This is a genomic window from Sphingopyxis witflariensis (assembly GCF_002205635.1).
Taxonomy (GTDB): Bacteria; Pseudomonadota; Alphaproteobacteria; order Sphingomonadales; family Sphingomonadaceae; genus Sphingopyxis; species Sphingopyxis witflariensis.
This window is the reverse complement of record NZ_NISJ01000004.1, coordinates 114,153-168,972: the sequence shown is the minus strand read 5'-3', so window position 1 is coordinate 168,972 and position 54,820 is coordinate 114,153. Positions and strand designations below refer to the sequence as shown.

The 54,820-nt window shown below is 63.9% G+C and carries 62 protein-coding genes and 1 other annotated feature (2 of these 63 only partly in view); of the genes, 35 read left to right on the top strand and 27 right to left on the bottom strand.

The genetic code is table 11. The features are described from left to right. Nucleotides 1-640, top strand: the 3' portion of a protein-coding gene (locus tag CDQ91_RS09525) for a Coq4 family protein (RefSeq protein WP_088472482.1). 140 nt of this gene lie to the left of the window's left edge; 640 of the gene's 780 nt are visible here — the last part of the coding sequence; the start codon falls outside the window, past its left edge; the stop codon is at nt 638-640. A 136-nt stretch (nt 641-776) separates the two neighbouring features. Here CDQ91_RS09525 and CDQ91_RS09520 read toward each other — a convergent pair whose 3' ends face one another. From CDQ91_RS09520 to CDQ91_RS09505, 4 genes are all read right to left on the bottom strand, one after another. After that, nucleotides 777-1,517: a DUF72 domain-containing protein gene (locus tag CDQ91_RS09520; protein WP_088472481.1), complete on the bottom strand. Its 741-nt coding sequence runs from the start codon at nt 1,515-1,517 to the stop codon at nt 777-779. Nucleotides 1,518-1,699: 182 nt separating this feature from the next. After that, entirely contained in the window at nt 1,700-3,943 is a 2,244-nt protein-coding gene (gene purL, locus CDQ91_RS09515) for a phosphoribosylformylglycinamidine synthase subunit PurL (protein ID WP_088472480.1), read from the bottom strand. 88 nt (nt 3,944-4,031) lie between these two features. Then, complete coding sequence (locus CDQ91_RS09510) at nt 4,032-4,331, bottom strand: hypothetical protein (protein ID WP_088472479.1); 300 nt, start codon at nt 4,329-4,331, stop codon at nt 4,032-4,034. Between the two features lie 132 nt (nt 4,332-4,463). Continuing rightward, nucleotides 4,464-5,126, bottom strand: coding sequence for a hypothetical protein (locus CDQ91_RS09505; protein ID WP_088472478.1), 663 nt, complete (start codon nt 5,124-5,126; stop codon nt 4,464-4,466). Between the two features lie 72 nt (nt 5,127-5,198). Between CDQ91_RS09505 and CDQ91_RS09500 the strand changes: the two genes are divergently transcribed. From CDQ91_RS09500 to CDQ91_RS09465, 8 genes are all read left to right on the top strand, one after another. Further along, the gene (locus CDQ91_RS09500) at nt 5,199-5,462 is read left to right on the top strand and encodes an exodeoxyribonuclease VII small subunit (RefSeq protein WP_088472477.1); all 264 of its coding nucleotides are present in this window, start codon (nt 5,199-5,201) and stop codon (nt 5,460-5,462) included. A 4-nt stretch (nt 5,463-5,466) separates the two neighbouring features. Then, complete coding sequence (locus tag CDQ91_RS09495; RefSeq protein WP_088472476.1) at nt 5,467-6,390, top strand: polyprenyl synthetase family protein; 924 nt, start codon at nt 5,467-5,469, stop codon at nt 6,388-6,390. Further along, complete coding sequence (coaD, locus tag CDQ91_RS09490; protein ID WP_088472475.1) at nt 6,390-6,896, top strand: pantetheine-phosphate adenylyltransferase; 507 nt, start codon at nt 6,390-6,392, stop codon at nt 6,894-6,896. The genes CDQ91_RS09495 and coaD overlap by 1 nt, the downstream gene beginning before the upstream one ends. Before the next feature lie 86 nt (nt 6,897-6,982). Continuing rightward, nucleotides 6,983-7,774 carry a peptidylprolyl isomerase gene (locus CDQ91_RS09485; RefSeq protein ID WP_088472474.1) on the top strand — a complete coding sequence of 264 codons (792 nt, stop codon included), beginning with the start codon at nt 6,983-6,985 and terminating at the stop codon, nt 7,772-7,774. A gap of 23 nt (nt 7,775-7,797) precedes the next feature. Beyond that, entirely contained in the window at nt 7,798-8,829 is a 1,032-nt protein-coding gene (gene queA, locus CDQ91_RS09480; protein WP_088472473.1) for a tRNA preQ1(34) S-adenosylmethionine ribosyltransferase-isomerase QueA, read from the top strand. A 165-nt stretch (nt 8,830-8,994) separates the two neighbouring features. Continuing rightward, nucleotides 8,995-9,930, top strand: coding sequence for an alpha/beta fold hydrolase (locus CDQ91_RS09475; RefSeq protein WP_088472472.1), 936 nt, complete (start codon nt 8,995-8,997; stop codon nt 9,928-9,930). A gap of 155 nt (nt 9,931-10,085) precedes the next feature. Next, the gene (locus CDQ91_RS09470) at nt 10,086-11,087 is read left to right on the top strand and encodes an NAD(P)H-dependent glycerol-3-phosphate dehydrogenase (protein ID WP_088472471.1); all 1,002 of its coding nucleotides are present in this window, start codon (nt 10,086-10,088) and stop codon (nt 11,085-11,087) included. Between the two features lie 237 nt (nt 11,088-11,324). Next, nucleotides 11,325-11,660: a hypothetical protein gene (locus CDQ91_RS09465; RefSeq protein WP_088472470.1), complete on the top strand. Its 336-nt coding sequence runs from the start codon at nt 11,325-11,327 to the stop codon at nt 11,658-11,660. A 220-nt stretch (nt 11,661-11,880) separates the two neighbouring features. On the opposite strand, the gene CDQ91_RS09460 is transcribed toward CDQ91_RS09465, so the two are convergent. Together CDQ91_RS09460 and CDQ91_RS09455 are read right to left on the bottom strand one after the other, a co-directional pair. After that, complete coding sequence (locus CDQ91_RS09460) at nt 11,881-13,032, bottom strand: acyl-CoA dehydrogenase family protein (RefSeq protein WP_201791883.1); 1,152 nt, start codon at nt 13,030-13,032, stop codon at nt 11,881-11,883. Between the two features lie 17 nt (nt 13,033-13,049). After that, a complete protein-coding gene (locus tag CDQ91_RS09455; RefSeq protein WP_088472468.1) occupies nt 13,050-13,679 on the bottom strand; it encodes a TlpA family protein disulfide reductase in 630 nt (209 codons plus the stop codon). On the opposite strand from CDQ91_RS09455, the gene argH reads away from it, so the two are divergent. From argH to CDQ91_RS09405, 10 genes are all read left to right on the top strand, one after another. Next, entirely contained in the window at nt 13,678-15,048 is a 1,371-nt protein-coding gene (argH, locus tag CDQ91_RS09450) for an argininosuccinate lyase (protein WP_088472467.1), read from the top strand. The genes CDQ91_RS09455 and argH overlap by 2 nt on opposite strands. A 4-nt stretch (nt 15,049-15,052) precedes the next feature. Further along, on the top strand, nt 15,053-15,301 hold the full coding sequence (locus CDQ91_RS09445; RefSeq protein WP_088472663.1) for a hypothetical protein: 249 nt from the start codon (nt 15,053-15,055) through the stop codon (nt 15,299-15,301). Nucleotides 15,302-15,318: 17 nt separating this feature from the next. Further along, nucleotides 15,319-16,578: a diaminopimelate decarboxylase gene (gene lysA / locus CDQ91_RS09440; protein WP_088472466.1), complete on the top strand. Its 1,260-nt coding sequence runs from the start codon at nt 15,319-15,321 to the stop codon at nt 16,576-16,578. A 2-nt stretch (nt 16,579-16,580) separates the two neighbouring features. Continuing rightward, nucleotides 16,581-17,357: a precorrin-2 dehydrogenase/sirohydrochlorin ferrochelatase family protein gene (locus CDQ91_RS09435; protein WP_088472465.1), complete on the top strand. Its 777-nt coding sequence runs from the start codon at nt 16,581-16,583 to the stop codon at nt 17,355-17,357. 88 nt (nt 17,358-17,445) lie between these two features. After that, nucleotides 17,446-18,321 (top strand): AAA family ATPase, encoded by an 876-nt coding sequence (locus CDQ91_RS09430; protein ID WP_201791882.1) that lies wholly within the window; start codon nt 17,446-17,448, stop codon nt 18,319-18,321. 15 nt (nt 18,322-18,336) lie between these two features. Next, a protein-coding gene (locus CDQ91_RS09425) for an IS3 family transposase (protein ID WP_088470769.1) occupies nt 18,337-19,565 on the top strand; the annotation gives its coding sequence in 2 pieces (ribosomal slippage) (nt 18,337-18,625 and nt 18,625-19,565; 1,230 coding nt in all). Beyond that, nucleotides 18,618-18,734, top strand: a sequence feature (AL1L pseudoknot). It overlaps the preceding gene by 117 nt. Before the next feature lie 122 nt (nt 19,566-19,687). Next, a complete protein-coding gene (locus tag CDQ91_RS09420) occupies nt 19,688-20,371 on the top strand; it encodes a restriction endonuclease (RefSeq protein ID WP_088472464.1) in 684 nt (227 codons plus the stop codon). Continuing rightward, entirely contained in the window at nt 20,371-21,582 is a 1,212-nt protein-coding gene (locus CDQ91_RS09415; RefSeq protein ID WP_088472463.1) for a M20 metallopeptidase family protein, read from the top strand. Before CDQ91_RS09420 ends, CDQ91_RS09415 begins: the two co-directional genes overlap by 1 nt. A gap of 96 nt (nt 21,583-21,678) precedes the next feature. Beyond that, the gene (locus CDQ91_RS09410; RefSeq protein WP_237245910.1) at nt 21,679-22,005 is read left to right on the top strand and encodes a GxxExxY protein; all 327 of its coding nucleotides are present in this window, start codon (nt 21,679-21,681) and stop codon (nt 22,003-22,005) included. Between the two features lie 113 nt (nt 22,006-22,118). Further along, nucleotides 22,119-22,364 carry a GlsB/YeaQ/YmgE family stress response membrane protein gene (locus CDQ91_RS09405; RefSeq protein WP_088472462.1) on the top strand — a complete coding sequence of 82 codons (246 nt, stop codon included), beginning with the start codon at nt 22,119-22,121 and terminating at the stop codon, nt 22,362-22,364. 3 nt (nt 22,365-22,367) lie between these two features. On the opposite strand, the gene CDQ91_RS09400 is transcribed toward CDQ91_RS09405, so the two are convergent. The 3 genes from CDQ91_RS09400 to CDQ91_RS09390 form a co-directional block, all read right to left on the bottom strand. Further along, nucleotides 22,368-23,150: an AAA family ATPase gene (locus CDQ91_RS09400; RefSeq protein ID WP_088472461.1), complete on the bottom strand. Its 783-nt coding sequence runs from the start codon at nt 23,148-23,150 to the stop codon at nt 22,368-22,370. A 3-nt stretch (nt 23,151-23,153) separates the two neighbouring features. Then, entirely contained in the window at nt 23,154-24,743 is a 1,590-nt protein-coding gene (nadB, locus tag CDQ91_RS09395) for an L-aspartate oxidase (RefSeq protein WP_088472460.1), read from the bottom strand. Between the two features lie 126 nt (nt 24,744-24,869). Continuing rightward, a complete protein-coding gene (locus CDQ91_RS09390) occupies nt 24,870-25,793 on the bottom strand; it encodes an ABC transporter ATP-binding protein (RefSeq protein ID WP_088472662.1) in 924 nt (307 codons plus the stop codon). Between the two features lie 112 nt (nt 25,794-25,905). Here CDQ91_RS09390 and CDQ91_RS09385 point away from each other — a divergent pair, with 112 nt between their 5' ends. The 11 genes from CDQ91_RS09385 to CDQ91_RS09335 all read left to right on the top strand — a co-directional run bounded on the left by CDQ91_RS09385 (nt 25,906) and on the right by CDQ91_RS09335 (nt 34,700). Continuing rightward, on the top strand, nt 25,906-26,466 hold the full coding sequence (locus CDQ91_RS09385; RefSeq protein ID WP_088472459.1) for a DUF4402 domain-containing protein: 561 nt from the start codon (nt 25,906-25,908) through the stop codon (nt 26,464-26,466). A 282-nt stretch (nt 26,467-26,748) separates the two neighbouring features. Continuing rightward, nucleotides 26,749-26,946, top strand: a complete 198-nt coding sequence (locus CDQ91_RS09380) for a zinc-finger domain-containing protein (RefSeq protein WP_088472458.1) — start codon at nt 26,749-26,751, stop codon at nt 26,944-26,946. 154 nt (nt 26,947-27,100) lie between these two features. Beyond that, the gene (tldD, locus tag CDQ91_RS09375) at nt 27,101-28,543 is read left to right on the top strand and encodes a metalloprotease TldD (RefSeq protein WP_088472457.1); all 1,443 of its coding nucleotides are present in this window, start codon (nt 27,101-27,103) and stop codon (nt 28,541-28,543) included. Nucleotides 28,544-28,782: 239 nt separating this feature from the next. Then, on the top strand, nt 28,783-29,994 hold the full coding sequence (locus tag CDQ91_RS09370) for a hypothetical protein (protein WP_088472456.1): 1,212 nt from the start codon (nt 28,783-28,785) through the stop codon (nt 29,992-29,994). 89 nt (nt 29,995-30,083) lie between these two features. Beyond that, nucleotides 30,084-30,485 carry a hypothetical protein gene (locus CDQ91_RS09365; protein ID WP_088472455.1) on the top strand — a complete coding sequence of 134 codons (402 nt, stop codon included), beginning with the start codon at nt 30,084-30,086 and terminating at the stop codon, nt 30,483-30,485. Between the two features lie 3 nt (nt 30,486-30,488). Then, nucleotides 30,489-31,067 carry a DUF924 family protein gene (locus CDQ91_RS09360; protein ID WP_088472454.1) on the top strand — a complete coding sequence of 193 codons (579 nt, stop codon included), beginning with the start codon at nt 30,489-30,491 and terminating at the stop codon, nt 31,065-31,067. Between the two features lie 35 nt (nt 31,068-31,102). Then, nucleotides 31,103-31,666: a pyridoxamine 5'-phosphate oxidase family protein gene (locus CDQ91_RS09355; protein ID WP_088472453.1), complete on the top strand. Its 564-nt coding sequence runs from the start codon at nt 31,103-31,105 to the stop codon at nt 31,664-31,666. Further along, nucleotides 31,666-31,878: a putative signal transducing protein gene (locus CDQ91_RS09350; RefSeq protein ID WP_088472452.1), complete on the top strand. Its 213-nt coding sequence runs from the start codon at nt 31,666-31,668 to the stop codon at nt 31,876-31,878. Before CDQ91_RS09355 ends, CDQ91_RS09350 begins: the two co-directional genes overlap by 1 nt. Before the next feature lie 185 nt (nt 31,879-32,063). After that, a complete protein-coding gene (locus tag CDQ91_RS09345) occupies nt 32,064-32,765 on the top strand; it encodes an endonuclease/exonuclease/phosphatase family protein (protein ID WP_088472451.1) in 702 nt (233 codons plus the stop codon). A 205-nt stretch (nt 32,766-32,970) separates the two neighbouring features. After that, the gene (locus tag CDQ91_RS09340) at nt 32,971-33,309 is read left to right on the top strand and encodes a P-II family nitrogen regulator (protein WP_088472450.1); all 339 of its coding nucleotides are present in this window, start codon (nt 32,971-32,973) and stop codon (nt 33,307-33,309) included. A gap of 17 nt (nt 33,310-33,326) precedes the next feature. Then, nucleotides 33,327-34,700 (top strand): ammonium transporter, encoded by a 1,374-nt coding sequence (locus tag CDQ91_RS09335; protein ID WP_088472661.1) that lies wholly within the window; start codon nt 33,327-33,329, stop codon nt 34,698-34,700. Nucleotides 34,701-35,221: 521 nt separating this feature from the next. On the opposite strand, the gene CDQ91_RS09330 is transcribed toward CDQ91_RS09335, so the two are convergent. Continuing rightward, nucleotides 35,222-35,596: a VOC family protein gene (locus CDQ91_RS09330; RefSeq protein ID WP_088472449.1), complete on the bottom strand. Its 375-nt coding sequence runs from the start codon at nt 35,594-35,596 to the stop codon at nt 35,222-35,224. A 77-nt stretch (nt 35,597-35,673) separates the two neighbouring features. Here CDQ91_RS09330 and CDQ91_RS09325 point away from each other — a divergent pair, with 77 nt between their 5' ends. Then, a complete protein-coding gene (locus CDQ91_RS09325; protein WP_088472448.1) occupies nt 35,674-36,213 on the top strand; it encodes a winged helix-turn-helix transcriptional regulator in 540 nt (179 codons plus the stop codon). Nucleotides 36,214-36,294: 81 nt separating this feature from the next. On the opposite strand, the gene CDQ91_RS09320 is transcribed toward CDQ91_RS09325, so the two are convergent. From CDQ91_RS09320 to ybaL, 8 genes are all read right to left on the bottom strand, one after another. Beyond that, complete coding sequence (locus tag CDQ91_RS09320) at nt 36,295-37,881, bottom strand: GMC family oxidoreductase (protein ID WP_088472447.1); 1,587 nt, start codon at nt 37,879-37,881, stop codon at nt 36,295-36,297. A 162-nt stretch (nt 37,882-38,043) separates the two neighbouring features. Further along, complete coding sequence (locus CDQ91_RS09315) at nt 38,044-38,958, bottom strand: sterol desaturase family protein (RefSeq protein WP_088472660.1); 915 nt, start codon at nt 38,956-38,958, stop codon at nt 38,044-38,046. After that, nucleotides 38,951-39,358: a hypothetical protein gene (locus CDQ91_RS09310; RefSeq protein ID WP_088472446.1), complete on the bottom strand. Its 408-nt coding sequence runs from the start codon at nt 39,356-39,358 to the stop codon at nt 38,951-38,953. Before CDQ91_RS09310 ends, CDQ91_RS09315 begins: the two co-directional genes overlap by 8 nt. Continuing rightward, entirely contained in the window at nt 39,355-39,789 is a 435-nt protein-coding gene (locus CDQ91_RS09305) for a protein tyrosine phosphatase family protein (RefSeq protein WP_088472445.1), read from the bottom strand. The genes CDQ91_RS09310 and CDQ91_RS09305 overlap by 4 nt, the downstream gene beginning before the upstream one ends. Nucleotides 39,790-39,845: 56 nt before the next feature. After that, nucleotides 39,846-40,682 (bottom strand): sterol desaturase family protein, encoded by an 837-nt coding sequence (locus CDQ91_RS09300; RefSeq protein WP_237245909.1) that lies wholly within the window; start codon nt 40,680-40,682, stop codon nt 39,846-39,848. Between the two features lie 96 nt (nt 40,683-40,778). Beyond that, the gene (locus CDQ91_RS09295; RefSeq protein ID WP_158213650.1) at nt 40,779-41,834 is read right to left on the bottom strand and encodes an AraC family transcriptional regulator; all 1,056 of its coding nucleotides are present in this window, start codon (nt 41,832-41,834) and stop codon (nt 40,779-40,781) included. 94 nt (nt 41,835-41,928) lie between these two features. Further along, complete coding sequence (recQ, locus tag CDQ91_RS09290; RefSeq protein WP_088472443.1) at nt 41,929-43,704, bottom strand: DNA helicase RecQ; 1,776 nt, start codon at nt 43,702-43,704, stop codon at nt 41,929-41,931. Nucleotides 43,705-43,897: 193 nt separating this feature from the next. After that, nucleotides 43,898-45,544 carry a YbaL family putative K(+) efflux transporter gene (gene ybaL / locus CDQ91_RS09285; protein WP_088472442.1) on the bottom strand — a complete coding sequence of 549 codons (1,647 nt, stop codon included), beginning with the start codon at nt 45,542-45,544 and terminating at the stop codon, nt 43,898-43,900. A 95-nt stretch (nt 45,545-45,639) separates the two neighbouring features. On the opposite strand from ybaL, the gene CDQ91_RS09280 reads away from it, so the two are divergent. Beyond that, nucleotides 45,640-46,026 carry a hypothetical protein gene (locus CDQ91_RS09280; protein ID WP_088472441.1) on the top strand — a complete coding sequence of 129 codons (387 nt, stop codon included), beginning with the start codon at nt 45,640-45,642 and terminating at the stop codon, nt 46,024-46,026. A gap of 11 nt (nt 46,027-46,037) precedes the next feature. On the opposite strand, the gene CDQ91_RS09275 is transcribed toward CDQ91_RS09280, so the two are convergent. From CDQ91_RS09275 to CDQ91_RS09255, 5 genes are all read right to left on the bottom strand, one after another. Beyond that, entirely contained in the window at nt 46,038-47,852 is a 1,815-nt protein-coding gene (locus CDQ91_RS09275; RefSeq protein WP_088472440.1) for an ABCB family ABC transporter ATP-binding protein/permease, read from the bottom strand. A 104-nt stretch (nt 47,853-47,956) separates the two neighbouring features. After that, nucleotides 47,957-48,109: a hypothetical protein gene (locus tag CDQ91_RS21255; RefSeq protein WP_158213649.1), complete on the bottom strand. Its 153-nt coding sequence runs from the start codon at nt 48,107-48,109 to the stop codon at nt 47,957-47,959. Nucleotides 48,110-48,215: 106 nt separating this feature from the next. Beyond that, nucleotides 48,216-48,773 carry an LptA/OstA family protein gene (locus CDQ91_RS09265; RefSeq protein ID WP_088472658.1) on the bottom strand — a complete coding sequence of 186 codons (558 nt, stop codon included), beginning with the start codon at nt 48,771-48,773 and terminating at the stop codon, nt 48,216-48,218. Nucleotides 48,774-48,787: 14 nt separating this feature from the next. Further along, nucleotides 48,788-49,426: an LPS export ABC transporter periplasmic protein LptC gene (gene lptC / locus CDQ91_RS09260; RefSeq protein WP_088472438.1), complete on the bottom strand. Its 639-nt coding sequence runs from the start codon at nt 49,424-49,426 to the stop codon at nt 48,788-48,790. A gap of 19 nt (nt 49,427-49,445) precedes the next feature. Then, nucleotides 49,446-50,063, bottom strand: coding sequence for a ribonuclease D (locus tag CDQ91_RS09255; protein ID WP_088472437.1), 618 nt, complete (start codon nt 50,061-50,063; stop codon nt 49,446-49,448). A 262-nt stretch (nt 50,064-50,325) separates the two neighbouring features. On the opposite strand from CDQ91_RS09255, the gene CDQ91_RS21860 reads away from it, so the two are divergent. Then, nucleotides 50,326-51,132, top strand: a complete 807-nt coding sequence (locus CDQ91_RS21860) for a cold-shock protein (RefSeq protein WP_088472436.1) — start codon at nt 50,326-50,328, stop codon at nt 51,130-51,132. Nucleotides 51,133-51,360: 228 nt separating this feature from the next. Further along, nucleotides 51,361-52,356: an IS30 family transposase gene (locus CDQ91_RS09245; RefSeq protein ID WP_088472435.1), complete on the top strand. Its 996-nt coding sequence runs from the start codon at nt 51,361-51,363 to the stop codon at nt 52,354-52,356. A 42-nt stretch (nt 52,357-52,398) separates the two neighbouring features. On the opposite strand, the gene CDQ91_RS09240 is transcribed toward CDQ91_RS09245, so the two are convergent. The 4 genes from CDQ91_RS09240 to CDQ91_RS09225 form a co-directional block, all read right to left on the bottom strand. Then, nucleotides 52,399-52,857: a Dps family protein gene (locus CDQ91_RS09240; protein ID WP_088472434.1), complete on the bottom strand. Its 459-nt coding sequence runs from the start codon at nt 52,855-52,857 to the stop codon at nt 52,399-52,401. A 104-nt stretch (nt 52,858-52,961) separates the two neighbouring features. Then, entirely contained in the window at nt 52,962-53,540 is a 579-nt protein-coding gene (locus CDQ91_RS09235; RefSeq protein WP_088472433.1) for a hypothetical protein, read from the bottom strand. A 33-nt stretch (nt 53,541-53,573) separates the two neighbouring features. Continuing rightward, complete coding sequence (locus CDQ91_RS09230; protein ID WP_237245907.1) at nt 53,574-53,903, bottom strand: hypothetical protein; 330 nt, start codon at nt 53,901-53,903, stop codon at nt 53,574-53,576. A gap of 51 nt (nt 53,904-53,954) precedes the next feature. Next, on the bottom strand, nt 53,955-54,599 hold the full coding sequence (locus tag CDQ91_RS09225; protein ID WP_088472432.1) for a GGDEF domain-containing protein: 645 nt from the start codon (nt 54,597-54,599) through the stop codon (nt 53,955-53,957). A gap of 206 nt (nt 54,600-54,805) precedes the next feature. Here CDQ91_RS09225 and purE point away from each other — a divergent pair, with 206 nt between their 5' ends. Further along, nucleotides 54,806-54,820: the 5' portion of a 5-(carboxyamino)imidazole ribonucleotide mutase gene (gene purE, locus CDQ91_RS09220; RefSeq protein ID WP_088472431.1), read on the top strand. 504 nt of this gene lie beyond the right edge of the window; only the first 15 of its 519 coding nucleotides appear in the window; the start codon lies at nt 54,806-54,808; its stop codon lies beyond the right edge, outside the window.

Sequence of the window (54,820 nt, the reverse complement as noted above, 5' to 3'; positions counted from 1 at the left end):
CAAGGGCTTTCTGGACGATGCGCGGGCCTTTATCGAAAGCGAAAAGGGGCAGCGGCTGATGGCGAGCGAACCTTATCTTCCCGACCTGCTCGACGATCACGCGTGGATCGACCAACTGCCCGAAGGCAGCGTCGGCCATGCCTATGTCACCTTCATGCGCCGCGAAGGCCTGTCGGCGGCGGGCCTCGTCGCCGAGAGCGACAAGATGGGCCGCCCGCAATATGACGATCAGGTGCAATGGTACAGCAACCGCCTGCGCGACACGCACGACCTGTTCCACATCTTGACCGGCTATGGCCGCGATGCGCTGGGCGAACAGTGCGTGCTTGGCTTCACCTATGGCCAGACGGGCAATTACGGCAATTTCTTCATCGCCTATGCGGGCGGCTTTGAAGTGAAACGCGGGATCAAGAGCGACGCGCCGGTGATGGGCGCGATCCGCCAGGGGCAGCGCAACGGCAAGGCATCGCAGGCGATCATCGAGCAGGACATTCGCGCGCTGCTCGCCGAACCGCTCGAAGCCGCGCGCGCGCGCCTCGGGATCGTAAAGCCGACGCTATATGAGGAAGCGCACCGCGCGTATCGGAGCCGCGGGATCGATCCGTATAACTTCCTCGCGGCAAAGGCCGCGATGGCGTGAGCCAAAGATCCTCCCTGCGCCGTAGGCGTGGGGAGGGGGACCGTCCGCGCAGCGGATGGTGGAGGGGCCACGTTATTGCCCCTTCGTCAGCGCTCCGCGCTGCCACCTCCCCATCGCTGCGCGACAGGGAGGATCGTCATTCCGCCAACTTCACGATCATCGCCTGTGCGGCCGCCGGGTTGCGGATCTTCGCGCCCGATATGAAGAAGAGATAGACGTCGCGGTCGCCCTGCGCCCAGTCGCGCGCCTGCTTCGCCCAAGCGTCGAGCATCTTGTCGTCATAGCCGGTCTCGACCTCCTCCTGCGACCGCTGGAGCCGCGCATAGGTGAAGTCGGCGGTTTGTTCGTCGATGCACGGAAATTCGTCGCTGTCGGCGAAGACGATCGCCATATTCCGCTCGCGCGCTAAGTCGATGAAGGCCGTGTCGCGGAAACTTTCGTGGCGCACCTCGAGCGCGTGGCGGAGCGGCAGGCCGTCCTGCGTTTCGGGAAGCAGGTCGAGGAAGGCGGCGAAATCGTCGCGTTCGAATTTCTTCGTCGCCATGAATTGCCAGAGGATCGGCCCCAAGCGGTCGCCGAGCCGCGTCAGCCCCTGCGTCAGGAATTTCTCGATCGATCCGGCGCCGTCGGCGAGGATTTTGCGGTTGGTCGCAAAGCGCGATGCCTTGACGCTGAATTGGAAGCCGTCGGGAACGGCGGCGGCCCAGCTGGCGAAGGTTTCGGGTTTCTGGCTGCCATAATAGGTGCCGTTGATTTCGATCCCGGTCAGATGCTGACCGGCATATTCGAGTTCGCGCTTTTGGGGGTGTTTGGGCGGGTAGAAAGTCCCGCGCCATGGTTCGAAAGTCCAGCCGCCGATTCCGACATGGATGCTCATTGGCTTATCCCTTTCAGCGCTACCCGACGATTGCGATCATTCGGGACACTCTAGATCGGAACGGCGTTGATTTACATCGTCATTGCGAGGAGCCGAAGGCGACGCGGCAATCTCCAGCCATCGGCCTTGCGCAAGGTTGATAGCTGGAGATTGCTTCGCTCCGCTCGCAATGACGAGTGTCGTTAAGCCAGCGCGGCGTCGGCCCCCATCAGTGCCGGGAAGAAGCCTTCGTGCGCGGCGCGCAGTTCCGCCAGCGTCACGCTATGGTCGCTCTCGGGCAGTTCGAAGACGATGCGGTCCTTGATCGTGCGGCCGATCGGATCGACCGGAACGTCGGCGCGGCCCGCGGCGTCGAGGAAGTCGGCGAGGCAGGTGTCGCAGACGGTGACCAGATACAGGCCCTGATCTTCGCCAAAGAAGCTCTCGGCGATGCCGAAGGGCTGTTCTTCGCTGACCATCACGCCGATGTCGGACTTCAGCGCCATCTCGGCGAGGGTCACCGCGACGCCGCCGTCGGAGACGTCGTGGCAGGCGGTGATCCAGCCGGCGTTGATCGCGTGGCGGATGAAGTCGCCGGTGCGGCGTTCGGCCTTCAGATCGACGGGCGGCGGCGGGCCTTCTTCGCGGCCGTGGATTTCGCGCAGCCACACCGACTGGCCGAGATGGCCGGCGCGTTCGCCGACCGCGAGGACGATGTCGCCGGTACGCTTGAAGCCGATGCCGACTGCTTTACCGAGATCCTCGATCACGCCGACGCCGCCGATCGCGGGGGTCGGCAGGATCGCGCTGCCGCCGCCGGTCGCTTTGGACTCATTGTAGAGGCTGACGTTACCCGAGACGATCGGATAGTCGAGCGCGATGCACGCCTGCGCCATGCCGTCGAGGCAGCCGACAATCTGGCCCATGATTTCGGGGCGTTGCGGGTTGGCGAAGTTGAGGCAGTTGGTGATCGCGAGCGGGGTCGCGCCGACCGCGCTGATGTTGCGCCAGGTCTCGGCCACCGCCTGCTTGCCGCCCTCGACGGGGTCGGCGTAGCAATAGCGCGGGGTGCAGTCGGTCGACATGGCGAGCGCGCGGCTGGTGCCGTGGATGCGAACGAGCGCGGCGTCGCCGCCGATCTGCACCGTGTCGCCGCCGACCTGGCTGTCATATTGTTCCCAGATCCAGCGGCGGCTGGCGATGTCGGGGGTCCCCATCAATGTCTTGAGGTCGGCCGCGACGTCGGTGGTTTCGGGAACATTGGTCAACGCGGGCTGTTTCGGGGTCGGCACATGCGGGCGATCATAGAGCGGTGCGTCGTCGGCGAGCGGGCCGAGCGGAATGTCGCAGACGATCTCGCCATGATGTTCGAGCACCATGCGGCCGGTGTCGGTGACGGTGCCGATGACCGCGAAGTCGAGTTCCCATTTCTCGAAGATCGCCTTGGCAAAATCTTCCTTGCCGGGCTTGAGCACCATCAGCATGCGTTCCTGCGATTCGGACAGCATCATTTCATAGGTGGTCATATTGGCTTCGCGCTGCGGCACATCGTCCATCTTGAGATGGAGACCGACGCCGCCCTTCGACGCCATTTCGACCGACGAGGAGGTGAGGCCCGCGGCGCCCATGTCCTGAATCGCGACGATCGCGTCGGACGCCATCAGCTCGAGGCACGCCTCGATCAGCAGTTTTTCGGTGAAGGGGTCGCCGACCTGAACGGTCGGGCGCTTTTCCTCGGCATCCTCGCCGAAGTCCGCGCTTGCCATGGTCGCACCATGGATGCCGTCGCGGCCGGTCTTCGAGCCGACATAGACGATCGGATTGCCGATGCCCGATGCGGCCGAATAGAAGATCTTGTCCTGTTCGGCGACTCCGACGGTCATCGCGTTGACGAGGATATTGCCGTCATAGGCCTTGTGGAAATTGACCTCGCCGCCGACGGTCGGAACGCCGACGCAATTTCCGTAGCCGCCAATGCCGTGGACGACGCCCGAGATGAGGTGCTTCATCTTCGGATGGTCGGGGCGGCCGAAACGCAGCGCGTTAAGGTTGGCGACTGGGCGCGCGCCCATGGTGAAGACGTCGCGCAGGATGCCGCCGACCCCGGTCGCCGCGCCCTGATAGGGTTCGATGTACGACGGGTGGTTGTGGCTCTCCATCTTGAAGATCGCGGCGAGCTTCTTGCCGTCGGCGCCTTCGCCAATGTCGATCACGCCGGCATTTTCGCCGGGACCGCAGATCACCCAGGGCGCCTCGGTCGGCAATTTCTTCAAATGGAGGCGCGAGCTTTTATAGCTGCAATGCTCCGACCACATTACCGAGAAGATGCCGAGCTCGACGAGATTGGGTTCGCGCCCGATGGCGTGCAGCACACGCTCATATTCTTCAGGTGACAGCCCGTGCTCGGCGACGATCTCGGGGGTGATGGCGGATGTGTTCTGGGTCATGGCGCGCCTTTAGCCGCGTGCGCGCGATAGGAACAGACCCCATGAAGCCCTTTTTGGGCAATATGGGGTCTGAATCCGGCTTTGGGTGTCAGCGCGCGGCGAGGACCGTCGCGGGACCGGTGAGCGGTTTGACGTCGCGCAGGGCGAAATCGACCTGCTGGGTGCCTACGGTACCGCGGACGCGGCGCTCACCGACGCGCAACCGGAAGGGCTTTCCGGTGCGTTCGTCGATCCCGCTGATCACGCGCGAATCGCCGACCCGGGTGACGGTGTAGCTGTAGATATTGCCGTCATGTTCGAAGCGCCGCGCCGAGCTGTCGCCCGTCTGGGCGATGGCGGGTGCGGCCACAAACAGGGTGAGTGCCGAAAGAAGAAACGCCGTTTTCATGATGCAAGTCCTTGTTTTGAGAACAATACTTGCCTTTAAGCCCTCTCGTTATTGTGCGGTGCAGCATGGCTCGCTGATGGGGCGCCGACAATTGCAAAAAATGGAAACGTGATTGCGCTGAAGCGATGTCGTTCAGGTGGCCGCGGGGGGGATGAGTTGGCGATTCGCGCCGGCCCACGCCGCGGTCAGCGCGAGTATGCCATAGGCGCCGAGCATCGCCGCCGGGATGGCGAGCGAATAGGTTGGCTGTTTGGGGCCGAACCAGTCGATCGCCTGAACCAGGGTGAGCAGGGCGACCAAGATCCAGAGGCGCGCGTCGCCTGCGGGCGCCCGTGTTCGTATTTTATAATAGAAAAGGGCGCCGCCGGTCATTGCGGCCTCCAGCGGCATCGCGATCGCGGGGTGATTCCACAGCCCGAGTCCCAGTTTCGGCGGGGCGCCGAACAGGGTGAGGTCGGGGATGTGGACGGGCAGGTCGATGAACCAGTGTGAGACGACGACGAGCGCGGCGCCGATCGCGGCGGCGCGGCGCCGCGTTGCGATCCATACGAGCGCGCCGAACAGCAAGCTCCAGAGCAAAGCCCCGGCGAGGCTGTGCGTATAGGGCATGCGGTACAGGTCCATCGGGTTCATCGCGGTGATGCCGGGGACGATGCGCATCGCCTCGATTCCCGGGATCAGCAGCGCGGCAAAGCCGATGTCGACGAGCTGCGCCGCGACGAACAGGGTTCCTAGTCCCGCTGCCTGCGGCCGTGCGGCAGCAACGAGCGCCGGTGCGAAATGGCCGATGAACATGGGCGGAGCCTATCGCTGCGTCAGGCCACGTCAAGCTTGACCGCAAGGGGGCGAAAAGGCCAAAGCAGGGGGATGACAGACACTGCCGAAACGCCTGCCGCCCCCGCCATCGCCTCCTTGTCTTTCGAGGCCGCGATGGGCGAGCTCGAATCGATCGTGCGGCGACTGGAAAGCGGCGACGTCAGCCTCGAGGAATCGGTGGCGCTGTACGAACGCGGCCACGCGCTGCGCACGCATTGCGAGGCGCGGCTTGCCGCAGCGCAGGCGCGCATCGAACAGGTCAGCCTGAATGCCGACGGTCAGCCGGCGGGAACCACGCCTTTCGGCGAAAGCTGAACCGATGGCGGCGTCCGTTGATGGTGATCGGGGTGGTTCGGCCCATCTGCTCGATACGGCGCAGGCCGAGGTCGTGGTCGGCATCGACCGCCTGTTCGAACAACATCTGACGGTCCCGGCCGATCCGCGAGAGCGACTTTATCAAGCGATGCGCCATGCCGCGATCGCTGGCGGCAAGCGGCTGCGCCCGCTGCTCGTTCGCGCGGCGGGGGACCTGTTCCATGTCGATCGCAGCTCGTCGCTGCAGGTCGGTGCGGCGGTCGAGGCGATGCATGTCTATTCGCTGATTCACGATGATCTGCCGTGCATGGACGATGATGATATACGCCGCGGCAAGCCGACGGTGCATCGCGCGTTCGACGAAGCCACGGCGGTACTTGCGGGGGATTCGCTCCACGCGCTGGCGTTTGAATGGCTGTGCGACCCCGCGACCCACGGCGATCCCTTTGTGCGCGGTGAGCTGGTACTCGAACTGGCGCGCGCGGCGGGCCCCGCGGGGATGGCGGGCGGCCAGATGATGGACCTCGCCGCCGAGACGTCGCATTTCGACCTGCCGACGGTGACGCGGCTGCAACAGCTCAAGACCGGTGCATTGATCGCCTTTTCGGTCGAGGCGGGCGCGATCCTTGGACGGATTCCTGCCGAAGGTCGGCGGCCGCTGCGGGCCTATGCGCGCGACATCGGCCTCGCTTTCCAGATCGCCGACGACATCATGGATGTCGAGGGCGACGAGGCGTTGGCGGGCAAGGCGCTGCACAAGGATGACGCCGCGGGCAAGGCGACCTTCGTCACCCTGATGGGGATCGAGCGCGCGCGCGAACAGGCGACCATGCTGGTCGATCAGGCGATCGCGCATCTGGCGGGCTTCGGCGAAGAAGCGGCGCTGCTTCGGGCTATCGCCTATTATGTGGTGGAAAGGGACCGTTGATGCGCATTGGGGTTTATCCCGGAACGTTCGACCCGATCACGCTCGGGCATATGGATATCATCCGTCGCGGCGCGAAGCTGGTCGACCGGCTGGTGGTCGGGGTCACCACCAACATCACCAAATCGCCGATGTTCGATGACGAGGAACGCATCGCGATGGTGCAGAGTGAAGTCGCGACGATCGACGGCGATATTCGCGTCGTGGGGTTTAATTCGCTGCTGATGGACTTTGCCGAGCGCGAGGGCGCGAGCGTCATCGTACGCGGACTGCGTGCCGTCGCCGATTTCGAATATGAGTATCAGATGGCGGGGATGAACCAGAAGCTCAACGACCGCATCGAAACCGTCTTCCTGATGGCCGATGTCGGATTGCAGCCGATCGCGTCGCGGCTGGTGAAGGAAATCGCGATTTTCGGCGGCGATATCCGCAAATTCGTGACTCCGGTCGTGCGCGACGCGGTGGTGGCCCGCATCGCCGAACGCGGCCTGCTCCAGGGCGAACGTTGATACCAATCATTGAGCGTTCAGCTTTTTCCCGCTAGGTCGCGGCAAATGGGGCGCAAACCAGATTCAATCGCAAAGGCCGATCCAGCATGAAATTCACCTTCCGCCCCTTGATGTTGACGGCGATGGCGTTCGGTCTCGTGGTTTCGGCCGCCGCGCAGGAAGTGCCGCCTGCGCCCTTGCCTGATCCCGAAATCAACACAACGCCGCCGGTCGAAGCCCCGCCGGTGCCCGTTGAGGTTCCGGCGCCGACGGCTCAGCCCGCGCCCGCGACGGCTGAAGCGCCTGCCGCGCCGCCCGCAATGACCTTTGACCAGTTCATCAACATTCCCGAATATATGCTCAACATCGACCTGTCGACGGGCGGCCGGGTGGTGATCCAGCTCTACCCGAATGTCGCGCCGAACCATGTCGCGCGGATCAAGCAGCTCGCGCGCGCCGGTTTCTATGACGGGGCGAAATTTCACCGCGTGATCGACGGCTTCATGGCGCAGACGGGCGATCCGACCGCGACGGGGCAGGGCGGCTCGGATCTTCCCGATCTGAAAGCCGAATTCAACGCGGTGCCGCACCTGCGCGGCACGGTTTCGATGGCGCGCGCCGAAAGCGAGGACAGCGCCAATAGCCAGTTCTTCATCATGCTTCAGCCGCGCTTCGCACTCGACAATCGCTACACGGCCTTCGGCCGCGTCGTGTCGGGGATGCAATATGTCGATGCTATCCAGAAGGGCGAGCCGCCCGCAGTGATGTCGCGCATGGTGCAGGTCTCGGTCGCCGCCGACAATAAGCCGATTCCGCCCGCGTCGATGCTGACCGAAGCACCGGCGGCACCTGCCGCCGCCGACGTCACGGTCGACCAGCTCAACGCCCCGATCCGCTAAGCGCGGGACGCGCCTGAACTCTTATGCGCGTCGACGCCTTCGATTTTGACCTGCCGCCCGAGCGCATTGCGCTGCGCCCGGCGCGCCCGCGCGATGCGGCGCGAATGCTGGTGGTCGACGGCGGCTCGATGACCGACGCCGGGGTCGGCGACCTGCCGTCGTGGCTGCGTCCCGGCGACTGTCTGGTCTTCAACGACACCCGTGTCATCCCCGCGCAGCTGGAAGGCAAACGCGGCGACGCGCGCATCGGCGCCACGCTTCACAAACGCATCGACCTGCGCCGGTGGCAGGCCTTTATCCGCAACGCCAAGCGCCTGCGCGTCGGCGAAACGGTCGATTTCGGATCTGGGGTTTCGGCGGTCGCCGAAGACCGGCTCGCTGACGGCAGCTTCATCCTCGCCTTTGCCGGCGACGAACCCGTCGAAGTGCTGCTCGAACGCGCCGGCACCATGCCGCTGCCGCCCTATATTGCGGGCAAGCGTGCGACCGACGCCGACGACCGGTCGGATTATCAGACGATGTTCGCGCGCGAGGATGGCGCGGTCGCGGCGCCGACCGCGGCGCTTCACTTCACTCCGGGGTTGTTGGATGCCCTCGCCAAGGCGGGAATCGCGACCGAGACGCTGACCTTGCACGTCGGCGCAGGCACCTTTCTGCCGGTCAAGGCCGACAACACCGAGGATCATGTGATGCACGCCGAATGGGGCCGCATCGACGCCGATACCGCCGCGCGGCTCAACGCCGTGCGCGCAAAGGGCGGCCGGGTGATCGCGGTCGGCACCACCAGCCTGCGCCTGCTCGAAAGCGCGGCGGGCGAGGATAATATCATCGCGCCTTTCGCGGGCGACACGGCAATCTTCATCACCCCGGGCTATCGCTTTCGCGCGATCGACGGGCTGATGACCAATTTCCACTTGCCCAAATCGACCTTGTTCATGTTGGTTAGTGCGCTGATGGGCCTTGACGTGATGCAGGCGACCTATGCCCATGCCATCGCGAGCGAATATCGCTTTTACAGTTATGGCGATGCGAGCCTGTTGCTGCCGCCACGATAGGCTTTCGCGCGTAAATATCGGCAAATATCGTCGTACGCCCTTTAAATCCGGCGCGGTTCGTGCTGAATTTGGCGAAGTGCCTCCTTCTATTGGATTTCGATGGAAGAAATGCTTTGTTCGACCATTTTGGATCGAGTGGGGCGGGGTGATGGGAGTTCGCCTGATATGAAAATCCTGCTCGTCCTGATCTTTGCGCCGCTGATCGCACTGGTCTTATTCTATTTCCTCTTTCCCGGCCGCCTCGTGGCGATGGGGCGTGCGCTGCTGCGGCGGCGCGGCAGGATGGTGCAGAAGAGCGTGACCGTCGATGGACGCGCCTGGCCGTATCTGGAGGGCGGCGATCGGGCAAAGCCGTTGCTGCTGCTCGTCCATGGCTTTGCGGGCGACAAGGATAATTGGTCGATGATCGCGCCATACCTCACGCGCGACTATCATGTCATCGCGCCCGACCTGCCAGGTTTCGGCGAGAACGAACGCAACCCGACGCTCGCTTATGATATCGAAGCGCAGACACGGCGTCTCAAGGCGTTCGCCGATGCTTTGGGGCTCGACCGCCCGCATCTGGGCGGCAACAGCATGGGTGGCTGGATCGCGCTGCGCTATGCGCTCGATTATCCCGATGCGCTCGCGAGCCTGATCCTGCTCAACAATGCCGGGGTCAACGGCGCCGACGCAAGCGACCTTCAGAAACAGGCGGCGAACGAGGATTATAACCCGCTTGTCATCGCCAATCTGGCGGATGCCGACCGGCTGGTGGCGATGGTCGTCCACAAGCCGCCGCATATTCCGGCACGGCTGAAGCCGGTCTTCTATGCCGACGCGCTCAAATATCGCGACCTGCTCGATGGCATCTTCTGGGTCATCGCGACCGAAGGCCGCGACTATCCGCTCAATGACCGGCTGGGCGAGGTCAAGTCGCCGACCCTGATCATCTGGGGCCGCCACGATCGGCTGATCGACGTCAGCTGCGTTCCGGTGCTCGAGGCGGGTATTGCGGGCAGCCGGTCGCATATCTTCGAACATGTCGGGCATGTTCCGATGGTCGAGGACCCTAAATCGACCGCGGCGGTGATGAAGGGGTTTCTTGCTCAGCAATGCTAGGATCGATCAGTCCTGAATCTCTTCGTCACCCCGGACTTGATCCGGGGTCCATGCCGTCACCGCCGCAATGGATGCCGGGTCAAGCCCGGCATGACGAGAGGGCATTGCCAACCCGGCATTCCGGCGCCACTCTCCCAAAAAACAGGGAGAGAGCGATGCGGTTGAAAGTCGGGCTGCTCGGTGGGGGCAGTTGGGGGACGACGGTGGCCTCGGTGGTGTCGCGCAATGCGCCGATCACTTTGTGGGCGCGCGATGCCGAGACGGTTTCGGACATTAATACGCATCGCGAAAACAGGAAATATCTGCCCGGCATCACGCTTCCTTCTGCGCTGCGTGCGACGAACGACATGGCCGAAGTCGTGGCGGGTGCCGATGTGCTGGTCATGGGCGTGCCCTCGCACAGCTTTCGCGGCGTACTCGAGGAGGCGAAGGCGTATCTTCGTCCATGGGTGCCGGTGATCAGCCTGACCAAGGGGCTTGAGCTGTCGTCGGGTAAGCGGATGACCGAGCTGATCGAGGAAATACTGCCCGGTCATCCCGTTGGCGTCCTCACCGGCCCCAACCTCGCGCGCGAGATCATGACCGGCCAGGCGGCGGCGAGCGTGTTGTCGATGGAGGATGAGATTGTCGTCCGCGCGCTTCAGCCGATATTCCATTCGGGGCTGTTCCGCGTCTACACCAACACCGACCGGCTGGGCTGCGAACTGGGTGGGGTGCTCAAAAATATCATCGCGATCGCGGTCGGCATGGGCGATGGGCAGGGTGCGGGCGACAACACGCGATCGGCGCTGATGACGCGCGGGCTTGCCGAAATCACCCGGCTGGGGGTCGCGATGGGCGGACGGCCCGAAACCTTTGCCGGGCTGACGGGAATGGGCGATCTGATCGCGACCTGCACCAGTCCCTTGTCGCGCAACCGCCATGTCGGGGTCGAACTGGGCAAGGGGCGCAAGATCGACGAGATCATCGCGGGCATGAACATGGTCGCCGAGGGGGTGAAGAGCGCGCCGACGGTGATCGCGCTCGCCGAAAAGCACGGTCTTGTGATGCCGATCGCGCAGGATGTGTTCGACGTGACGCAGGGCATCCGCACCGCGCAGGAGGTGTTTCGCGGGCTGCTGCGCTCGGCGGTCGGCGATGAGGCGCATCCGGGGTAGATCACTTTTCATCGTCATTGCGAGCGGAGCGAAGCAATCTCCAGCTATCGGTTTCGCGCAAGGGTGATGGCTGGAGATTGCCGCGTCGCTTCGCTCCTCGCAATGACGACATTGGTAGGCGCTGACAGATTTCCGCCGTCGTCCGTGCGAATTCACCGATAAGTCGCGGACATATCGGCGCTTTGCTTCGTTTCTTGTCCGACGTCCTGCAACGGGCGATCAATCAGGAGATGGACAATGAAAAAATGGACCACCCTCGCACTCTTAATGGCTCTCCCCGCCAGCGTTGCCGCCGCGGTTCCCTATGGCTCGATGCCGCCGGGTTTTGACGCGCCGCATATCCGCACCGCCCCGATCGCGGGCGTCGTCAACAAAGCCTGGTATAATTATCGCACCGATATTCTCGAGGCAGAGAAGGAACTGACGAGCGACCTGCGTCACGCCACCGACCGCGAAGACCGCTGGGATGCGTGGGATGAATGGACGGTCGAGGTGACCGATGCCGACAAGGATTACACGAAGGAAATGCGCAAGAAAGGCTATCGCAGCGGCCGCGTGACGGTCGGCGGATAAGCTGTTTGCGTGTGCCCGGGCCCTGCCTTGGGTCGCAAGGGGAGGGCGGGTGTCATGGGCGCCCGCCCTTTCTTTATGCTTCTCCCCTCCCGTTTGCGGGAGGGGTTGGGGGTGGGCGTGAGCGCAGCGAGCGTTTGAGGCGGCGAAGGCCCACCCCGCTGCGACTAACGAACAAGTTCGTAAGTCTCGCTTTCCCTCCCGCAGGCGGGAGGGGGATCGGTCAATAACTGCGCGGCATCCCCAGCACATGCTCGGCGACATAGGAGAGGATCATATTCGTACTGATCGGCGCGACCTGATAGAGGCGCGTTTCGCGGAACTTGCGTTCGATGTCATATTCGGCGGCGAAGCCGAAGCCGCCGTGGGTCTGGATGCACGCCTCGCCTGCGGCCCAGCTTGCCTCGGCGGCGAGCATCTTGGCCATATTGGCCTCGGCACCGGCATTGTCGCCCGCCTCATATTTGGCGATACCGTTATGGACGAGCAACTCGGCGGCGCGCATTTGCGCATAGGCGCGCGCGATCGGGAACTGGACGCCCTGATTCTGGCCGATCGGGCGGCCGAACAGCACGCGTTCCTTGGCGTAGCTTGATGCCTTGTCGATGAACCACTTCGCATCGCCGATGCACTCGGCGGCGATCAGCAGCCGTTCAGCGTTCATGCCCGAGAGGATGTAGCGAAAGCCCTTGCCTTCCTCGCCGATCAGGTTCGCGGCGGGGATGCGCATATTGTCGAAGAAAACCTCGGTCGTCGCATGGTTCATCATCGTGTCGATCGGCCGGATCGTCAGCGACCCTGCGGCGAGCGCTTCCTTCATGTCGACGAGGAAGACCGACAGCCCCTCGGTGCGGCTCGCGGCTTCCTCGCGCGGGGTGGTGCGCGCGAGGAGGATCATCAGGTCGCTATGCTCGGCGCGGCTGGTCCAGAGTTTCTGGCCATTGACGATATAATGATCGCCGTCCCTTTTCGCGGTGGTTTTCAGGCTGAGCGTGTCGGTGCCGCTCGTCGGTTCGGTGACGCCGAAGGCCTGCAGGCGCAGCTCGCCGGTCGCGACCTTGGGCAGGTAGCGCGCCTTCTGTTCGTCCGACCCGTGGCGCAGCACCGTGCCCATGACATACATTTGCGCATGCACCGCGCCGCCGTTGCAGCCCTGACGCTGGATTTCCTCGAGGATCGCCGCAGCGCCAGAGAGCGGCAGGCCGGCGCCGCCAAATTCTTCGGGGATCAGAGCGGCGAGATAGCCGGCCTCCCCCAGCGCGGCGACGAATTCGGACGGATATGCGCGGGCGCGGTCCTTCGCCTGCCAATAGGGACCGGGGAAGGCCGCGCACAGCTTGGCGACCTCTTCGCGGATCGCGGTGTAGTCCTGCACTTTCGTCTCCCCCAAATTTATTTCGCTTCGGCGAGCAGCGCTTTCGCTTCCTTGCCCTGCCAGTCGATCGCGCCGATGATGCGCCAGATTTCGCGGCCCTCAGCGTCGTAATAAATGCTCGTCGGCAGCGCGCTATTATAGGCGTCGAGCAGGCCATTTTTCGGATCGAGATAGGGCTGAAGATTTTTGAGCCCCGCTTTCTGAAACCAGGGGTCGACGATTTCGGCGCCCTGCAGATCCTGCGCGACTGCGATCACCGCCATGCGGTCGCCGCTCGCGCCTGCGAGCGCATCGAGCGTCGGCATTTCGGCGACGCACGGCGCGCACCAGGTCGCCCAGAGATTGACGAGCAGCGGCTTGCCGCGAAAATCGGCCAGCGTCACCGCCGCGTCGTCGGGGCCACGGAAGGTCGCGGTGGGGACGGGCTTGCCCTTTTGGCTGCGGTCGAGTTGATACTCGAACCGGTCGAGCGCGGCGCCCGGCTTCGCTTGGCCGGGCGAAATATTTGCTTCGCCCCCTGCCGCTTGCCCGTCCGGCTGCTTTTCCCTATCGCAGCCCGCGATTGATCCGGCCAAGAGCATGGCGAGGGTCGTAACATAGAGATTTGGAACGCGGCGGATGACGAACACTCCGGACAGCAACAGCATGTGGGGCGGCCGCTTCGGTGGCGGGCCGGCCGCGATCATGCAAGAGATAAATGCCTCCATCCCCGTCGACAAACGTCTGTGGGAAGAGGATATCGCCGCGAGCCGCGCGCATGCCGCGATGCTCGGCGCCGCGGGAATCATTGCCGCTGCGGATGCGGCGGTGATCTATCGCGGGCTGGCGCAGATCGCCGACGAGTTCGCCGAAAACGGCGTTCCGGTCGACCTTGCGCTCGAAGATATTCACATGACGGTCGAATCGCGGCTGAAGGAACTGGTCGGCGAAGCCGCCGGACGGCTTCACACCGCACGCTCGCGCAACGATCAGGTCGCGACCGATTTCCGTCTGTGGACGCGCACCGCTTGCGAGCGCATCGACGCCGGGCTCGCCGCGATGCAGGCGGCATTGCTTGCGCGCGCCGAGGAGCATGCCGACAGCATCATGCCGGGCTTCACCCACCTTCAGGTCGCGCAGCCGGTGACGCTCGGCCATCACCTGCTCGCCTATGTCGAGATGCTGGCGCGCGACCGCGGCCGGTTCCGCGACGCACGCACGCGGCTCAACGAATCGCCGCTCGGCGCCGCCGCGCTCGCGGGTACCGGTTTTCCGGTCGACCGCCATGCGACCGCCGCTGCGCTCGGCTTCGAACGGCCGATGGCGAACAGCATCGACGCCGTGTCCGACCGTGACTTCGCGCTCGAATTTTGTGCCGCCGCCTCGATCTCGGCGATTCATCTCTCGCGTCTTGCCGAAGAGATCGTGATCTGGGCGAGCCAGCCCTTCGGTTTCATCAGCCTGCCCGACGCCTGGTCGACGGGCAGCTCGATCATGCCGCAAAAGCGCAACCCCGACGCCGCCGAACTGGTGCGCGGCCGCGCTGGCCTGTTGCTCGGTGCATTCCAGCGGCTCGCGGTGATCGTGAAGGGACTGCCGCTCACTTATTCGAAGGATTTGCAGGACGATAAGGAAACCGTCTTCGGCGCCTTCGACGCGCTCGCACTGTCGCTCGCGGCGATGACCGGGATGGTCGAGACGCTGACCTTCCGTACCGATCGCATGCGCGCGCTCGCGGCCTCAGGTTATTCGACCGCGACTGACCTCGCCGACTGGCTGGTGCGCGAAGCCGGCTTGCCGTTCCGCGAGGCACATCATGTCGTCGGTTCGTGCGTCAAGCGCGCCGAGGAACTGGGCGTCGAACTGTCGGCGCTGCCCGCCGCCGATGCCGCCGCGATCCACGCCGCGGTCACGCCCGCCGTGCTTGCTGCATTGACGGTCGAGGCTTCGGTCGCCAGCCGCGTCAGCTATGGCGGCACGGCGCCCGAACGGGTAAGGCAGGCCATCGCCGCGGCGCGCGCCGCATCGAAGGAATAGGTTGATGACAAAGCGTCACCTCGCCGCAAGCGCCGCCCTGCTGGCCCTCTTGGCCGCGTGCGGCAGCAAGGTAGATTTAAAGCCGGTCGCGGGTCAGCCCGCACCGGCCGTCCCCGTCGGCGCCACCCGCGCGCCGACCACGGAGGAGCTTACGACGCCTGACGCGCAGGCCCGGCCTGCGCGCAGCGACGAACTTCTCAAACGGTCCGAACAACGCCAACCCGACGATTTTGACTTGCCGCCTCCGGGCTGAGCTTAGGACTTCTACCAATGAATCATTTCGACTACCGCGACGGCGTTCTCCACGCCGAAGACATTCCCTTGCCGCGCATTGCCGAAGAAATCGGTACCCCCGTTTACGTCTATTCGCGCGCCACGCTCGAGCGCCACGCTCAGGCATTCCGCGACGGGCTGAAGGACATTCCCAAGAAGCACATCGCCTTTGCGATCAAGTGCAACCCCAACCTTGGCGTGCTGCGTGTCCTCGCGCGGCAGGGCTATGGCGCCGATGTCGTGTCGGGCGGCGAACTTGAACGCGCGCTCGCGGCGGGCATGGCGCCCGAGGACATCGTCTTTTCAGGGGTCGGCAAGACCCGCGCCGAGCTGGCGCAAGGGCTCGACCGCGGCATCGGCCAGTTCAACATCGAGCATGAACCCGAAGGCATCGCGCTCGCCGAGATCGCGCTCGCCAAGGAAATGACCGCGCCCGCAGTGCTGCGCGTCAATCCCGACGTCGATGCGGGCACCCACGCCAAGATTTCGACGGGCAAGGCCGACAACAAGTTCGGTGTTGGCATCGACAGCGCGCCCGCGATCTTCGGCCGCCTCGCGGCGCTGCCGGGCCTCCAGATGCGCGGCGTCGCGGTCCATATCGGCAGCCAGCTCACCAGCCTTGCGCCGCTGGAAGCGGCGTTCATCCGCGTCGGCGAACTCGTCGCCGAGCTTCGCGCTGCGGGGCACAGTATCACCCATGTGGATTTGGGCGGCGGTCTGGGCGTGCCGTACAAGGCTGAGGATAATCCGCCGAGCCCCGCCGAATATGGCGCGATGGTCGCGCGCGTGACCAAGGATTGGGACGTCACCTTGATGTTCGAACCCGGCCGCGTGATCGCGGGCAACACCGGGGTGCTGCTTACCGAAGTACTCTGGGTCAAGCCCGGGGCGACCACCCCGTTCGTGATCGTCGATGCGGCGATGAACGATCTTGCGCGCCCCGCACTTTATGACGCGTACCACGACTTTATCGCGGTCAAGCCGAACGGCGAGACGATGACCGCGTCGATCGTCGGCCCGGTTTGCGAAACCGGCGACACCTTCGCGCGCGACCGCACGACCGACAAGGTGGAGGCGGGCGACCTTGCAGTCTTCCGTACCGCCGGCGCCTATGGCGCAACGATGGCATCGACGTACAACAGCCGCAGCCTCGTTCCCGAGGTTCTCGTCGACGGCGACCGTTATGCCGTCGTCGCCGACCGCATCGCTGCGGGCACGATCATGGCCGCCGAGCGCGTCCCCGACTGGATCGACTGACGATGGAGCAGCTTCCCATCTTCCTGAACCTGCGCGGCCGCACGGTCGTGCTGGTCGGGGAGGGGGAGGCTGCCGATGCCAAGGCGCGGCTGATCATGCGCGCGGGCGGGCGCATCGTGCCGGGATGGGAGGAAGGCGCGACCATCGCCTTCGTTGCACTCGCCGATGATGCTGAGGCGCGCGCCGCGGCGGAAGCGCTGCGCGCGCGCGGCTTGCTCGTCAATGTCGTCGATCGTCCCGACCTCTGCGATTTCACCACCCCCGCGATCGTCGACCGCGCGCCGGTCACCATAGCAATCGGCACCGGCGGTGCATCGGCGGGGCTCGCGAAAGCGGTGCGCCAGCGGATTGAGGCGTTGCTGCCCGCGCGGCTCGGCGCGCTCGCATTGGCGCTCCATACGGCACGGGCCGCGATGAAGGCGCGCTGGCCCGCCGCCTCCGACCGCCGCCGCGCGATCGATGCTGCCCTGGCGAGCGGCGGGGCGCTCGACCCGCTCGATGGCGACGCGGCGGACAAGGTGGATGCGTGGCTGGTCGCCGCGACGGACGCCGCGCCATCGCGCCTCGAAATCATTCGCCTCACCGGCCTGGACCCCGACGACCTCACGCTGCGCGCTGCGCGCCTGCTGGGCGAAGCTGACCATCTTTTTCACCCGGCGGACATACCCGTGGCAATCCTCGGCCGCGCGCGAGCCGATGCGGTACGGCATGTTGCAGAAGCTCCGCCGACCGTTCCTCCTCCGGGGCTGTCGCTGTGGCTGGAACGGGCGGACGGTTAAGCGAAGTCGAGATGCCCCTCGGCCTGGCGCCATCTCGATGGGTGTCTCGACTTCACTCGACACGAACAGGATGTCGGGAAACCGACCGATGGTGGTCGTTCAAGGTATGCATGTCGCTGGTCGAAACCTGACATTCGCGTGCTCGCAGCAACCACGAGGAGACCTTCGAGACTGCGCCCTATTCCTTTCCCTCGACCGATGCCATACTGGCGAAGAAAAACGGGGGGCGACGTTGAAAATAAAAGAACTGAGCGGGCAAGCCGCCCACCTCATTAACCTGAACAACATCAACGTAATCATGGGGCGCAATGGCGCGGGAAAGAGCCGCTTTCTCCGCGACATCGACCAAGTAACCAGTCAGAATATGCAGCTCTATAACGTTCGCTACGTTAGCCCCGAGCGCGCTGGGTCTTTCAAACGTGACGGCAACGTCCTTACGAACATGAGCAATGATCCCACTTGGCTACGGCAAGTTCGGTCGGTTAATCAAGCCAGCAACTTTAAGGCTGCATCAGCTATGCTTTTCCGCGAGGCCGAGACGCTTTACCTACGTCGCCTTGCCAGCACTCCTGAAATCAGAATGGATACGACGCGCAACTTCGACACAGACCGGCTGAGTAAGGTCAATCAGCTGCTAACCAACATTTCTCTTGAGATGGGTGCAGCCGATTTTGAGTTCCGTTCTCTCGCCGACGGCCAGATAGTAAGCCCGGATCAAATCAGCAGCGGCGAATCTGAGGCCGTCGCGCTGGCGGCCGAAATTCTCTACTTTTTCGACACTATCGACCCATCGAAGTTTAACGTACTCCTCCTTGACGAGCCAGATGTACACCTTCACCCAGATCTCCAAGCACGGCTGGGCAAGCTGATCATCGCTATGTTGGAAGAGTTTAGTGACCACGCAGAAAGCATCGCTATATGCCTTTTGAACCGCCCCGGGATTGCCGGAGGCCCCAACTCCTGAGAGGAAGGGCCTACGATGAGCAAGACAACCAACAAGTTTTCACCTGAGGTTCGCGCACGTGCGGTACGGATGGTGCTGGATCACGAAGGCGATCATCCATCACGGTGGGCAGCCATCGTATCGATCGCAGCGAAGATCGGCTGCGTGCCGCAGACGCTTCATGAGTGGGTGAAGAAGGTCGAGGTCGATAGCGGCAAGCGCGCCGGTGTTCCGACCGAGATGGCTGATCGCCTCAAGTCCCTTGAGCGCGAGAACCGCGAGTTGCGCCAGGCCAACGAGATCCTGCGCAAGGCGTCAGCATATTTTGCCCAGGCGGAGCTCGACCGCCCGTTCCGGAGATGACTGCCTTCATTGATGAGCATCGTGAGGTTTATGGGGTCGAGCCGATCTGCCGGGTTCTGCCGATCGCCCCATCCACCTACCACGAGCGTGTCGCTCAGCGACGAGACCCTGGAAGGCTATCAGATCGTGCCCGGCGCGATCGTGATCTGAAGCCCGAGGTGGTCCGTGTTTTTGCTGACAACTTCGGCGTTTACGGGGTGCGCAAGGTCTGGCGACAGATGAACCGCGAGGGCTTCGCCGTCGCGCGATGCACCATCGAGCGGCTGATGCGCGACCTGGGCTTGCAGGGTGTAATCCGGGGCAAGCCGGTGCGCACGACGATCAGCGACAAAGCCGCGCCTTGCCCGCTCGATCAGGTGAACCGGCGGTTCCATGCGCCGGCGCCCAATATGCTCTGGGTGTCAGACTTTACCTATGTCGCGACATGGGCCGGCTTCGTTTATGTGGCCTTCGTCATCGACGTTTATGCCCGCTATATCGTGGGTTGGCGGGTCAGCAGGACGGCGCATGCGAGCTTCGTCCTGGATGCCCTTGAGCAGGCCATCCACGATCGCCGACCGGCCCATCGTGGCGGGCTGATCCACCACAGCGATCGCGGCAGCCAATATGTGTCGATCAAATATACCGAGCGCCTCGCCGAGGCCGGGATCGAGCCGTCGGTCGGGAGTGTTGGCGACAGTTATGACAACGCCTTGGCCGAGACGATCAATGGCCTTTACAAGGCCGAGGTGATCCATCGGCGAGGTCCGTGGCGATCCTTTGAAGCTGTCGAATATGCCACGCTCGAATGGGTCGACTGGTTTAACAACAGGCGGCTGCTTGAGCCTATCGGTAACATCCCGCCCGCCGAAGCCGAAGAACGATACTATGCCATGCTGGACGACGTCTCCATGGCTGCGTAACTTAAACCAAATGGCCTCCGGCAGTTCCGGGGCGGTTCACACTGAGCCGACATCAAATAGTTATCGATGCTTTCTTTCTACTCGCCGCTCAACCAGACCGCGGCTACACAGTGTTTCAAACCATGATCGACCGATTATCGAACTGGTCTCATTTCGATCCCTATTGGTTCGAACAGAAGCAAAAGCTTGATCGCGCGGAAGCGGAAGCCAACATCAAACGGCTCGGAGATGCCATCACGAACCGGAATGCGCAAACTGAACGGCGGCGCGATAACTCGAGAGTGGCTGAAACAAAACGATCGAAGGGCCAAGATCTGTCGGCTCTGAAGACAGCTTTTCAAAAAATGTTCGGCTCAGACCTCACACCCCAAGCCCGCGGAAAACTCTTCGAACGTTTCCTTCAGGAACTCTTTTCCCGACAATCCATAAAGATGGGCGACCCATTCAACATCAACGGCGAACAAATTGACGGTAGCTTCAAATTTGAAGGCGAAAATTACATCGTCGAAGCGAAATGGCAGGACCCGTCGACGAGTACCGGCGAACTCTACAAATTTGCCTATAAGGTTGATGGGAAAATGCATGGGCGCGGTGTGTTCATTTCAGTCAACGGCTTCTCCAACCAGTCGATCGAAGCCGTCGTTCATGGGAAACATATTCAGACCATTTTGATCGACGGCGAAGATTTGTCGCACGTTTTGGACGACCGAATTTCCCTTGAAACGATGCTGGACTACAAAATTCGCGCAGCTCAAACTCGAGGTGAAATCTATGTTTGCGCAATCAGGCAGGTGAGCAAAGTTTGATGGAACTACAACATATTTCACCTTGGCCCGCTGAGGCCGAAACCCTCCTCCCCGTCCTCGTCGAACTGCGTCGCGCGATTCACCGCGAGCCCGAACTTGGCCTGCAAAACCCCAAGACGCTCGCGAAGATCAAGGACGCACTCGCCGGGCTGCCGCTCGAATTTCGCGAAGGGCCGTCGACCACCGGGCTCGTCGCGATCCTGCGCGGGCCTGCGAACGGCCGCACCGTCTTGCTGCGCGGCGACATGGATGCGCTGCCTTTGCTCGAGGATACCGGCCTCGACTTCAGCTCCGAAACCACCGGCGCGATGCACGCGTGCGGGCATGACACGCATGTCGCGATGCTCGTCGGCGCGGCGAAATTGCTCTGCGCGGCGCGCGACCGCCTGCCCGGCACGGTGATGTTCATGTTCCAGCCGGGCGAAGAGGGGCATCATGGCGCACGCTTCATGCTCGATGACGGAATCATCGATCCGCTGCCCGACGCCGCCTTTGCGCTCCACATCATGCCCAATGCGCCGCATGGCGTCTTTGCGGGCAAGGCGGGCCCCCTGCTCGCCTCATCCGACGTGCTGTCGATCACCGTCAAGGGCGCGGGCGGCCATGCGTCGATGCCGCAAGACACGATCGACCCGATTCCGGTCGCCTGTTCGATCGTCACCGCGATCCAGACGATGGTGACGCGCCGCATCTCGGTCTTCGATCCCGCCGTCGTCACCATCGCCAAGATCAGCGCCGGCACAACGAACAATATCATTCCCGAAACAGCCGAGATGCTGGGCACGATCCGCACGCTGTCGCGCGAACGCCGCGCGATGGTCGCGCGGGAGCTCAAACGCCTCGCCCCCGCGATCGCCGAGGCGCATGGCTGCACCGCCGAAGTCACGATCGACGAGGGCTTTCCGGTCACCATCTGCGACACCCGCGCCGCCACCTTTGGCCAGCGTGTCGTCGAGGAGACATTCGGCGAAGCCGCGTGGATGACGATGGACCATCCGGTGATGGGCGCAGAGGATTTCGCCTATGTGCTGGAAAAAGTCCCGGGCGCGATGTTCTGGCTCGGCGCAAGCCACGAAGGCAGCGACTGGCGAGCCTGCTGCGGCCTGCACAGCAACCGCATGGTCCTCGACGAAAAGGTCATGGCGCGCGGCGCAGCGCTGCATGCGGCAATGGCAGAGCGGTTCTTGAACGACGGTTTTGGCGCGCAATAATTTCACACAAAGACACAAAGAGGGCGGTCCATGTCGCCAAATTTGGAAGAACTCGCGAGCATAGTGATTGATTGCGGCTATTGACTCCATCGGAACTTGGGGCCTGGACTGCTTGAGTCCGCTTACGAAGCCATCATGGCGGACCAACTGGTCCGCCGGGGAATCTGGATCGAAAGGCAAAAGCCCATTCCAATCCGTTACGATGGTCTTCAGCTGGCCGAAGGCTTCCGCGCCGATTTGATGGTCGAAGGCAAGCTTCTCGTCGAACTCAAGTCTGTCGAGCGGCTCACACCACTCCATAGCAAGCAAGTCCTCACCTATCTCCGACTGCTCGATCTACCGGTCGGTTTGCTTATCAACTTTGGCGCCGCCACGTTCAAAGAAGGTGTGCGAAGAATCGCCAACGGTGATCTCACACGCTGACATCTTCGTGTCTTTGTGTGAGACTCAGTCAATGCTCTGCTTGCAGGGAAGCTCGTCGCTTCTCAGATGCGCCAACGCTGCGGCCATGCTGTGGCCATTCAAAGGAGTCCAATATGATCAACATCATCAGCGCCATCATCTCAGGCCTGATCATCGGCGCGCTGGCGCGCTTTTTCTATCCCGGCGCGGTCGACATGGGGTGGATCGCGACGATCCTGCTCGGCATCGGCGGGTCTTTGCTCGCCGGTTTCGCCGTCTCGCGCGGTCGGGGCGACTTCAATCGCGCAGGGTGTCTTGCATCGGTGATCGGCGCGATCGTGCTGATTCTGGTTGGGCGGCTGCTCGGCATCGGCGGCTGACGCCTATTCGATCATCGCCTCGACCGTCTCGTGCGGATATTGGACGAACTCGCGGTAGAGGCGGTAATGCGACGTATCTTCGAGCTGCGTCGGCGCGATACCCTGCGGCGTGATCTGCCATAGATCGGCATCGGGCAGCGCCATCAGGATCGGCGAGTGCGTCGCCATGATGATCTGGCTGTTGTTCGCGCGCTGAATACGGCGCAGCAGCTTGAGAAAATCGAACTGGCGTGACGGCGACAGCGCCGATTCGGGTTCGTCGAAAATATAAATGCCCTGCCGGTCGGCGTGTTCTTCGAAAAAGCCCAAAAAGCCTTCGCCGTGCGACCAGGACAGGTAATCGGGAGGAGAAAAGCCCGCATCGACGGCGGACTGATCGACATAGCGGGCGAGCGAGAAGAAGGTTTCGGCGCGAAAAAAGAAGCCATTGCCGATCTTGGGCAACCAGGCCGCGCGCAGGGCATCCGCCAGCACGCCCCCATCACCGCCCGAAATGTCCGACCGCTCGACGGCCCGATGACCATAGCCACCACCGCCCTCGCTGAACCCCGCCAGCACCGCAATGGCTTCGAGCAGGGTCGATTTTCCCGATCCGTTTTCGCCCACCAATATCGTGGCAGGTGCCTCGAACCGGATTTCGAAATCCGGGTCGCCGAACAGCGGGATATTGAAAGGGTAGGCTTCGCGATCGACGACGGGCCTGTCGCTATCCGCGACCCGCTCGGGCCTCCACACCCGCCGCAGATAGGGCGGCGGAAGCTTCGTTCGCGACCCGCCCCTAGCCAAGGCTCACGGCACCAGCACCGTATCAACCGCCTCCGGCAGCAGGTCGGGATAATCGAGCGTCGAGTGCAGCCCGCGGCTTTCCTTGCGATGGAGCGCGCTACGCACGATCAGGTCGGCGCATTGCAGCAGGTTGCGCAGCTCGATGAGGTCGGTGGTGACGCGGAAATGGCCGTAATAATCCTCGACCTCGTGGGTCAGCATGTTGATCCGGTGCTGCGCACGCTCGAGCCGCTTGGTGGTGCGCACGATGCCGACATAATTCCACATGAAGCGGCGGATTTCGGTCCAGTTCTGCTTGATCACCACCTCTTCGTCCGAATCGGTGACGCGGCTGGCATCCCACGGACGGATCGCCGGCGGGGTATCGAGCTGGTCCCAGCTTTGAATGATATGCTTCGCCGTCGCCTCGCCGAACACAAAGCATTCGAGCAGGCTGTTCGACGCGAGACGGTTGGCGCCGTGGAGCCCGCTTTCGGTGCATTCGCCCGCCGCATAGAGGCCGGGAAGATCGGTGCGTCCGTCGAGGTCGATCAGCACCCCGCCGCACGTATAATGCTGCGCGGGCACCACCGGGATCGGCCCTTTCGTCATGTCGATGCCGAGCGTCAGCAGCTTTTCATGGATGTTCGGGAAATGCCCCGCGACAAAGTCGGGGTCCTTGTCGCTGATGTCGAGGTAGACATAGTCGAGCCCCGAGCGCTTGATCTGGTCGTCGTTCGCGCGCGCGACGACGTCGCGCGGCGCGAGTTCGGCGCGCGGGTCGTAATCGGGCATATAGCGATGCCCGGTAACCGGGTGCTTCAATATCCCGCCTTCGCCGCGCACAGCCTCGGTGATCAGGAAATTTTTGACCTCGAGATTATAGAGGCAGGTCGGGTGAAACTGCATCATTTCCATGTTCGAGACGCGCGCGCCCGCGCGCCACGCCATCGCAATGCCGTCGCCAGTCGCCCCGCGCGGTGCTGTCGAGAATTGATAGACACGGCCAGCCCCGCCGCTCGCGAGGATCGTCGCGCGGCCGACATGCGCGTGGACCTTGCCAGTCTTTTCATCGAGCGCGTAAACGCCCCACACGCGGCCCGACCCCGAATAGCGAACCTCGTGCCGCCCCGTGATCAGGTCGATGCACGTCTGCCCGGGCAGCAAAGTGATATTGGGATGCGCCTCGGCGGTCTTGAGCAGCGCGGCCTGCACCGCCCAGCCGGTCGCGTCGTCGACATGGACGATGCGGCGGTGCGAATGGCCACCCTCGCGCGTCAGGTGCAGCGCCTCGGCTTCCTTATTGAAGGGAACGCCCATCTCGATCAGCCGCTCGATAGCATGCGGGGCATTTTCGACGACGAACTCGACCGTCTCGCGCCGGTTCAACCCCGCGCCCGCGACCATCGTGTCCTCTATATGATTTTCGAACGTGTCGCCGGCATCGAGCACCGCAGCGATCCCGCCCTGCGCCCAGGCGGTCGACCCGCCGGTGAGGTTACCCTTGGCGAGCACTAGCACGCGACAATGATCGGCGAGCGCGATCGCGGCGGTAAGGCCTGCGGCGCCCGAGCCGACGATGATGACGTCGTGCTCGCTAGTCGGTTCGGCCATGGCCCTTCCCTCTCATTCATTCGTCCTGAGTTTGTCGAAGGACTGTTCTTTTTGACCGCTAAAGAAAGGACCGGGCTTCGACAATCCCGGATCGGGTCCGGGACCGAACGGCAAAACAGCTATGTGTCAGCCATTCGCCGCCCGCGTCAAATTCAGGAACACATCTTCCAGATCAGCTTCGCGCGTCGACACATCGACGATGCCAAGCCCCATCGCATTGACCGCAGCGAGCACTTCGCCCGCGTTCATCCGGTCCTTGTTATAACTGATCGCAAGGCCGCGATCGCCCTCACGCTCGATCTTGTCGAACGCGGGATGATCGGGAAGCGTCACAATATCGGCGTCCAGCGTCACGACGACGACCTTTTCGCGCGCCATATCGACCAGCTCGCGCGTCGGCTTGTTCGCGATCAGCTTGCCATGGTTGATGATCGCGATCCGGTCGCACAGCTGTTCGGCCTCTTCCAGATAATGCGTCGTCAGCACCACGGTCACGCCGCGATCGTTGAGGCGCTGGACATAGTCCCACAATTGCTGGCGCAGTTCGATGTCGACCCCGGCGGTCGGCTCATCGAGGACGATGATCGGCGGCGAATGGACCATCGCCTTCGCGACGAGCAGGCGGCGCTTCATGCCTCCCGACAAGGTGCGGGCATAGGCGTCGCGCTTGTCCGACAGGTGAACCGCGGCGAGCAGTTCGTCCGAAATCCGCTTTGCCTTGGGCACGCCATAGAGCCCGGCCTGATTCTCCAGCGTCTCGAAAGGCGTGAAAAACGGGTCGAAAACGATTTCCTGCGGGACGATGCCGATCGAATATTTGGCGTTGCGCGGATCCGCGTCGATGTCGAAACCCCAGATGCTCGCCGACCCGCTCGTCTTGTTGACCAGCCCCGCGAGGATATTGATGAGCGTCGACTTGCCCGCACCGTTCGGCCCGAGCAGCCCGAAAATCTGGCCGCGCGGCACGTCGAAACTGACATTGTCGAGCGCCTGTTTGCCTCCAGCATAAAGCTTGGAGACGGCGTCGATGCGAATAGCGGCTTCGGTCATGGCGCCTTCCATAGCCGCGCTCCCCCGCCTGCGAAAGACTTCATCTCCGGCCTCATTTTTGCCCAGCGCCGCGTTAACGCTAAATTGGAAACTCGCCGCTAGGACAAATTTTGTGAGGACCAGCCACATCATTTGCCCGCTGCCTGCGCAGCGCGGCCTCGCCATCTTTGCGCCCTTGTTCGCGCTTGCCGCCGCTTCGCCGGCGCTGGCCCAGAACAATGCGCAAGGTCAGGCCGAAGCCATCGTGCTTCGTCCGCTTTCCTTCTTCAAGGTGGGCGACCTCGATTTCGGCGACATCATTGCGTCGGGAACCGCGGGCACCGTGCGCGTCGCTCCCGATGGCGCCCGCACGCGAACCGGCGGCGCGACACTGGCGGGCAGCGGCGGCGAACCCGCCCGCTTCGCGGGGCTCGGCAGCTTCAACCGCCAGGTCAATATTTCGCTCGGCGCGAACAGCATCTGGATTACCGGGCCGGGCACAAGGATGCGTGTGCGCGATTTCGAGATTGGCAGCACGCCGAGCGCAATCCTCTCGACCGGACCGACACGCTTTCGCATCACGTCCGCGCTCGGCAATTATAATTTTCCGATCGGCGCGACACTGGAGGTCGGCGCCAATCAGGCGCCGGGCGACTACAGCGGCAGCTTCACCGTCACCCTGAACTATCTCTGACCAACCAGCTCCGTGGGGGAGGACGGCACCGGGGACCAGGGACGCTCGAAAGGGCGCTTGCCGGTGCCGTCATGACCCCACACCGACGATCCTCCCTGTGCCGAAGGCATGGGGAGGTGGCAGCGGCGTAGTCGCTGACGGAGGGGCCAATAGCGTGACGTTGCGGCCCCTCCACCATCGCCTGCGGCGACGGTCCCCCTCCCCATCGCTGCGCGACAGGGAGGATTTGAGTTGCGCAGACCCGATTGCCGAGGCTTCGCACGCTTGCTATGGGCCCGGTCGATGACACAGCCCGCTCCCGAAACGATCCGCACGCCCAAGACCCGCATCGCCTGCGACGGCACCGGTGACGGCCTCGCCGACGCCGCGCTCGGTCATCCGCGCGTGTGGCTGGAAATCGACACCGACGAAGGTTTTGCCGACTGCGGCTATTGCGACCGTCGCTTCATCCTCATCGGCGGAATCGCCGACAAAGCCTGATCATGGGCGGCATCAGCGTCAGGGCCTGAGTCGTCGTCGGGATCGCCGATAAGGGCTGAAATCCGGCAAGCCGCACCGCAAGCGCACCGGCGGACCGCCAACTATCTCGGACAGCCCCTTTGCGCGAACGCGCCTGCGTGCCTATATCGCGGGCATGACAAGCCCGACCGATCCCCGCCGCTTCCTCTATCGCGCCGACGCGCTCGACCCCGATCTGGCGCAAAGCCTTGCGCGCGAGGCCTTGGCAAAGTCCGACGACGGCGAGCTTTACCTGCAATATCGCGCGACCGAGAGCTTCGGCTTCGATGACGGACGGCTCAAGACCGCCGATTATTCGACCGATGCCGGCTTTGGCCTGCGCGCCGTGTCGGGCGAGATGACGGGCTTTGCCCATGCCAGCGACATCAGCGCGGGCGCGATCCGCCGCGCCGCCGAAACGCTCGCGCTGCTCGATCCCGCCAAGGGGACACACGCCGCGCCGCCGCCGCGCACCAATCGCCATCTCTATGACGAAGCGAATCCGCTCGACCTCGTCCCCTTCGCCAAGAAGGTTGCGCTCTGCCAGCAGGTCGACGCCGCCGCCCGCGCGCGCGATCCGCGCGTCGTCCAGGTGTCGGTCAGCCTCGCCGGCAGCTGGTCGGTGGTCGAAATCGTCCGCGCCGACGGTTTCCTCGCGACCGACATCCGCCCGCTCGTCCGCCTCAACGTCAGCATCGTGGTCGAGGAAAATGGCCGCCGCGAAACCGGCTATTTCGGGCTCGGCGGGCGCTATATGTACGATCATCTGTTCGAGGATGCGCAGTGGAACCGCGCGATCGACGAAGCGCTGAACCAGGCGCTCGTCAATCTGCGCGCAGTCGATGCGCCTGCGGGCGAGTTCACCGTTTTGCTCGGCCCCGGCTGGCCCGGCGTCCTGCTCCACGAAGCCGTCGGCCACGGGCTCGAGGGCGATTTCAACCGCAAGGGCACCAGCGCCTTTTCCGGCCGCATCGGCGAACGCGTCGCCGCGCCCGGCGTGACCGTGGTCGATGACGGCGCGATGGAAAGCCCCGTCGGCGGCGGCCGTCGCGGTTCGCTCAGCATTGACGATGAAGGCACACCGACAGGCGAGACCATCCTGATCGAAGACGGCATCCTCAAAGGCTATATGCAGGACCGCCTCAACGCGCGCCTGATGGGGGTCGAGCCGACCGGCAACGGACGCCGCGAAAGCTTCGCCCACGCGCCGATGCCGCGGATGACCAACACTTTCATGCGCGGCGGCAACGACGATCCCGCCGAACTGCTCAGCCGCGTCAAGAACGGCATTTTTGCCAAGAGCTTCGGCGGCGGGCAGGTCGACATCGTGTCGGGCAAGTTCGTCTTCAGCTGTACCGAAGCCTATAAGATCGAAAATGGCAAAATCGGCGATCCGATCAAGGGCGCGACCTTGATCGGCGACGGCCCGAGCGTGCTCACCAAAGTGATGGGCATCGGCAACGATATGGCGATCGACGAAGGCATCGGTGTTTGCGGCAAGGCGGGCCAAAGCGTTCCCGCCGGGGTTGGGCAGCCGACGCTGCTGGTCGGCGGGCTGACCGTGGGCGGCACCGCCTGACCATCAACTCCCGTCGTTGCGAGCGTAGCGAAGCAATCTCCAGCCATCGGCCAAGCGTGAGTCCGGTCGCTGGAGATTGCTTCGTCGCCTTCGGCTTCTCGCAATGACGGGCGATAAAAGACCCCTGTGACCCGCCTCACTTGGCGTTCCGCACCTCCGCGCATATACACCCACCAAAGATAAGAAAAATCGGGCCGCATCATCCGCCGGGCTTCGTCCCCGGCAACAGGGAGGGTATCATGCGTTCGAGTCTGTATTTCGTGTCCGTTGCCGCCGTCGCGGCGGGGCTTGCCGCCGTTCCCGGATCGGCCCAAAAAACCAATGGCCCCAAAGAACGTTATGAAATGGACGTCGCGACCATGTCCGGCTTTGCCGCCATGGCGGGTGGCGGGCGCGGTGGCCTCGGCGGGGCGATGGGCATGATGTTCGGCGGCGACCCGTCGAGCAAGGTCGCCCATCAGCTCGTTCTCCGCCTCGGTTCCGACCTGCCGCCAACCGCACCGCCGCCGAAGGGCGACCATTTTTTCGAAGCGCAGGCCAAGCTTGGCAAATCGGTGCCGCTGATCAGCCCCGAGCGCAAGCAGGGCGATTATCAGGGCGAGTTCGAACGGCCGAAGGGACGCCTTTTGCTCTATTGGGGCTGCGGCGCCAAGGCCGGGCCGGGTCAGCCGGTCGTGATTGATTTCGCCAAGGTCGCGGCAGGACAGGTGCCGCCGGGTCTGTTTTCGAGCGCAGCGCCGGTCATCCGCACCGTGTCGCAGACGAACAGCCGTTCCTATGCCGACTGGCCGAACAGCAAAAATGGCAAACAGCCCGGATCAGGATCGTCGCTGCTCGGCGCCCACCGCATCGCTAGCAACTATGGCCCCGATATCAATTTCACGCTGGCGCAGGACTATATGCAGGGCCTGTCCGCATCGAGTGCGGTCCAGGGCGACCAGTCGGTGATGCTTCGCTGGAATCAGTTGCCCAGCGCGACCGGCTATGTCGCCTGGACGATCGGCGGCATGGATCGCGGCGGCGGTGGCGGCGGCGACATGATATGGTGGTCGAGCAGCTCGACACAGCAATTTGGCGGCGGGCTGTGGGACTGGCTGCCTCCCGCGACGGTCGCGAAGCTCGTCACCCAGAAAGTCGTCATGCCGCCGTCGCAGACGAGCTGCCAGATTCCGGCCGAGGTCAAGAAGGCGTCCGGCGAGATGATGTTCGGCAATCTGAACGCCTTTGGGCCCGAGGCGAACTTCTCCTACCCGCCCAAGCCCGCAGGCAATGCGGTGTGGAATATCGACTGGACCGCGAAGGTGCGTTTCCGGTCGCACACGATGCTGATGATCGGCGCCGATTTCGGCGGCATGAGCGGCGGCAATGCCGGGGAAAGCACGCCCGCGCCGGCGAAGAAAAAGAAGTGCAAGGGGCCGCTCGGCATCCCTCTTCCCGAAGGCGCCTGCTGAACGGGCGACCTCGAGTCAGCCGCGGTTCACGCATGCGGGTGTAAGGCGACATCAAGGGATAGGGCATCATATATCAGGAGTTTAAGACCATGCGCCCGCTTATCACCGCAACCCTCACCGCCGCCGCGCTGCTCGCGGCGCCCGCCGTGATCGCCCGCGAAAAGCTCGCGCCCGAGGCACAGCTCGAAAAGCTGCTCGAAGGTCGTGTCGCGGGCGAACCGCAAAAATGCATCCCGCTGTCCGCCACCAACGGATCGCAGATCATCGACAAGACCGCGATCGTCTATCGTTCAGGCAGCACCTTGTGGGTCAACCGCCCACGCAGCGGCGCCGAATCGCTCGACGATGATGATGTGCTGGTGACCAAATTGACCGGCAACCAGCTGTGCAACATCGACACGGTCGAACTGCACGACCGGATGAGCCATATGTATTCAGGCTTCGTCTCGCTCGGCGATTTCGTTCCGTATCGCCGCGTGAAAGGCGACTGACGCTTGGCGAATGAGTCCGATACCGTAATCGCTGCGCCGCCCGCCGACTGGGCGGCGCAGCTTCTTGCCTTCTGGTTCGGCGCCCATGGTCAGGACGACTGGTATGGCGGCGGGCCCGATTTCGACGAAGCGGTGCGGACGCTTGCGGGCGACTGGCGCGAGGCCCTGAGGTCGAAGCCCGTCGAAAGCTTCCTGACCGACCCCGACACCGCGCTCGCGGCGGCGATCCTGTTCGATCAGGTACCGCGCAACATTTTCCGCGGCCATCCCGACGCCTTTGCCACCGACAGCCTCGCCCGTGCGATCGCGCGCGGCATCATCAAACATGGCTGGGACCAGCAATGGCCCGACGAGCGGCGCCAATTCGCCTATCTGCCTTTCGAACATAGCGAAGACATTGCCGATCAGCGCGAATCGCTGCGCCTCTTTGCGCAGCTCGCCGACCCGATGTTCCGCGACTATGCGCAAAAGCATTTCGCGATCATCGACCGCTTCGGCCGCTTTCCGCACCGCAATGCGGTGCTCGGCCGCACCACGCGCCCCGACGAGGAGGGCGCAGTGGAGGAAGGCAAAAATTGGTGATAGGAACCGCCGAAACTCCAGCGGAGCGTTGCTAAATGGCCGAATTCACCAACACGCTGACCGACAAGCATATCGCCTTCATCGAGAAACAGCCGGTCTACTTCACCGCGACCGCGGCATCGGACGGGCGCATCAACCTCTCGCCCAAGGGCTATGCCGACAGTTTCAAAATATTGTCGGACAGCCAGGTCGCCTATCTCGACCTCGGTGGGTCGGGCAATGAAACCCACGCGCATCTCGCCGCCGATGGCCGGATCACCATCATGTTCTGCGCCTTCGACCGCAGCGCGCTGATCCTGCGCATCTATGGCCGCGGTCGCCCGGTGCTGCCGCAGGACGATGAATGGGGCGCGCTCGCCGCACACTTCACCCTGATCCCCGGCACCCGCCAGATTTTCGTCATCGACGTCGAGAGCGTACAGACGAGCTGCGGCTGGGGGGTTCCGATGATGGAATTGCAGCACGAGCGCGACACGCTGCAAAAATATCACCGCCAGGCTGACCGTGATGTGTGGGTCGAGAAATTCCAGGGCCGCACGAAGAGCATCGACGGCCTGCCGACGCGACCAACCGACCGTTTCATCGCGGGCGACACCTGATGCCGCTCGTCGAACTGGTCCGCCTGCCCAATGGCGCCGAGGCAGAGCTGCTGCGCGGTCGGATCGAAAGCGCGGGGGTCCATGCCGTCTGCTTCGACGCCGGAATGAACATCGCCGAAAGCGTCGGGCTGATGATCCCGGTCCGCATCATGGTACTCGACGAGGATCTGGACGAGGCGCGGGCCCTGCTCGCCGAATTTGACGCTGGCTGATTTTCCTCGTCATTGCGAGGAGCCGCGCGCGACGCGGCAATCTCCAGCCAAGGTCCTTGCGCAAGGTCGATGGCTGGAGATTGCTCCGCTCCGCTTGCAATGACGTTATTTTCTTCCGCAACCGAATCCAGACACCATTCGTCCTTACTCATACAACCGACCCGGAAAGCAGCCTCCCCCACCCCATGATCAAAGTCGCCAGTTACAATATGCGCAAGGGCATCGGGCTCGACCGCCGCCGCGATCCCGGCCGGGTGCTGTCCGTACTTCGCGAGCTCGACGCCGATATCATTGCACTGCAAGAGGCCGATCGCCGCTTCGGCACCCGCGCGAGCGCGATCCCGCCGCATATGTTCGAAGAGCATAGCGACTATGTCCCGGTCGACCTGCTGGACGGCCGTCCCTATGCGATCGGCTGGCACGGCAACGCGCTGCTCGTCCGCAAGGGCGCCGTGGTCGAGGAAAGCCATGCGCTCCACCTGCCGACGCTCGAACCACGCGGCGCCGTCGCCGCGACGGTCCGCATCGGCGACACAAGGCTGCGCGTCGTCGGCATGCACCTCGACATTTCGGGGCTACGCCGACGCCAGCAGGCCCGCGCGATCCTGAATCATATCGCCCAGGGCGAGGAACTGCCGACGATATTGATGGGCGACTGCAACGAATGGCGCAATCGCGGCGGTTGCCTCCATGATTTTTGCGAGCGCCACCATATGGTCGATACCGGCCACAGTTTTCACAGCCGCCGCCCGGTCGCCAAACTCGACCGCATCTTCGCCTCCCCCGACCTTCAGCCCGTCGATGCCGGAGTGCACCAGAGCGCACTTGCCGCTCGTGCGTCGGATCATCTGCCGATCTGGGCGCGGTTTACCAAGACGGCCGCATAAGCTGAACTCCCCTCCCGCAAGCGGGAGGGGAATAACACGATCCTGCCTAAATATTGGGCAATCGCCTGCCTCACCTGCCCCGCAGGAGAAGGATCGCTGGCCGCTTCGGCTCTTGCACGTCGCAAAACCCCGCCTCCCACCGCCTTCCCAGCATCTGGCACGGCTGTTGCAGTGCAACATCATGCAAGTGGCACAAGGGGGCATTATGAAGCTGATCCTGGCGATAATTAAACCGTTCAAGCTCGACGAGGTACGCGAAGCGCTCACCGGGCTGGGCATCACCGGCATGACCGTGACCGAGGTCAAAGGCTTTGGCCGGCAAAAGGGACAGACCGAAATTTACCGCGGCGCGGAATATGCGACCAACATGGTGCCGAAGGTAAAGATCGAGCTCGTCTGCGACGACGGCCTGACACCACGCGTCGTCGAAACACTTCAGCAAAGCGCCGGTACCGGGGCGATCGGCGACGGAAAGATTTTCGTCCTCGACGTCGAACAGGCCGTGCGCATCCGCACCGGCGAGACCGGCGAGGCGGCACTATGATGACGAAGGGGGAACATATGACGTTCGCAGATAAATTTGCGGCAAGCGCCGGGGCCGCAGGCCTCGCGCTGTTCGCCGCGCTGCCCGCCTGGGCGCAGGAAGCGGCACCCGCGGCGGCCGAAGCGGTGGCCAAGGCGGCTCCGGCCGTCCCCAATCCGGGTAACAATGCCTGGATGATGACCTCTACGGTGCTCGTCCTGTTGATGATCCTGCCGGGGCTCGCGCTCTTTTACGGCGGCCTGACACGCACCAAGAATATGTTGTCGACGATGACGCAGGTCGGCGCAGCCGCCTGCCTCGCGATGCTCGTCTGGGTCATGTGGGGCTATTCGATGGCCTTTGGTCCCGACACCACGATCGAACCGCTCAAGCCCTATGTGGCCGGACTGGGCAAGCTGTTCCTCGCCGGGGTCGGCGTCGACTCGACCGCCGCGACCTTCACCGACGAAGTGATCAGCGAATATGTGTTCATCTCCTTCCAGATGACCTTTGCCGCCATCACGCTGGCGCTCGTGCTGGGATCGGTGGTCGAACGGATGAAATTCTCGGCCGTTCTGGTCTTTGGCGTCATCTGGCTCACCATCGTCTACTTCCCGATCGCGCACATGGTCTGGGCAGCCGGCGGCAAATTTTTCGAAATGGGCGCGCTCGACTTTGCGGGTGGCACGGTCGTCCATATCAACGCCGGTGTCTCCGCTCTCGTCGCCTGCCTGATCCTCGGCAAGCGCATCGGCTATCAAAAGGAAATCATGGCGCCGCATTCGCTGACCATGACGATGATCGGCACCGGGCTGCTCTGGGTGGGCTGGTTCGGCTTCAACGCCGGCTCGGCGCTCGAAGCCAATGGTTCGGCGGGTCTCGCCATGATCAACACGATGGTCGCGACCGCATCGGGCGCCCTTGCCTGGATGCTCGCGGAAAAGCTCAGCGGGCACAAGGCATCGGCGCTTGGTTTCTGCTCGGGCGTCATCGCAGGCCTCGTCGCGATCACCCCCGCAGCGGGCAACAGCGGGCCCTTCGGCGCGATCCTGCTCGGTGCACTGGCCTCGGTCATCTGCTTCTTCGCAGTGACCAAGCTCAAGGCCAAGCTCGGCTATGACGACTCGCTCGATGCGTTCGGTATCCACGGCATCGGCGGCATGGTCGGTGCGGTCGGCACCGCCGTCACCATGCTCGCCGCGATCGGTGGCCCCGCAGGTGCCGACTATGATCTGAGCGGCCAGCTGGTGACGCAGATTTTGGCGGTCGGCACGACAATCATCTGGGCAAGCATCGGCACGGCGATCGCCATCTATGCGGCGAAGGCCCTCACCGGGCTGCGCGTCAGCCCCGAGGTGGAGCGCGAAGGCCTCGACCTCGGCGAACATGGCGAGCGTGCCTATAATTATTGACGAGACAGGACACCCGCCGCCGCACGCTCTCTCTCCTTTCAAACGGCGGCGGCGGGGTCCTACCGAGGTTCCTCCTGCGAACCACTTGGGCCGGAACACATGCTGTTCCGGCCCATTTTTTCGCGTTTTCATGTTGCAAAAATGCTGCGCAAAATCGGAACGCCGAAATCGTGAATTTAGGCCTTTTCATCAGCACATTAATATGGCATTCAGTCTGTCAAGAGTTTCAGGAGGGGAGAGCCTGAAAGGCTGGGCCGGGACGCAAGTCCCGGCCCTCTTTTTTTGCCCATCGTCACTGCAATGGGTGAAATCGTCGGAAAATGCGGATTTTCACGATAGCGCCGCCGCGTCAAACCCCACCCACGGCGACACCCCCCACAACATCGAATCGCCGGTCTTCAACCTTTCACGCGCTTCAAACGCATCGCTCGGCCGACCACTTTCGCGGGTCGCCGCCGCCGCCAGAAACTACCCTGCACGGGCATCATTTTGCGGCGCAGCACCGTCGCGGCGGCTTGCGATCACCCCGCCGCTTCCGACCGCGAGAACATGAACGCATTGCCGTCGGGATCATAGAAGGTGATCAGCTTCACCAGCCCCGGAACATGCTGAATTTCGCCATCCTGCCGCACGCCCTCGGCATCGAGATGCGCCTTGGCCTCTTCGATGTCGGCAACCTCGAATACATTCGTCGCGCCGCCGCCCTGAACCACCGATTCGACCTGGCTGAGCCCGATATTGACCCCCGCCATCGGGGTCGCGAGTTCGCACCAGCCGATTTCGTCGGCGCGGTAGAGCAATTTGCAGTGCATCACCCGTTCGTACCAGCCGATCGCCGCCGTCATGTCGGTCACGCCCAGCGAGCAGGTGAGTTCCGATCCGATCGTCAGTGCCATGTCATCTCTCCCGTCGCGTCTGATCGGCCTTCCGATCGCGCTTGCCTCTATGGTCTGATTTGTATAGTTACTTGCAAATGCCGTCAAGCAAGCCCGATCCGCTGCTCATCGCGCTCGGCAGCCATCGCTGGCTGGTGCCGTTGCTCGCCGATCTGGACGCGCACAAGGGCGCGCGCTTCGTCGAGTTGATCCACCGGCTCGGACTTTCGCGCGACAGCTGCACGCGCACGCTGGAGGCCGCAGCGCGGATCGGCTGGGTGCAGCGCAACCCCGGTCACGGCCACCCGCTACGCCCCGAATATATCCTCACCGAAGCCGGCGCGGCGGTGGCGCCGCGTGCAGCGACGATCGCTGAGGCACAGACAGCGATCGGCCTGCCGCCGGGTTCCGCGACGCGCTGGGGCCTGCCGCTCGTCGTCGGCATTGACGGCGGCCACGACCGCTTCAACGCCTTGTCGCGCCTCCTCACCCCCGCCACCCCGCGCGCGCTGTCGCAGGGGCTGACCGCGCTGGGCAGCCACGGGCTGGTGCGGCGCGAGGTGATCGACACGCGGCCGCCCGCAAGCCGCTATGATCTCACGCAAAACGGGCAATTTCTGGCGCAGGCCTGCCTTTAAGTCGCTCCCCGGCGAAAGCCGGGCCCCAGAAGGAGAACCGGGCCTTTGCCTCATGGGCCCCGGCTTTTGACGGGGAACAGCTTAATTCAAAGCCGCCTTCACGAAATCGGCCGCACGTTCGCCGATCATGATGCTCGGCGCATTGGTGTTGCCCGAAACGAGGCGCGGCATGATGCTGGCGTCGGCGACCCACAGCCCGTCGATGCCGTTGAGCTTCAGCGTCGGGTCGACCACGGCCCCGGCGTCGCTGCCCATCCGGCACGTTCCCACCGGGTGATAAACGGTGTCGGCCCGCGCGCGGATCAGCGCGTCGAGTGCGGCATCGTCAGCAAGGTTGACGGGGTGGCGATCGGTCCCGGCATAATCCGACAGCGGCGGCGCTTCGCAGATACGGTGCATCATCCGCACCCCCGCCCGTAATGTCGCCATGTCGCGGTCATCGGTCAGGAAGCCCGGATCGATCATCGGCGCCGCGCTGGCATCGGCCGACGCGAGCATCACGCTCCCGCGACTTTCGGGGCGCAGCACACAGGCATGGCACGAAAAGCCATGCCCCTTCACCTTGGTCCGACCATGATCCTCGAGCAGCGCCGGAACGAAATGATATTGAATGTCGGGCGCGGGCAGGTCCGGCGATGATTTCCAGAACCCACCCGCCTCGGCAAAGCAGGTCGTCATGATCCCGGTGCGCTTGGTGCGATGTTCGAAAATCGCCTTCACCATCCGCCAGGTGCCGCCCGGACTGTTGCCAAAGGGCTCGGCCGATTTGGTCGCCCAACCCGATACATAGTCGATATGGTCCTGCAGATCGGCGCCGACAGCCGCCCGGTCGGCGACCACGCCCAGCCCCATATTCTTCAGATGCGCAGCCGGCCCGATCCCCGACAGCATCAATATCTGGGGCGACCCAAACGCCCCCGCCGACAATATCACTCCGCCGCGCGCGCGCAGCGTCTCGCGATTGCCGCCGCGCCGAATCACCACCCCCACCGCGCGGCCATTTTCGACCAATATCTTCTCGACCAGCGCACCGGTGCGAATGTCGAGATTGGCGCGCCCGCGCAATGGCTCGACATAGGCGCGCGCCGCCGACCAGCGTTCGCCGTCTTTTTGCGTCACCTGATACAGGCCGAAACCCTCATTGCTCGGGCCATTGAAATCGGCGGTGCGCGGCAGTTGCAGCGACGCCGCGCTCTCGACGAAGCGGCGGCTCGTCACATTGGGCCAGCGCTGGTCCATAACGTTGAGCGGCCCGTCGCCACCGTGAAATTCGTCGCCGCCGCGTTCATTGCCCTCGCTGCGCTTGAAGTAGGGCAGCACATCGGCATAGCTCCACCCCGTCGCGCCGAGCGAGGCCCATTGATCATAGTCAAAGGCGACCCCGCGGATATAAACCATCGCGTTGATCGCGCTCGACCCGCCCAGCCCGCGCCCGCGCGGCTGATAACCGGTCCGGCCGTTCAGCCCCTTTTGCGGCACGGTTTCAAAGCGATAGTTTGAAGCTTCGCGGATGAAGGGCATGAAACCCGGCGTCTTGACCAGCATATTATCATTGGTCCCGCCCGCCTCGACCAGACAGACCGTCCGCGCCCCATCCTCGGCAAGCCGTCCCGCCGCCGCGCTCCCCGCACTGCCGCCGCCGATGACGATGATGTCGAACTGATCCATGTACCGCTCCCCTCGCCACCCGATCGGTGGTCATTGAGGACTTACATGAATGTCATTAGACGGCGAAGCAACCCATTACACGTCGCCCCCGCGAAGGCGGGGGCCGCTATCGGTTTTGCGCTACATCTCCAGCGGCTCCCGCATTCGCGGGGGCGACGATTGTTACTCCGCCGCCTCTTCGGCCGGTCGCCCCGCCCGCCATTTCTCGCGGATCATATCGCTCGTCTGCCGGCTACCATCATGACTCCAGCCGGGCTCGCGCCACATATAGGACAGCTTGTGCCGCCACGGCGCGTGCCAGACATCCTTCGCAATCCCGACCCATTCATGCACCGCGGCCCACAAAATATTGAAGCTGCCGAGCTGCTTGACGATGCCGTAACGCACCGGTTCATCGTCGCGTTCAGGAACGAAGCTGCCGAACATCTTGTCCCAGATGATGAAGACCCCGGCATAGTTGGAATCGAGGTAGCGCGGATTGACACCGTGATGGACGCGGTGGTGCGACGGGGTGTTCATCACCGCCTCGAACCATTTGGGCGTCCGACCGATCGCTTCGGTATGGATCCAGAATTGATAGATCAGGTTGAGCGCGGCGCAGAAGAACACCATCGCCGGCGGAAAACCGATCAGCAGCAACGGCAGGCGGAAGATGAAGGCGAGGCTGATGAAACCGGTCCACGTCTGCCGCAGCGCCGTCGACAGATTATAATGCTGGCTCGAATGATGAATGACATGGCTCGCCCAGAACCAGCGGACGCGGTGCGCGCTGCGGTGAAAGGCATAATAAGCGAGATCATCGAGGAAGAAGCAGAGGATCCACGCCCACCACCAGGTGCGGAACTCGATCCCGATCTCGAACAGGTGAAACTGATACACCCATACCGACGCCCCCACGACCGCCGCGCCGACGAGCGCGCCCGCGACCTGGCTGCCCGTCCCGAGCAGCAGCGAGGTCAGCGTGTCGCGCGCCTCGTAGCGGCTTTTGTCCTTGCGCAGCGAGAACAGCATCTCGGCGATCAACAGCAGGATGAAGGCGGGGACCGCGTAGACGACGGGATCGGGAAGTTCAGGCACGACCAATCTCACGCATCCGGCTCGCCCACATTCCCGCTTCCTTCCCCAATTGCAGCGTTACCGATCCGAATGTCCGTTCGGGCGTCGTCAGGATCAGAAAATTCTTGTCGAGCCGCGCAACGACGCTGGCATCGACGCGGCGCGCGGCGAAATGATTGCCATGCGCGCGGACGAGCAACAGCCGCCCCTCACCATTGCGGACAAGCGCGGCAAAACCCGCGCGGTCGCGCGCGACCTCTGTCCCGCCAAAACCCGCCTCGGCCTCTTCGGCGAGGCGGATGGCATGATCGGCATCCTCGATACGCGGGTCAGCACCCAATCCCATCGCCTTGACCAGCCACGCGACGAACAACACTGCGACAAGCGATACGCCGGTCTGAATCAGCTCCGCTGCCGTCACTTTTCGCCCGCCAACGCGTCCATCATCGGCCGCAGCCCCGAAAGATCATAACCCGCGCCCGCCGCCGCTTCGCACAGCGCGCCGACATCGTCGCCCGCACGGGCGCGGGTCAGCGCCCACAAATGCGTCGAGCGCGTCCCCGAACGGCAATAGGCCAGCACCGGCCCGGTCGCCCCCGCCAGCAACGCGTCGAGCGCGTCGAGCTGCGGATGACTGAAGCCCGCATGACCGACCGGGATCGACGCATAAGCGAGGCCCTCGGCCGCGGCGGCATTCGCAATATCGTCGCCCTGCGGCGCCGACGGCTCCTCGCCATCGGGCCGGTTGTTGACGATCATCGCAAAGCCCGCGGATTTGGCCGCGGCCACATCCTCGACGGAAATCTGCGGGGCGACGCTATAGTCGGCGGACAGGGGACGAAAATCGCTCATGCCGCGATCTATAGGCCGCACGTTTTGGCTGACAAGCGTGAAAGCCCGACGGCCCCCTAGGCGGGGACCGGCGCCTTTTCGCCCTCGGGTGCCGCCGCCGCCGGGGCAGGGGAACTACTCCGGTCGGCGACGACTTCGGCAAAACGTTCGGCATAGCGCGGATGCTCGGTTCCCATCAGCCTGTCCCACCAGGTGAAATAGAGCCCGTAATTGGTGTTGAAGCCGCCGCTATGGTGCAGGTCGTGGTGCGTCGTGGTGTTGATCCAGCGGGTCAGCGGTGACGACAGCCACCAGCGCGGGTGAAGTTCGAAACCGGCGTGTCCCATCGCGTTGCGGATCAGCTGGAAATTGGCCCACATGAACATGACCCAGATCGGTACCGAGACGATCGTCAACCAGAGCGGGATGAAGGCGAACATCACGACCGCTTCGGGAATGGCGAAACTGTAAATCGCCCATGCGGTAGGGGTCACCGACCGATGATGCGCGCGGTGGAAATATTTGAACAATTTGGGATGGTGCATCGTACGATGCGCCCAATAGAAATAGGTGTCGTGCGCGACGATCGTCGCCGCCAGCAGCGCCATATCGGCCCCGAAACCATAGCTGCCTTCGAACTGGTAAATTCCCGCTCCCCCAAAGGCCCACAAAAGAAGCAGCGCCATGACGATATAGACGCCGATCGAGCGCAAGGACTGGAACATCTCGCGGCGCATGTCGGCGGCGGTCGCCTCACGCGCCTGAATCTTGCGCGTGCCAAGGCGCGTGCGGCGCAGCCCCCAGACGATCGCGCTCGTCACCGCCGCGACGATGACATAGCGTCCGGCATCGACGCCGAACATCGCCGGCCCTTTTTCAATCAATATGGCGAGCGGCGGAAAATCTGATATCATGCGGGCACCCTCCTGAACTGGAAGGCCGCGTCCGAGCAGTTTTGCGTCCGCTCCGCTCCGCAATGTCGAAATTCGGCTAGCCGATTTCAGAATCGATCAGTCGCGTGTCCCCAGCCGCGCGGCGCGATATTCGCTTGGCGTCATCCCCTCCGCATCGCGAAAGGCGCGGTTAAAGGGGCCAAGCGACCCGAAACCCGCGTCGATCGCGATGGTCAGGATCGGCACGCTTTGCTGCGCGGGATCGGCCAGCGCCGCGCACACCTCCTCTAGACGAAAGCTGTTCAGAAAGGCTGTGAAGTTGCGAAACCCCATTTCACCGTTGATCGCCCGGCGCACGCGATATTCGGGCTCGCCCAGCTGCGCTGCAAGCGCCGCGATCGAAAAGCCCTCGGCGCGATAGGCGCGCTCTTCGGCCATCACCGCCTGCAACCGCCGCGCGAGTCCCGATGGCGCCGCGGGCTCCGCCTCCACCCGTTGCGGCGCAGCATCGGGCGCGGCGAAAAGTTCAGCCGAGCGGAAGCGATAGAGGCCGACCGACACAATGAAGGTCGCGATCACGATCGCGGGCAGTGTCACCATCTGCCGCAGGTCGTGGTTCATATCGCGGCTCGGGAACATTTCGATGAAGATGATCCACATGATGAAACCGCCGATCGCGCCGACCACCGCAAGGCGAAAACTGCGCCGCTCCTCGATCAGATCCGCGGCGCGCCCGCGCCAGGCGATCCATATCCCGCCGAGCGCGAACCCCAGCATGCCGATGCGTACGAGCAGCATGATCTCCCAGCTGAACCAGCCCGTCGTCACGATCGCCGCGACCTGCGCCAGCAGCAGCGCGGCAAAGCCGACCATCAGCAACCCGTCGCGCCAGTCGATCCGCTGTCGGTCGTCGAACCACAGCCGGGCGAAGAGCCAGAACAGCGCCGGCACCGCCAAAGACAAGGCGTCGACTACGACGAAAGGAAAACTGAACGGCGACGCAGGACGGAAAGCCGGCGCCAGCAAATAGGCGATGATGGCAAAGTTCATCGCGATCGCGACGCGCGCCGACAATATATTGCGATAGTCGCGCCACAATATCGCGATCCACAGGCAGAATAGCGCCGTCGCGGCGCCGCGAATCATCAGGTCAAGGACGTCCTGCACCGGCATTCGCATCTGCTACCGCATCAAACGCACCGACGCGAGCGCGATTACAATCTGTTTTCGTTGAGTAAATCGGCTCCAATGCGTGGCTCCACGGGCACTAATATTGGTCGATCACCGCCAGAAAAGCATCACCCCACGCGTCGAGCTTCTTCGCCCCGACCCCGGGGATCGTCGACAGCGCGCTACGGTTCGTCGGCCGCTCGTTCGCCATCGCGCGCAACACCGCGTCGTGGAAGATGACATAGGGCGGCACGCCCGCCTCCTGCGCCAATTCGCGCCGCGTCGCGCGCAGCGCGTCGAACAGCGGGTCGCCGACGGGGTTCGCCGCCGCCCCAGCGCCCCGGGGATCGCGCTTCGTCCGCTTCAGCGGCGGTTCGGCCATCAACACCGGCGCTTCGCCCTTCAGCACCGGCTTCGCCGCGGGGCCGAGCATCAACCCGCCATGTTCGGTCGTCGACAAGGCTTCCCGCGCCATCAGGCTGCGCACCAGCGGCTTGATCAGCCGCGCCTCTTCGCCCTCGACGATCCCGAACACCGATAATTTGTCGTGACCGCGGCCGACGATCCGCTCATCGCTACGCCCGGTCAGCACCGCCTCGATATGCCCGGCGCCATAGCTTTGTCCGGTGCGATAGACCGCACTCAGCAATTTCTGCGCCAGCACCGTCGCATCGACCTGCGCTGCGGGGTCGAGGCAATTGTCGCAATTGCCGCAGTTCATCGGCGGATTTTCGCCGAAATGACGGAGCAGCGCGGCGCGGCGACACTCGACCGTCTCGACCAGCACCGCCAGCGCGTTCAGCCGTGCGCGCTCGCCCGCGACGCGCGCCTCGGGCAATTCGGCCAGCCGCACCCGCGCGGTCGCGAAGTCATTGGCGCCCCACAGCATCAGCGTCTCGGCAGGGTCGCCATCGCGCCCGCCGCGCCCGGTTTCCTGATAATAGCTTTCGATCGACTTGGGCAGCGCGGCATGCGCGACGAAGCGCACGTCGGGCTTGTCGATCCCCATGCCGAAGGCGACCGTCGCGGTGACGATGCCGTCCTCGCTGGCGACGAAATCATGCTGCACCCGCGCGCGTATCTCGGAATCGAGCCCGGCGTGATAGGCCGCGACGCGGCGCCCGGTCGCGGTGGCGAGCTGTTCGGCGAGCCGCTCGGTGCCGCTGCGCGTCGGGGCATAGACGATCCCCGGCCCAGGATTGGCGGCGATGAAATCGAGCAGCTGCCGCGCCGGACTGATCCGCGGGCGGATCGCATAGCGGATGTTCGGCCGGTCGAAACCCGCGAGGATCAGCCCGTCATCGGGGATACCGAGCTGAACGAGAATATCCTCGCGCGTGTGCTTGTCGGCGGTTGCGGTGAGCGCGAGGCGCGGCACCTGCGGAAAGGCATCGAGCAACGGACGGAGCAAGCGGTAATCGGGGCGGAAATCATGCCCCCATTCCGAAACGCAATGCGCTTCGTCGATCGCGAACAATGCCGGGGTGCGGGCCTCGAGCAGCGCGCGAAACCCCTCGCCCGTCGCGCGTTCGGGGGCGACATACAGCAGATCGAGCGTGCCGTCGCGATAGGCCTGCCGCGTTTCGGCGCCGTCCATATCGACGCTGGTCAGGCTCGCGGCGCGGATCCCCGCCGCGCGCGCGCCGCGCAACTGATCGTGCATCAGCGCGATCAGCGGCGACACGACGACGACGCAGCCGTCGAGCGCGACCGCGGGCAATTGATAGGTCAATGACTTGCCCGCGCCGGTCGGCATCACCGCCAGCGTGCGCTCGCGCGCCATCACCCGGTCGACGACCTCGGCCTGTCGGCCGCGGAAATGGTCGAAGCCAAAGGTCGATTTGAGCAGGGGGAGAAGCGCGTCAGCGGACATATCGGGGCCGCGATAGGGGGGATAGCGCGGCGGGGGAAGCCCCCTCTATGTCGGCCCACCCCATTCCCGCTCGTGTCGCCCCTTCCCCCTCGTCATTCCCGCGAAAGCGGGAACCCAGTTTGCGCAGCGACCGTCTGAACTGGGTCCCCGCTTTCGCGGGGATGACAATATTGGGTGTCGGCCGAACTTCGGCCTATTTCCGCATCGTCAGCGCACGTTCCGCCATCCGCGATGCGGTCTCGCGTTCGGCCATCACAACATGGTCGGCGCCGCGCCGCTTCAGATCGTCGACCTCTTCGTCCGAATGGGCGCGCGCGACGATCGTCAGCGCGGGGTTGATCGCGCGGGCGCGGCGCACGATCACGCCCGCCTCGACCCCTTCGGGGATCGCGATCAACAGGGTCGTCGCGCTTTCGATCTGCGCCTGGCGCAGCACGCTTTCCTTCGCGGCATTGCCGATGATGACCGTCGCGCCCGCCGCTTCGGCCGCCGCCGCCATATCGCCCTGATCCTCGATCACCGTCAGCCGCTCGCCGCGCCCGCACACAAGGCTGCCGATATGGCTGCCGACGCGGCCAAAGCCGATCAGCACGGTGCGCACCGGCTCGGGCGGCGGCAATGCCGCCTCGGCCGCCGCGTCGGCCTCGGCTTCGCGCTCGGTCTCGGCGCGCATCCACCGCACCGCCAGCGTGAAGAGCAGGGGGTTGAACAGGATCGACAGGATCGACCCGGCAAGGATCAGGTCACGGGCGGTGTCGGGCATGACTTTCAGCCCGACCCCCAGCCCCGCGAGGATGAAGGAAAATTCGCCAATCTGCGCGAGGCTGACCGACACCGTCGTCGCGGTCCGCCCCGAATGGCCAAAGGCGCGGACGATGGCAAAGGCCGCGAGCGACTTGCCCAGCACGATGATAGCGACCGTCGCGAGCACCGGCCCCGGCTGTTCGACCAGCACCGTCGGGTCGAACAGCATCCCGACCGAGACGAAGAACAGCACCGCAAAGGCATCGCGCAGCGGCAGCGTCTCTTCGGCGGCGCGGCGGCTGAGCTGCGTTTCGCCGAGGATCATGCCGGCGAAAAAGGCGCCAAGCGCAAAGCTGACATCAAAAATCACCGCCGCGCCGAAGGCGACGCCGAGCGCGATCGCGAGCACTGCGAGCCGGAACAGCTCGCGCGACCCCGAATGTGCAACCCAGTGCAGCACCCATGGCAGCACCCGCCGTCCGACGATCAACATGAAAGCGATGAAGCCGACGACCTTGACGAAGACGATCGCCGCCGCCTGCGCGAGCCCCGCAGTCGTCGCCGCGTCACCGCGTGCACCGAAAAAGGCGGGAAGCAGCACGAGTGCGAGGACCATCACCAGATCCTCGACGATCAGCCAGCCGACCGCGATCCGCCCCATTTCGCTGTCGAGCATGTCGCGCGCCTGCAGCGCCCGCAGCAGCACGACCGTACTCGCGACCGACAGTGCAAGGCCGAAAACCACGCTGCCCTCGACCGACCAGCCGAGCCACAGCCCCAGCGCGACCCCCAGGCTGGTCGCTACCGCGATCTGCACAAGCGCCCCCGGCACCGCAATCTTGCGCACCGAGAGCAGGTCTTTGAGCGAAAAATGAAGCCCGACGCCGAACATCAGCAGGATCACGCCAATCTCGGCGAGCTGGAGCGCGAGCCCGGTATCGGCGACGAAACCCGGGGTGAACGGCCCGACGAGCACGCCCGCGAGCAAATAGCCTGCGATCGGTGAAATGCGCAGCCGATGCGCCAGCGCCCCCATCAGGAACGCGACGCCCAGGCCGGCGACGATGGTTCCGATCAACGAGGTATCATGTGGCATTTCCAACGCCTACGGGCCGAAACCGCATCGGGTCAAGTAACACAAGTGATTTGGTTGCGATTGCCCTTCACTTCGGTCGGTCTTAACATTCGCCCATGCCGAATGGACCCGACCAGGCCGCCTATTGGCGCGATTTCGTGATCGCTCGCTGCGGCTTTCCCAACCCTGCTCGGCTGGCACAGCAGTTCGAGGGAGCCGAATTTTCCGATTTCTGCGATTGCGGATGCAACAGCTTCTCGGTGCGCGTGCGCCCCGGAACCGCGCCGATCGCTCGTCAAACCAAACAGGGCAGTGTCGTTTTCAATGCCGATTTCGCCTTGGACAGCATAGGACAGCTCGAAATCATGCTGTCGGTCGATGGAGCCGGGAACCTCGACCGGATCGATGTGATGTGTAACGCGAACAGTTGCCCGGTACCCGACGCGGTTCTCGCCAGCATCGAGCCATTCCACATTTCGGCATCCAAAAGCCTGATCACCTGACGAAGCAGGGACTAAACCGTCCCCTCTTCCTTCTCCGCCTGCTGCCGCGCCCACATGTCGGCGTAGAGCCCTCGCATGGCGAGAAGCTGATCGTGCGTCCCCGTTTCGGCGACGCGGCCGTGATCGAGGACGATGATGCGGTCGGCGCCGGTCACGGTCGACAGGCGGTGCGCGATCACCAGCGTCGTCCGCCGCTTCGCAATGCGTTCGAGCGTGTCCTGAATCGCCGCCTCGGTGCGGCTGTCGAGCGCGCTCGTTGCTTCGTCGAGGATCAGCACTGGCGGATTTTTGAGCAAGGTGCGCGCGATCGCGACGCGCTGTTTCTCGCCGCCCGACAGCTTGAGCCCGCGCTCGCCGACCTCGGTGTCATAACCTTGCGGCAGGATGCCGATGAAGCTGTCGATCGCCGCGCCCTCGGCCGCAGCCGCAATCTCGGCGGCGTTCGCGCCCTCGCGGCCATAGGCGATGTTGTACCCGATACTGTCGTTGAACAGCACCGTGTCCTGCGGAACAATCCCGATCTCGCCGCGCAGGCTCTTTTGCGTGACATGCGCGATATCCTGATCGTCGATCAGGATGCGCCCGCCCTGCGGGTCATAGAAACGGAAGAGCAGCCGCGCGATCGTCGATTTTCCCGCGCCCGACGGCCCGACGATCGCCAGCGTCTCGCCCGCACCGACCGCAAAGCTCACACCGTTCAGGATCGTCCGGTCGGGCTCATAACCGAACACGACATTGTCGAACGCCACCGCGCCGCCGTTCACGACGAGCGGCCGGGCATCGGGCGCGTCGCGAATTTCGGACGGGGTGTCGATCAGGCGGAACATCGCCTCCATGTCGATCAGCCCCTGACGGATCACGCGGTAAACCATGCCGAGCATGTCGAGCGGGCGGAACAGCTGCGCGAGCAAAGTGTTCACCAGCACGACGTCACCGACGGCGAACTGCCCCTTCGACCAGCCCCATACGGTATAGGCCATCGCCCCTGCCATCGCGGCGTTGGTGATCAGACTCTGCCCGATGTTGAGCCACGCGAGGCTGTTCTCGCTCTTCACCGCGGCCTTGGCATATTGGTCGGCGACATCGCGATAGCGCGCCGCCTCGCGCTCTTCGGCGCCGAAATATTTGACCGTTTCGTAATTGAGCAGGCTGTCGACGCTGCGCCCGATCGTCAGCGTGTCGAGGTCGTTCATCCGCGTGCGCAGCGCGTTGCGCCAGTCGGTTACCTTGCGGGTGAAGATGATATAGACAACGACCATCAGCGCGGTCGCGCTGGCGAGGCCAAAGCTGAACTTGGTCCAGAAGATGATCAGCACCGCGGCCAGTTCGACGATCGTCGGCGCGATGTTGAACAGCAGGAAATAGAGCATCGTGTCGATGCTCTTGGTCCCGCGCTCGATCACCTTGGTGACCTCACCCGTCCGCCGCGCGAGATGGAAGCGCAGGCTCAGCGCGTGGAGATGGCTGAAGGTCGCGGTCGCCAGTTCGCGCGTCGCATCCTGCCCGACCCGTTCGAACACGACGTTGCGGAGGTTATCGAACAAGACCCCGGCAAAGCGCGCGCCAGCATAGGCCAGCACCAGCCCGATCGCGAGCGCGACACCTTCCTCCATCCCCGGCGCCATCTTGTCGATCGCGGCGCCATAGAGGAAGCCCATCGACAGCTGGATGCCCTTCGACGCCAGCACGATAAGGCCCGCAAGGACGATGCGGACCTTATGCTCGGTGTGCCCCGCCGGCCATAAATAGGGCAGGAACCGCTTGAGCGTCCCAAGGACGGGCGGTTCGCGGTTCGCGTCGGCGGAGGTGGAAGTGTCAGGCGGCATGCGCGCCCCATGTAGGGACGCGCGAGTCTATCGCCAAGCGCCGAAGCGCAACTTGTTCCCCGGCGGAGTCGAAGACGAGCGGAGCCCGACGCCCGGCCACAGCCCTAACGCGACTCGCGATCCCCCATGCGGCGGATGATCCGGTCGATCAGGCGGCGTTCTTCGCGGGTCGGCCCCGCGACGACGGGCAGATCGGGCGGCACCTGACGGCGGCCGAAAACGGGGCGACGGAGCGGAACAAGCGGGGAAAAACGCATCGGGGGCTTGGCCTTGCTTGCGCGGCTCGCCCCCCGGCGCCGCAGGTGATTGGTCCCTGCGGCGAACATCGCGGACCGAAGCTATCGGTCCGGTGAAGCTATGTGGTTACTGCTTTCTTTCCGGTACCGTGAAGGTGCCGGTGACGCGGCCATTGGTGCCGCCCGAAACCGGATTGCCGTCGGGACCGCGCGCCGCGCCGCGGCCGTCGACCGTCGCGCGGCCGGTGTTGAGGTCGATCAGCAATCGCCCGCCGCGCAGGTTATTCCCACGCTGGCGCAGCTCGACATTGCCGACCATCGTGATCAGCCGCTTGTCGAGATCGTAAATCGCGACATTGCCCGTCGCGCGCTCATCGCCCTTGGTCACCACAACGCCGCCAGTCGCGTCGAGCCGGTTGACGTCGGTGCCACCGGCACGCGTATAGGCGACCGTCATCCGCGCTGCGGTCAGGGTCAGCCCCGCTTGCGTCACGCGGACATTGCCCGAAATGACGACGCGGTCGGACCGGTCCTGTACTTCGATGCTGTTCGCGGCGAAATCGACCGGCGCATTGCTGTTGTGATTGGCGAGTGCCTGGGCGTGCGCGACATCGCCGCCGCCCGTCGACAGAATCGCAAGGCTGGTGAGTGCAAAGCCCGCGCCCGCGAGCGCGGCGCTTTTCATGGCCGATAGACGGTTCATTTCAGCACTCCCTGGTTGATCCTCAGCCGCGCATTGCCCTGCAATCGCACGATCCGCTTGTCGAGGTCGGCGGTCAGCTCGTTGGCCGAAAAATGCCCGATGTTCAACGTCCCGTTGACCCCGCCTTGCCCGACGAGGCTGCGAGTCTTGAGGTCGATCGCGACATTATTGGCGTCGATGCGATATCCGTCGGCGCTTTTCACCTGAACCGCGCCCGGAAAATCGACCTTTTCGGTATCCATATTATAGGCGCCGTCCCTGGCGACGATCGTCGCTGGGCCGTCGACGAGCTTGATCGCACCCGACAGGTCGGTCATCCGCACGATCGGTTCGGCCGAACTTTTCTGGACCGCGCTGCCCGCGAGCAGGGCAAAGGGCTGTCCCTTGCCATCCTGACCGCGATATTCGGCGCGCGTCACCTTCATCCGTTCCTTCGCCACCTCGACCTTATCCTTGGCGAGCAGGAAGCTGACCTCGGTGCGCTGGGTGAAGGGCGAGAAGACGAGGATCGCCCCGACGACGCCGATCACCAGCGGCAGGCCATAGCGCAGGATGCGCACGACGCGGTCGTGGCTCGACCCGCTGGCCGCCCACATCCGGCGCATCGTGCGATCCAGTTCGGCGCGTTCGGACACTAGGGGCTCTCCGCTTCGGTCAACTATGCGCGAAAATATCGGTTTCGGGCCAACCCGCAAGATCGAGCGCGGCGCGCGCCGGGAGGAAGTCGAAACAGGCCTGCGCCAGCTCGGTACGCCCTTCGCGCGCCAGCCGCATGTCGAGAATCTCTTTCATCGCATGCAGAAAGCGCACGTCGCTCGCGGCATAATCGCGCTGCGCGTCGCTCAGTTCGGCGGCGCCCCAATCGCTCGACTGCTGCTGCTTCGACACGTCCTGGCCCAGAAGTTCGCGAACCAACTCCTTCAAACCATGTCGGTCGGTATAGGTGCGGATCAGCCGCGACGCGATCTTGGTGCAATAAACGGGGGCCGTCACGACGCCGAGCGCCTGCTGCAGCGCAGCAATGTCGAAACGCGCAAAATGGAACAGCTTGAGCCGGTCGGGATCGGTCAAAATCGCTTTCAGCACCGGCGCGTCATAGGCGCTCCCGGGCTTGAAGCGGACCAGATGCTCATCGCCCGATCCGTCGCTGATCTGGACGAGGCAAAGCCGGTCGCGCAGCGGGTTCAAACCCATGGTTTCGGTGTCGATCGCGACCGCGCCGGGACCCAGCACGCCCTCGGGCAAATCTTCTTCGTGGAAATATACGCTCATGCGCCCGCCTTAGGCGAAGCGGCCGTGCCGCTCAATGACTGGTTTTCGCCACTGTGGCCGGTGCGCCACACTCCTGCGGCAAAGCGGGCAAAACAGGGCTTTTCGGTGCTGAATTTTCCGTTCGCTCACAGCGGGCTTATAGGTTATATATTGCGCCGTTAGAGGCACGGGGCGAGTCTGTGCCCATGGTGAACTGCGTCCCCGTCCGACGTAAGGCACTGATCGAATGGGGTATGGACGAACCGAAAGCGACTATTAGACAATGAGTTTCAACAAGGATCGCCGCGGCCAGCGGGGGCGCGGCAAGCGCGATGATTTCGGCAATTTCGATAGCTTCGAACCTGCACCCTACGGCGGCGACAGCTATGGCGGCGGAAACCGCGGTGGCGGTTTTGGCGACCGCGGCGGCTTCGGCGGTGGTGATCGTGGCGGCGGCTTCGGCGGCGGTGACCGCAGCGGCGGCGGTGGCTTCGGCGGCGGCGGCGGCGGCGGTGGTGGCTTCGGCGGCGGACGTGGCGGCGGCATGCCGGCGCAGGTCGTCGGCGAAGGCAATGGCACGGTGAAATTCTTCAACCCGGCGAAGGGCTTCGGCTTTGTCGCGCGCGACGATGGCGGCGAAGACGTCTTCGTTCACATCAGCGCAGTCGAACAGGCCGGGCTTCAGGGCCTCGCTTCGGGTCAGCCGCTCGGCTTCACCCTCGTCGAACGCAATGGCAAGGTGTCGGCCATCGATCTGAAGATCGAAGGCGAACCGATGCCGATCGAAGATAGCGCACCGCGTCGCGACGATCGTGGCGAGCGCCCCGGTGGCGCAGCGCCCGGCGGCGCCCGCGGCCGGCGTCAGCTGACCGGTGAGCGTACCTCGGGTACGGTCAAATTCTTCAACGCGACCAAGGGCTTCGGCTTTATCGCGCGCGACGATGGACAGGCCGATGCCTTCGTCCACATCAGCGCGGTCCAGCGCGCCGGCATGACCGGCCTGGAAGAAGGCGACCGCGTCGCTTTCGACATCGAGGTCGATGATCGCGGCAAGTTCGCTGCGGTGAACATCCAGCCGCATCAGGACTGATCGGCGGATAAAGGATAACGAAAAGGGCGGCCCTCGGGCCGCCCTTTTTGTTTGGGATGAGCGGCAGGAAGCAGATCGCCACTTCGACCGATAGCGTGGCTTCTCTTTCATCGTCACCCCGGACTTGATCCGGGGTCCCGCTTGAAGCCAAGGCCAGTCGATGCCGGAAAAAAAGCGGGATCCCCCTGAGTTCACAAACGAAGTGCAACACCTCACACAGGTGTTGCCATGTCGAGATACCGTCAGTTATCGATTGAGGAGCGCTGTTCGATTGCCCGTCTTTATGAAGACGGGCAATCGATCCGGCAGATCGCTACAGCTCTGGATCGCCAGCCGTCGACCATCGCGCGCGAGTTGAAGCGCAACTGTGGAGCCAAGGTCGGTTACCAGCCTGCCTATGCGCAGGCGCAGGCCGATGCTCGGCGCTGGACCGGGACGCGGCTCGAGCGTGACGATGCCTTGCGTGAACAAGTGCTCGACCGGCTCGCGCAGGGCTGGTCGCCTGAGCAGGTGGCGGGGCGTCTGGCCCATGAACAAGGCCATCAGGTCATCAGCCATGAGACCATCTACCGCTTCGTCTATGCCCAGCTCAAACGCACCAACGACCGGCGCTGGCGCTTCTACCTCCCGCGCGCCAAGTACAAGCGCGGCTGGCGCACCAAGGGCGGCTGGCCGCGCTATACCGACCGTCTCTCGGTCCACGACCGCCCCGACAGCATCGCCACCCGCAAGCAGGCAGGCCATTGGGAGGCCGATGCCATGCTCTTCTCCACTTCGGGACAGGCGATCCTGATCGCCCATGAACGCCACTCGCGGATCGCCATCGCCCTGCGTCAGGCCAGCCTCAAGGCCGATCCCGTCGCCGACGCGCTCGTCGGGATGCTGAGACCCCTGCCAGCCGCGCTGCGACGCTCGATCACCTTCGACAATGGCACCGAATTTACCCGCCATCACCGCATCGAACAGCAGCTCGGCCTCAACGCCTACTTCTGCGATCCGCACGCTCCATGGCAGAAAGGCGGTGTCGAAAACGCCATCGGCAGGCTGCGCCGCAACCTGCCCCGAAAAACCAACCTCGACGACTTGTCAGCCAAAGCCATCGACGCCATCATCGCAAACTACAACAACACACCCAGAAAATGCCTCGGCTTCAAAACCCCAGCCGAAACCTTCCGCACGTTGCACTTCAAATGTGAATCCACACCCGGGTCAAGCCCGGGATGACGAACGGCATGTGGCTTCCACCCCAAAATGGGGCTCCTGGCCTCAATAGCCCAGCGTCGCCTGCAGGAACCATATCCGCTGCTGCGTCTCGTCGGCCCATGTATCGACCAGACCGCTGGTCGCAATATCGCCATCGGCCTCGGCTGCCGCTTTGACCGCCTTCAGCTGCGCAAGCAGCGTCTGATTATCCTCGGCCAACGTCTTGATCATCGTGTCGGCATCAACATTCGCGCCATCGTCATCCTTGATCGACTGGCGGCGCCCGATGTCGCCGATCGAGCGCAGCGTCGACGCGCCATTTTTGCGCACGCGCTCGGCGATCAGGTCGGTCGTCGCCAATATCTGCGTCGCATGCTCATCGAACAGCAAGTGCAGGTCGCGAAAGCGCGGACCATGGACGTGCCAGTGGAAATTCTTGGTCTTCAGATAGAGCGCGAAGCTGTCGGCGAGCAGCGCGTTCAGCGCATCGGCGACCGCGGGCTCATTATGATTCTGGGGCATGGGTCATCCTTTCTGTTGCCCCAACGACATAGCAGTGCTGGCGACAAAAGGCCCATGGATGCTCTTGGTCGCTGTCATCGAGAAACTCGATCAGTGACGCAGCATCAAGAAGATAGCCCGATCAAACCGAACGCGGTCATCGCGGTGCGAACGCCCCAGAAGATAAGAATGGCCGCGCTCGCCCAGCAGAGCAGGCGCGCCGCGCGCCGGTCGGCGATCGCGGGACCAAAGGCGAGGAAGGGCAAAAGCGCGAGCGTCCAGCCGATCAGCCCGCCCGCCGCCGCCCAATATCCCGCCCCGCTGGTCGCGGCGAGCGCACCGATCAGGAAATGGCTGCGATCGCCAAACTGGTCGAGCAGCATCCGCATCACCAGCCCGGTAAACGGCATTTCGGCCGCGTGATCAGCCGCGATCGCCGGACGTCCGCGCCACAGCAGCGCTGCGGCGGCAGCGAGCAACGCAAAAGCGACGAGCAGCGCGACCACCCCCTGCCCGATCATCCGGTTGGCGACCGATCCGGCGATGGCCGCGATCGCGGCGTTGATAACGAAGCTACCGAATGCGATCAGCGTGATACGTCGCCGATCGGTGCGCGCACGCAGCAATTGCGAGAGAAATATACCGGTGCGCCCGTCGGCATTGGCGAGCAGCACCGCCACGAGCGCGAGCATGATGGCATCCATGGAAATCGCGCCTGACGCGTCAGTCAGCGCCCGTCAATGCCCCAACCGCATCGCGACCGACGCCAGCCACGCTTCCTGCGCGGCGGCGGGTAGCGGTCCGGGCGCGCTCGCGGCGTCGCTCATCGCGTCGAGATAGGTCAGGATCGCGGCGCGCTGGCCGCCTGAACCAACCGCCGATTCGAGCCGGCTTGCCAGCGTTTCGACCGCAGCAAAACCATGGTCGCGCGCGAGGCAGCGGATGTCGTCGATGCTCTGGACGATCTGCGCCAGCGCACAATGCGGCAGCGCTTTGGCGAGCGCGCCGATCTGTCCGGTGATCCGGCGCTGCATATCGGGAAACGGGTCGTTGTGGCTCAGCATCATGCACCCCCTGTTTTCTGGGGATGACGATGCGCCCTTTTGGTTAACGCCCGGTTAGCGGTGACCGGGGAGCCGTTCCTGCACTTGCTTGCTCCGATACATGTCGCGGTCGGCGGCAGCCAATATGTCGGATTCGCTCACGCCGGTCCGCAGCATCGCAATCCCGAAACAGGCCGACAGCATGATTTCATGACCGTCGTAAAATGCGGGGGTCGCGCTCAACATCTCGCACAGCCAGCGAACCTGCGTCCGCGCCGCCGCCTCGCTTGACTGGTCGAGGATCAGACCGAATTCATCGCCGCCGATCCGCGCCGCTACATCGGACGAACGGATCGCCGTCGCAAGCCGGGCGGCAATTTCTATCAGCGCAAAATCGCCCGCAGCGTGACCGAAACTGTCGTTGATATATTTGAGCTGGTTGACGTCGACAAAAACGACTGCGGCGGGTTCGGCATAGCGCTCGAACCGCGCGATCCGCTGATGAATCGCGGTCAGGAAATAGCGGCGGTTGAACAAGGGGGTCAGCGTGTCGCGTTCGGACACGCGCTCGAGCTCGGCAACGGCGATCTTGAGCACGCGATTTTCGCGGCGCAGCGCGTCGCGCTCCCGGCGCATTTCGCGCAACTGGTCTTCGACGGAGTCGACGGGCAGCATGCCGATATGGCTGACTGCAATCCGCGCCCCTCCTACGCTATCCATTCCCGGTCCCCGCGCATGTCAAATTGCTCGCCGATGGATGCCGGCGATCATCTGGCCAAGGTCATTAGCTAGCAGTTGATACCAATCCGTAAACGCAGGGGCGTTTGGCGGCGTTGCGCCTGCGAAAGCGAATAGCTAGGGGAGTGCAGCGACGATTCATTGTCGGAACGGGGCCGGAACAGGGCCGGGGTCAGGAGTATAGGGTGATGGGCGATCGCGCG

What these genes read in the sequence shown, in the direction of transcription:
- CDQ91_RS09520 (WP_088472481.1), bottom strand. Translation starts at nt 1,517, where the DNA reads ATGAGCATCCATGTCGGAATCGGCGGCTGGACTTTCGAACCATGGCGC.
- purL (WP_088472480.1), bottom strand. Translation starts at nt 3,943, where the DNA reads ATGACCCAGAACACATCCGCCATCACCCCCGAGATCGTCGCCGAGCAC.
- CDQ91_RS09510 (WP_088472479.1), bottom strand. Translation starts at nt 4,331, where the DNA reads ATGAAAACGGCGTTTCTTCTTTCGGCACTCACCCTGTTTGTGGCCGCA.
- CDQ91_RS09505 (WP_088472478.1), bottom strand. Translation starts at nt 5,126, where the DNA reads ATGTTCATCGGCCATTTCGCACCGGCGCTCGTTGCTGCCGCACGGCCG.
- CDQ91_RS09500 (WP_088472477.1), top strand. Translation starts at nt 5,199, where the DNA reads ATGACAGACACTGCCGAAACGCCTGCCGCCCCCGCCATCGCCTCCTTG.
- CDQ91_RS09495 (WP_088472476.1), top strand. Translation starts at nt 5,467, where the DNA reads ATGGCGGCGTCCGTTGATGGTGATCGGGGTGGTTCGGCCCATCTGCTC.
- coaD (WP_088472475.1), top strand. Translation starts at nt 6,390, where the DNA reads ATGCGCATTGGGGTTTATCCCGGAACGTTCGACCCGATCACGCTCGGG.
- CDQ91_RS09485 (WP_088472474.1), top strand. Translation starts at nt 6,983, where the DNA reads ATGAAATTCACCTTCCGCCCCTTGATGTTGACGGCGATGGCGTTCGGT.
- queA (WP_088472473.1), top strand. Translation starts at nt 7,798, where the DNA reads ATGCGCGTCGACGCCTTCGATTTTGACCTGCCGCCCGAGCGCATTGCG.
- CDQ91_RS09475 (WP_088472472.1), top strand. Translation starts at nt 8,995, where the DNA reads ATGAAAATCCTGCTCGTCCTGATCTTTGCGCCGCTGATCGCACTGGTC.
- CDQ91_RS09470 (WP_088472471.1), top strand. Translation starts at nt 10,086, where the DNA reads ATGCGGTTGAAAGTCGGGCTGCTCGGTGGGGGCAGTTGGGGGACGACG.
- CDQ91_RS09465 (WP_088472470.1), top strand. Translation starts at nt 11,325, where the DNA reads ATGAAAAAATGGACCACCCTCGCACTCTTAATGGCTCTCCCCGCCAGC.
- argH (WP_088472467.1), top strand. Translation starts at nt 13,678, where the DNA reads ATGTGGGGCGGCCGCTTCGGTGGCGGGCCGGCCGCGATCATGCAAGAG.
- CDQ91_RS09455 (WP_088472468.1), bottom strand. Translation starts at nt 13,679, where the DNA reads ATGCTGTTGCTGTCCGGAGTGTTCGTCATCCGCCGCGTTCCAAATCTC.
- CDQ91_RS09445 (WP_088472663.1), top strand. Translation starts at nt 15,053, where the DNA reads ATGACAAAGCGTCACCTCGCCGCAAGCGCCGCCCTGCTGGCCCTCTTG.
- lysA (WP_088472466.1), top strand. Translation starts at nt 15,319, where the DNA reads ATGAATCATTTCGACTACCGCGACGGCGTTCTCCACGCCGAAGACATT.
- CDQ91_RS09435 (WP_088472465.1), top strand. Translation starts at nt 16,581, where the DNA reads ATGGAGCAGCTTCCCATCTTCCTGAACCTGCGCGGCCGCACGGTCGTG.
- CDQ91_RS09430 (WP_201791882.1), top strand. Translation starts at nt 17,446, where the DNA reads ATGGTGGTCGTTCAAGGTATGCATGTCGCTGGTCGAAACCTGACATTC.
- CDQ91_RS09420 (WP_088472464.1), top strand. Translation starts at nt 19,688, where the DNA reads ATGATCGACCGATTATCGAACTGGTCTCATTTCGATCCCTATTGGTTC.
- CDQ91_RS09415 (WP_088472463.1), top strand. Translation starts at nt 20,371, where the DNA reads ATGGAACTACAACATATTTCACCTTGGCCCGCTGAGGCCGAAACCCTC.
- CDQ91_RS09405 (WP_088472462.1), top strand. Translation starts at nt 22,119, where the DNA reads ATGATCAACATCATCAGCGCCATCATCTCAGGCCTGATCATCGGCGCG.
- nadB (WP_088472460.1), bottom strand. Translation starts at nt 24,743, where the DNA reads ATGGCCGAACCGACTAGCGAGCACGACGTCATCATCGTCGGCTCGGGC.
- CDQ91_RS09390 (WP_088472662.1), bottom strand. Translation starts at nt 25,793, where the DNA reads ATGACCGAAGCCGCTATTCGCATCGACGCCGTCTCCAAGCTTTATGCT.
- CDQ91_RS09380 (WP_088472458.1), top strand. Translation starts at nt 26,749, where the DNA reads ATGACACAGCCCGCTCCCGAAACGATCCGCACGCCCAAGACCCGCATC.
- tldD (WP_088472457.1), top strand. Translation starts at nt 27,101, where the DNA reads ATGACAAGCCCGACCGATCCCCGCCGCTTCCTCTATCGCGCCGACGCG.
- CDQ91_RS09370 (WP_088472456.1), top strand. Translation starts at nt 28,783, where the DNA reads ATGCGTTCGAGTCTGTATTTCGTGTCCGTTGCCGCCGTCGCGGCGGGG.
- CDQ91_RS09365 (WP_088472455.1), top strand. Translation starts at nt 30,084, where the DNA reads ATGCGCCCGCTTATCACCGCAACCCTCACCGCCGCCGCGCTGCTCGCG.
- CDQ91_RS09355 (WP_088472453.1), top strand. Translation starts at nt 31,103, where the DNA reads ATGGCCGAATTCACCAACACGCTGACCGACAAGCATATCGCCTTCATC.
- CDQ91_RS09350 (WP_088472452.1), top strand. Translation starts at nt 31,666, where the DNA reads ATGCCGCTCGTCGAACTGGTCCGCCTGCCCAATGGCGCCGAGGCAGAG.
- CDQ91_RS09345 (WP_088472451.1), top strand. Translation starts at nt 32,064, where the DNA reads ATGATCAAAGTCGCCAGTTACAATATGCGCAAGGGCATCGGGCTCGAC.
- CDQ91_RS09340 (WP_088472450.1), top strand. Translation starts at nt 32,971, where the DNA reads ATGAAGCTGATCCTGGCGATAATTAAACCGTTCAAGCTCGACGAGGTA.
- CDQ91_RS09335 (WP_088472661.1), top strand. Translation starts at nt 33,327, where the DNA reads ATGACGTTCGCAGATAAATTTGCGGCAAGCGCCGGGGCCGCAGGCCTC.
- CDQ91_RS09330 (WP_088472449.1), bottom strand. Translation starts at nt 35,596, where the DNA reads ATGGCACTGACGATCGGATCGGAACTCACCTGCTCGCTGGGCGTGACC.
- CDQ91_RS09325 (WP_088472448.1), top strand. Translation starts at nt 35,674, where the DNA reads ATGCCGTCAAGCAAGCCCGATCCGCTGCTCATCGCGCTCGGCAGCCAT.
- CDQ91_RS09320 (WP_088472447.1), bottom strand. Translation starts at nt 37,881, where the DNA reads ATGGATCAGTTCGACATCATCGTCATCGGCGGCGGCAGTGCGGGGAGC.
- CDQ91_RS09305 (WP_088472445.1), bottom strand. Translation starts at nt 39,789, where the DNA reads ATGAGCGATTTTCGTCCCCTGTCCGCCGACTATAGCGTCGCCCCGCAG.
- CDQ91_RS09300 (WP_237245909.1), bottom strand. Translation starts at nt 40,682, where the DNA reads ATGATATCAGATTTTCCGCCGCTCGCCATATTGATTGAAAAAGGGCCG.
- CDQ91_RS09295 (WP_158213650.1), bottom strand. Translation starts at nt 41,834, where the DNA reads ATGCCGGTGCAGGACGTCCTTGACCTGATGATTCGCGGCGCCGCGACG.
- recQ (WP_088472443.1), bottom strand. Translation starts at nt 43,704, where the DNA reads ATGTCCGCTGACGCGCTTCTCCCCCTGCTCAAATCGACCTTTGGCTTC.
- ybaL (WP_088472442.1), bottom strand. Translation starts at nt 45,544, where the DNA reads ATGCCACATGATACCTCGTTGATCGGAACCATCGTCGCCGGCCTGGGC.
- CDQ91_RS09280 (WP_088472441.1), top strand. Translation starts at nt 45,640, where the DNA reads ATGCCGAATGGACCCGACCAGGCCGCCTATTGGCGCGATTTCGTGATC.
- CDQ91_RS09275 (WP_088472440.1), bottom strand. Translation starts at nt 47,852, where the DNA reads ATGCCGCCTGACACTTCCACCTCCGCCGACGCGAACCGCGAACCGCCC.
- CDQ91_RS21255 (WP_158213649.1), bottom strand. Translation starts at nt 48,109, where the DNA reads ATGCGTTTTTCCCCGCTTGTTCCGCTCCGTCGCCCCGTTTTCGGCCGC.
- CDQ91_RS09265 (WP_088472658.1), bottom strand. Translation starts at nt 48,773, where the DNA reads ATGAAAAGCGCCGCGCTCGCGGGCGCGGGCTTTGCACTCACCAGCCTT.
- CDQ91_RS09255 (WP_088472437.1), bottom strand. Translation starts at nt 50,063, where the DNA reads ATGAGCGTATATTTCCACGAAGAAGATTTGCCCGAGGGCGTGCTGGGT.
- CDQ91_RS21860 (WP_088472436.1), top strand. Translation starts at nt 50,326, where the DNA reads ATGAGTTTCAACAAGGATCGCCGCGGCCAGCGGGGGCGCGGCAAGCGC.
- CDQ91_RS09245 (WP_088472435.1), top strand. Translation starts at nt 51,361, where the DNA reads ATGTCGAGATACCGTCAGTTATCGATTGAGGAGCGCTGTTCGATTGCC.
- CDQ91_RS09240 (WP_088472434.1), bottom strand. Translation starts at nt 52,857, where the DNA reads ATGCCCCAGAATCATAATGAGCCCGCGGTCGCCGATGCGCTGAACGCG.
- CDQ91_RS09235 (WP_088472433.1), bottom strand. Translation starts at nt 53,540, where the DNA reads ATGGATGCCATCATGCTCGCGCTCGTGGCGGTGCTGCTCGCCAATGCC.
- CDQ91_RS09230 (WP_237245907.1), bottom strand. Translation starts at nt 53,903, where the DNA reads ATGATGCTGAGCCACAACGACCCGTTTCCCGATATGCAGCGCCGGATC.
- CDQ91_RS09225 (WP_088472432.1), bottom strand. Translation starts at nt 54,599, where the DNA reads ATGGATAGCGTAGGAGGGGCGCGGATTGCAGTCAGCCATATCGGCATG.